53 protein-coding genes (2 of these 53 only partly in view) are annotated in these 57,671 nt (G+C 72.4%); 35 read left to right on the top strand and 18 right to left on the bottom strand.

Annotation, left to right across the window (positions count from 1 at the left end; genetic code table 11):
• From O7597_RS06235 to O7597_RS06205, 7 genes are all read left to right on the top strand, one after another.
• Positions 1-415, top strand: partial view of an SOS response-associated peptidase gene (locus O7597_RS06235; protein WP_281582228.1) — the 3' portion only. It extends 296 nt beyond the left edge of the window; the window shows 415 of its 711 coding nt (coding positions 297-711); its start codon lies beyond the left edge, outside the window; the stop codon is at positions 413-415.
• A gap of 197 nt (positions 416-612) precedes the next feature.
• On the top strand, positions 613-1,005 hold the full coding sequence (locus O7597_RS06230) for a WhiB family transcriptional regulator (protein WP_093405204.1): 393 nt from the start codon (positions 613-615) through the stop codon (positions 1,003-1,005).
• Between the two features lie 41 nt (positions 1,006-1,046).
• On the top strand, positions 1,047-1,658 hold the full coding sequence (locus O7597_RS06225; RefSeq protein WP_269738151.1) for an alpha/beta family hydrolase: 612 nt from the start codon (positions 1,047-1,049) through the stop codon (positions 1,656-1,658).
• A gap of 249 nt (positions 1,659-1,907) precedes the next feature.
• Positions 1,908-2,723, top strand: a complete 816-nt coding sequence (locus tag O7597_RS06220) for a sigma-70 family RNA polymerase sigma factor (RefSeq protein ID WP_269738150.1) — start codon at positions 1,908-1,910, stop codon at positions 2,721-2,723.
• A gap of 1 nt (position 2,724) precedes the next feature.
• Positions 2,725-3,012 (top strand): mycothiol system anti-sigma-R factor, encoded by a 288-nt coding sequence (gene rsrA / locus O7597_RS06215; protein ID WP_269738149.1) that lies wholly within the window; start codon positions 2,725-2,727, stop codon positions 3,010-3,012.
• A 356-nt stretch (positions 3,013-3,368) separates the two neighbouring features.
• The gene (locus tag O7597_RS06210; RefSeq protein WP_093405215.1) at positions 3,369-3,584 is read left to right on the top strand and encodes a biotin/lipoyl-binding carrier protein; all 216 of its coding nucleotides are present in this window, start codon (positions 3,369-3,371) and stop codon (positions 3,582-3,584) included.
• Positions 3,581-4,084, top strand: coding sequence for a GNAT family N-acetyltransferase (locus O7597_RS06205; RefSeq protein WP_281582227.1), 504 nt, complete (start codon positions 3,581-3,583; stop codon positions 4,082-4,084). The genes O7597_RS06210 and O7597_RS06205 overlap by 4 nt, the downstream gene beginning before the upstream one ends.
• 13 nt (positions 4,085-4,097) lie before the next feature.
• Here O7597_RS06205 and O7597_RS06200 read toward each other — a convergent pair whose 3' ends face one another.
• Positions 4,098-4,676: a TetR/AcrR family transcriptional regulator gene (locus tag O7597_RS06200; protein WP_281582226.1), complete on the bottom strand. Its 579-nt coding sequence runs from the start codon at positions 4,674-4,676 to the stop codon at positions 4,098-4,100.
• Positions 4,677-4,790: 114 nt separating this feature from the next.
• Here O7597_RS06200 and O7597_RS06195 point away from each other — a divergent pair, with 114 nt between their 5' ends.
• Positions 4,791-6,377, top strand: coding sequence for an MDR family MFS transporter (locus tag O7597_RS06195; RefSeq protein ID WP_269738146.1), 1,587 nt, complete (start codon positions 4,791-4,793; stop codon positions 6,375-6,377).
• An 87-nt stretch (positions 6,378-6,464) separates the two neighbouring features.
• On the opposite strand, the gene O7597_RS06190 is transcribed toward O7597_RS06195, so the two are convergent.
• Positions 6,465-8,150 (bottom strand): tetratricopeptide repeat protein, encoded by a 1,686-nt coding sequence (locus O7597_RS06190; protein WP_269738145.1) that lies wholly within the window; start codon positions 8,148-8,150, stop codon positions 6,465-6,467.
• A gap of 194 nt (positions 8,151-8,344) precedes the next feature.
• On the opposite strand from O7597_RS06190, the gene O7597_RS06185 reads away from it, so the two are divergent.
• Positions 8,345-9,376, top strand: a complete 1,032-nt coding sequence (locus O7597_RS06185; protein WP_281583195.1) for an SIS domain-containing protein — start codon at positions 8,345-8,347, stop codon at positions 9,374-9,376.
• 25 nt (positions 9,377-9,401) lie between these two features.
• Positions 9,402-10,949, top strand: coding sequence for a PAS domain-containing sensor histidine kinase (locus O7597_RS06180; protein ID WP_281582225.1), 1,548 nt, complete (start codon positions 9,402-9,404; stop codon positions 10,947-10,949).
• Between the two features lie 66 nt (positions 10,950-11,015).
• Here O7597_RS06180 and O7597_RS06175 read toward each other — a convergent pair whose 3' ends face one another.
• Complete coding sequence (locus O7597_RS06175; RefSeq protein ID WP_281583194.1) at positions 11,016-12,497, bottom strand: glycosyltransferase family 39 protein; 1,482 nt, start codon at positions 12,495-12,497, stop codon at positions 11,016-11,018.
• A gap of 403 nt (positions 12,498-12,900) precedes the next feature.
• Between O7597_RS06175 and O7597_RS06170 the strand changes: the two genes are divergently transcribed.
• From O7597_RS06170 to O7597_RS06155, 4 genes are all read left to right on the top strand, one after another.
• Positions 12,901-14,592: a nitrite/sulfite reductase gene (locus O7597_RS06170; protein WP_281582224.1), complete on the top strand. Its 1,692-nt coding sequence runs from the start codon at positions 12,901-12,903 to the stop codon at positions 14,590-14,592.
• A complete protein-coding gene (locus O7597_RS06165) occupies positions 14,589-14,750 on the top strand; it encodes a hypothetical protein (protein WP_269738142.1) in 162 nt (53 codons plus the stop codon). The genes O7597_RS06170 and O7597_RS06165 overlap by 4 nt, the downstream gene beginning before the upstream one ends.
• On the top strand, positions 14,747-15,511 hold the full coding sequence (locus O7597_RS06160; RefSeq protein WP_269738141.1) for a phosphoadenylyl-sulfate reductase: 765 nt from the start codon (positions 14,747-14,749) through the stop codon (positions 15,509-15,511). The genes O7597_RS06165 and O7597_RS06160 overlap by 4 nt, the downstream gene beginning before the upstream one ends.
• 89 nt (positions 15,512-15,600) lie before the next feature.
• Positions 15,601-16,311, top strand: coding sequence for a CbiX/SirB N-terminal domain-containing protein (locus O7597_RS06155; protein ID WP_281583193.1), 711 nt, complete (start codon positions 15,601-15,603; stop codon positions 16,309-16,311).
• A gap of 160 nt (positions 16,312-16,471) precedes the next feature.
• Here the strand turns inward: O7597_RS06155 and O7597_RS06150 are convergent, their stop codons facing one another.
• Both O7597_RS06150 and O7597_RS06145 read right to left on the bottom strand, forming a co-directional pair.
• Positions 16,472-16,729, bottom strand: a complete 258-nt coding sequence (locus O7597_RS06150; protein WP_007072794.1) for a WhiB family transcriptional regulator — start codon at positions 16,727-16,729, stop codon at positions 16,472-16,474.
• A gap of 445 nt (positions 16,730-17,174) precedes the next feature.
• Positions 17,175-18,119, bottom strand: coding sequence for a diacylglycerol kinase family protein (locus O7597_RS06145; protein ID WP_269738140.1), 945 nt, complete (start codon positions 18,117-18,119; stop codon positions 17,175-17,177).
• A gap of 42 nt (positions 18,120-18,161) precedes the next feature.
• Here O7597_RS06145 and O7597_RS06140 point away from each other — a divergent pair, with 42 nt between their 5' ends.
• Positions 18,162-18,551: a hypothetical protein gene (locus tag O7597_RS06140; protein WP_281582223.1), complete on the top strand. Its 390-nt coding sequence runs from the start codon at positions 18,162-18,164 to the stop codon at positions 18,549-18,551.
• Between the two features lie 18 nt (positions 18,552-18,569).
• On the opposite strand, the gene O7597_RS06135 is transcribed toward O7597_RS06140, so the two are convergent.
• Both O7597_RS06135 and sodN read right to left on the bottom strand, forming a co-directional pair.
• Positions 18,570-18,977, bottom strand: a complete 408-nt coding sequence (locus tag O7597_RS06135; RefSeq protein WP_164447716.1) for an anti-sigma regulatory factor — start codon at positions 18,975-18,977, stop codon at positions 18,570-18,572.
• Positions 18,978-19,189: 212 nt separating this feature from the next.
• Positions 19,190-19,594, bottom strand: coding sequence for a superoxide dismutase, Ni (gene sodN / locus O7597_RS06130; protein ID WP_093405250.1), 405 nt, complete (start codon positions 19,592-19,594; stop codon positions 19,190-19,192).
• Positions 19,595-19,619: 25 nt separating this feature from the next.
• Here sodN and O7597_RS06125 point away from each other — a divergent pair, with 25 nt between their 5' ends.
• The 3 genes from O7597_RS06125 to O7597_RS06115 all read left to right on the top strand — a co-directional run bounded on the left by O7597_RS06125 (position 19,620) and on the right by O7597_RS06115 (position 22,353).
• Entirely contained in the window at positions 19,620-20,012 is a 393-nt protein-coding gene (locus O7597_RS06125; protein WP_281582222.1) for a S24/S26 family peptidase, read from the top strand.
• Between the two features lie 135 nt (positions 20,013-20,147).
• The gene (locus O7597_RS06120; RefSeq protein WP_269738137.1) at positions 20,148-21,326 is read left to right on the top strand and encodes an NADP-dependent malic enzyme; all 1,179 of its coding nucleotides are present in this window, start codon (positions 20,148-20,150) and stop codon (positions 21,324-21,326) included.
• 64 nt (positions 21,327-21,390) lie between these two features.
• Positions 21,391-22,353, top strand: a complete 963-nt coding sequence (locus O7597_RS06115; RefSeq protein WP_269738136.1) for a zinc-binding dehydrogenase — start codon at positions 21,391-21,393, stop codon at positions 22,351-22,353.
• Between the two features lie 14 nt (positions 22,354-22,367).
• Here O7597_RS06115 and O7597_RS06110 read toward each other — a convergent pair whose 3' ends face one another.
• Positions 22,368-23,348, bottom strand: a complete 981-nt coding sequence (locus tag O7597_RS06110) for a chlorophyllase (protein ID WP_281582221.1) — start codon at positions 23,346-23,348, stop codon at positions 22,368-22,370.
• A 68-nt stretch (positions 23,349-23,416) separates the two neighbouring features.
• On the opposite strand from O7597_RS06110, the gene O7597_RS06105 reads away from it, so the two are divergent.
• Complete coding sequence (locus O7597_RS06105; RefSeq protein ID WP_269738134.1) at positions 23,417-23,584, top strand: hypothetical protein; 168 nt, start codon at positions 23,417-23,419, stop codon at positions 23,582-23,584.
• Positions 23,585-23,596: 12 nt separating this feature from the next.
• On the opposite strand, the gene O7597_RS06100 is transcribed toward O7597_RS06105, so the two are convergent.
• Both O7597_RS06100 and pta read right to left on the bottom strand, forming a co-directional pair.
• Complete coding sequence (locus O7597_RS06100; protein ID WP_281582220.1) at positions 23,597-24,715, bottom strand: acetate kinase; 1,119 nt, start codon at positions 24,713-24,715, stop codon at positions 23,597-23,599.
• On the bottom strand, positions 24,712-26,796 hold the full coding sequence (gene pta, locus O7597_RS06095) for a phosphate acetyltransferase (RefSeq protein WP_281582219.1): 2,085 nt from the start codon (positions 26,794-26,796) through the stop codon (positions 24,712-24,714). The genes O7597_RS06100 and pta overlap by 4 nt, the downstream gene beginning before the upstream one ends.
• 392 nt (positions 26,797-27,188) lie before the next feature.
• On the opposite strand from pta, the gene O7597_RS06090 reads away from it, so the two are divergent.
• Positions 27,189-28,094 carry a hypothetical protein gene (locus tag O7597_RS06090; protein ID WP_281582218.1) on the top strand — a complete coding sequence of 302 codons (906 nt, stop codon included), beginning with the start codon at positions 27,189-27,191 and terminating at the stop codon, positions 28,092-28,094.
• Complete coding sequence (locus O7597_RS06085) at positions 28,087-30,276, top strand: glycosyltransferase (protein ID WP_281582217.1); 2,190 nt, start codon at positions 28,087-28,089, stop codon at positions 30,274-30,276. Before O7597_RS06090 ends, O7597_RS06085 begins: the two co-directional genes overlap by 8 nt.
• 63 nt (positions 30,277-30,339) lie before the next feature.
• Here the strand turns inward: O7597_RS06085 and O7597_RS06080 are convergent, their stop codons facing one another.
• From O7597_RS06080 to O7597_RS06055, 6 genes are all read right to left on the bottom strand, one after another.
• Positions 30,340-31,404 carry a glycoside hydrolase family 6 protein gene (locus O7597_RS06080; protein ID WP_269738129.1) on the bottom strand — a complete coding sequence of 355 codons (1,065 nt, stop codon included), beginning with the start codon at positions 31,402-31,404 and terminating at the stop codon, positions 30,340-30,342.
• Between the two features lie 4 nt (positions 31,405-31,408).
• Positions 31,409-31,588, bottom strand: a complete 180-nt coding sequence (locus tag O7597_RS06075) for a DUF6104 family protein (protein WP_269738128.1) — start codon at positions 31,586-31,588, stop codon at positions 31,409-31,411.
• Positions 31,589-31,675: 87 nt separating this feature from the next.
• Positions 31,676-35,473 (bottom strand): multifunctional oxoglutarate decarboxylase/oxoglutarate dehydrogenase thiamine pyrophosphate-binding subunit/dihydrolipoyllysine-residue succinyltransferase subunit, encoded by a 3,798-nt coding sequence (locus O7597_RS06070; protein ID WP_281582216.1) that lies wholly within the window; start codon positions 35,471-35,473, stop codon positions 31,676-31,678.
• 275 nt (positions 35,474-35,748) lie between these two features.
• Complete coding sequence (locus O7597_RS06065) at positions 35,749-36,564, bottom strand: ABC transporter permease (protein ID WP_269738126.1); 816 nt, start codon at positions 36,562-36,564, stop codon at positions 35,749-35,751.
• Entirely contained in the window at positions 36,561-37,496 is a 936-nt protein-coding gene (locus O7597_RS06060; protein WP_269738125.1) for an ATP-binding cassette domain-containing protein, read from the bottom strand. Before O7597_RS06060 ends, O7597_RS06065 begins: the two co-directional genes overlap by 4 nt.
• 148 nt (positions 37,497-37,644) lie before the next feature.
• The gene (locus O7597_RS06055) at positions 37,645-38,292 is read right to left on the bottom strand and encodes a hypothetical protein (RefSeq protein ID WP_281582215.1); all 648 of its coding nucleotides are present in this window, start codon (positions 38,290-38,292) and stop codon (positions 37,645-37,647) included.
• A 163-nt stretch (positions 38,293-38,455) separates the two neighbouring features.
• Between O7597_RS06055 and O7597_RS06050 the strand changes: the two genes are divergently transcribed.
• From O7597_RS06050 to O7597_RS06020, 7 genes are all read left to right on the top strand, one after another.
• Entirely contained in the window at positions 38,456-39,220 is a 765-nt protein-coding gene (locus O7597_RS06050) for a GNAT family N-acyltransferase (protein WP_269738123.1), read from the top strand.
• Positions 39,217-40,200, top strand: coding sequence for a 1-acyl-sn-glycerol-3-phosphate acyltransferase (locus O7597_RS06045; RefSeq protein WP_281582214.1), 984 nt, complete (start codon positions 39,217-39,219; stop codon positions 40,198-40,200). Before O7597_RS06050 ends, O7597_RS06045 begins: the two co-directional genes overlap by 4 nt.
• A 112-nt stretch (positions 40,201-40,312) precedes the next feature.
• Positions 40,313-41,014, top strand: a complete 702-nt coding sequence (locus tag O7597_RS06040) for a response regulator transcription factor (RefSeq protein WP_099853003.1) — start codon at positions 40,313-40,315, stop codon at positions 41,012-41,014.
• Positions 41,011-42,564 (top strand): HAMP domain-containing sensor histidine kinase, encoded by a 1,554-nt coding sequence (locus tag O7597_RS06035; protein WP_269738121.1) that lies wholly within the window; start codon positions 41,011-41,013, stop codon positions 42,562-42,564. Before O7597_RS06040 ends, O7597_RS06035 begins: the two co-directional genes overlap by 4 nt.
• Before the next feature lie 62 nt (positions 42,565-42,626).
• Positions 42,627-44,177, top strand: a complete 1,551-nt coding sequence (locus tag O7597_RS06030; protein WP_281582213.1) for a trypsin-like peptidase domain-containing protein — start codon at positions 42,627-42,629, stop codon at positions 44,175-44,177.
• A 180-nt stretch (positions 44,178-44,357) separates the two neighbouring features.
• A complete protein-coding gene (locus O7597_RS06025; RefSeq protein ID WP_281582212.1) occupies positions 44,358-45,029 on the top strand; it encodes a BON domain-containing protein in 672 nt (223 codons plus the stop codon).
• A 150-nt stretch (positions 45,030-45,179) separates the two neighbouring features.
• Positions 45,180-46,241 (top strand): glycosyltransferase, encoded by a 1,062-nt coding sequence (locus O7597_RS06020; RefSeq protein WP_269738712.1) that lies wholly within the window; start codon positions 45,180-45,182, stop codon positions 46,239-46,241.
• A gap of 13 nt (positions 46,242-46,254) precedes the next feature.
• Here the strand turns inward: O7597_RS06020 and O7597_RS06015 are convergent, their stop codons facing one another.
• Positions 46,255-47,949: a serine/threonine-protein kinase gene (locus tag O7597_RS06015; protein ID WP_281582211.1), complete on the bottom strand. Its 1,695-nt coding sequence runs from the start codon at positions 47,947-47,949 to the stop codon at positions 46,255-46,257.
• Positions 47,950-48,136: 187 nt separating this feature from the next.
• Between O7597_RS06015 and O7597_RS06010 the strand changes: the two genes are divergently transcribed.
• The 7 genes from O7597_RS06010 (at position 48,137) to O7597_RS05980 (ending at position 56,906) form a co-directional block, all read left to right on the top strand.
• A complete protein-coding gene (locus O7597_RS06010) occupies positions 48,137-48,967 on the top strand; it encodes a patatin-like phospholipase family protein (protein ID WP_210827034.1) in 831 nt (276 codons plus the stop codon).
• Positions 48,967-49,983: a 1-acyl-sn-glycerol-3-phosphate acyltransferase gene (locus O7597_RS06005; RefSeq protein ID WP_269738117.1), complete on the top strand. Its 1,017-nt coding sequence runs from the start codon at positions 48,967-48,969 to the stop codon at positions 49,981-49,983. Before O7597_RS06010 ends, O7597_RS06005 begins: the two co-directional genes overlap by 1 nt.
• A 9-nt stretch (positions 49,984-49,992) precedes the next feature.
• Positions 49,993-50,313, top strand: a complete 321-nt coding sequence (cutA, locus tag O7597_RS06000; protein ID WP_269738116.1) for a divalent-cation tolerance protein CutA — start codon at positions 49,993-49,995, stop codon at positions 50,311-50,313.
• Between the two features lie 48 nt (positions 50,314-50,361).
• Positions 50,362-54,093, top strand: a complete 3,732-nt coding sequence (locus tag O7597_RS05995) for a hypothetical protein (protein WP_281582210.1) — start codon at positions 50,362-50,364, stop codon at positions 54,091-54,093.
• A 285-nt stretch (positions 54,094-54,378) separates the two neighbouring features.
• Positions 54,379-55,260 (top strand): transposase family protein, encoded by an 882-nt coding sequence (locus O7597_RS05990; RefSeq protein ID WP_281582209.1) that lies wholly within the window; start codon positions 54,379-54,381, stop codon positions 55,258-55,260.
• Positions 55,261-55,467: 207 nt separating this feature from the next.
• Complete coding sequence (locus O7597_RS05985) at positions 55,468-55,758, top strand: 4a-hydroxytetrahydrobiopterin dehydratase (RefSeq protein WP_281582208.1); 291 nt, start codon at positions 55,468-55,470, stop codon at positions 55,756-55,758.
• Positions 55,758-56,906, top strand: coding sequence for an FHA domain-containing protein (locus O7597_RS05980; protein ID WP_281582207.1), 1,149 nt, complete (start codon positions 55,758-55,760; stop codon positions 56,904-56,906). The genes O7597_RS05985 and O7597_RS05980 overlap by 1 nt, the downstream gene beginning before the upstream one ends.
• 50 nt (positions 56,907-56,956) lie before the next feature.
• Here O7597_RS05980 and rocD read toward each other — a convergent pair whose 3' ends face one another.
• Positions 56,957-57,671: the 3' portion of an ornithine--oxo-acid transaminase gene (gene rocD, locus O7597_RS05975; protein WP_281582206.1), read on the bottom strand. 500 nt of this gene lie beyond the right edge of the window; 715 of the gene's 1,215 nt are visible here — the last part of the coding sequence; its start codon lies off the right edge, out of view; its stop codon occupies positions 56,957-56,959.

Here is a 57,671-nt window from a genome sequence, read left to right as displayed (position 1 = left end):
ACCCGCCGACGGCTGGTACGAGTGGGTGCGGTTGGCCGACGGTGCGAAGCAGCCGTACTACCTGACCCCACGCGACGGCTCGGTGCTCGCCTTCGCCGGCATCTGGTCGGTCTGGGACGGCCCGGACGCGACGCTGCTGACCTTCAGCGTGCTGACCACCGCGGCCGTCGGCGAACTGGCCGACGTGCACGACCGGATGCCGTTGCTGCTGCCGCCGGAGCGTTGGGCGACCTGGTTGGACGACGGCGCGGACCGGGCCGAGCTGCTCGCACCGCCGCCGCCGGACTGGCTGGCCGGGTTGGAGGTGCGGCCGGTGGGGCGGGCCGTGGGCGATGTACGCAACGACGGTCCCGGGCTGACCGCCCGGGTGCCGCTGACCCGTCCGGGCGAGCCCGCGGAGCCGACGCTCTTCTGATCGCGCCCCGGCGCATTGTCGCGAGTGATTTGCTGCGGTTGCGGGTGAAAGGTGACTCGAACGTTCTGCCAACTTCCCGGCGAAGTCTTGTCCCCGCGTACGCAAATGCGATAGAACACAGCGCCGGTGATGGGTGTCGTTCGCGTCGGGTGAACGATCTCCATCGATGTTGCTGGTCCCACGGGGGAGGTGGGTGGATGACACGGGCGCGTATGCCCCGTCCGCACGAGGTGGCCGCCGCGCGACGTGATCCGCGACTGTTGCGGGCGTTGCGTGAGCGGCGACAGGACGAAGCCTGGCGTACCAGGGGCACCTGTCAGAGTGTCGACCCGGAGACGTTCTTTCCGGCGCCGAACGAGCCGGCCGACGCGGCGGTGGCCCTGTGCCGCAGTTGCGACGTGCAGGGCTCCTGTCTGGCGTGGGCGCTCGAGGTCGGTGACTGTCACGGCGTCTGGGGTGGCACCACCCCACGGGAGCGGCGGGCGATGCTCGTCGCCTGGCGCAGCGAGGTGCAACCCGATCCCGACGCCGCCGGTGAGCCCGGCCCGCCGGTGCGCGACCGGCTGCTCACCCTGGTGCCGCTGAGCTGACCGACGGGCGTGGTCCCGGTCGAAACGGGTTCAATGGGGCGGTGCCGTATGACGTCCTCGACACTCCGCGCGGACCCGCTCGGGTCGACACCGACGACCCGTCCGGTCCGCCCCGAGCCCTGCTGGTGCTGGGGCACGGGGCCGGCGGCGGCGTCGACGCCCCGGATCTGATCGCCCTACGCGACGCGGCGGTGACCGCCGGGCTGGTGGTGGCGCGGGTGACCCAGCCGTACCGGGTCGCCGGCCGGCGCGCACCGGCACCGGCCGGGCACCTCGACGAGGCGTGGTCCGTCGTGCTGACGGCGCTGCGGCAGCGGCAGCCCGGCGTACCGCTGGTGGTGGGTGGCCGCTCCAGCGGTGCCCGGGTGGCCTGTCGGACGGCGCGCGCGGTGGGCGCCGCCGGGGTGGTGGCACTCGCCTTTCCGTTGCACCCGCCCGGTCGACCGGAACGGAGCCGGGCCGGTGAGCTGGTGACCGGTGTGCCGACCCTGGTGGTGAACGGGGACCGGGATCCGTTCGGTGTGCCGGAGCCGGGCCCGCAGGTGCGGGTGGTGGTTCGGTCGGGAGAGCGGCACGACCTGCGGGGTGACCCCGTCGGTACGGCCGCTGCGACCGTGGACTGGCTGCGTGAGCACGGTTGGGCCGATGTCTGACGCCACCCGGGCCGCCACCGGGCCACCACGTCACCGGTGCCGTGTCCGCCGGCCGCGCCGCTTCGTTGCACCCGATGGTGTCCCAGTGCCCGGTCCGGGCGGCGACACCGGGCTCCCAGGCCCTTCCTGGTCCCAGCTTCGGTCGCACCGCCGGGGCGGGGACCAGGAACGCCTGGGCCCGAGCCGGAATGTGTCGGCCCGCGGCACGCGTTGAACACCTCGGACAACCAATGTGCGAGGGGGTGACCGGTGCCGACCGAGATCCGGAACCGGGGACAGGACGAGCGGGAGGCACGGCAGCTCAGGCAGCTGCTTGCCGGCCCGAACTGGCCGGCGGCGGTACCACCGGTCGAGGTGGCGACGGGCACACCCGTCGGAACCGAATCTTCCGGAAGGCCGGTGCGCGTATCCTCGGCGGGGAAGCATCCAACCCGAGGGGATGTGCGGTTGACCACGGAGAAGACGGACGAGCGCAGGGCCCGGTTCGAACGGGACGCGATGCCATTCGTCGATCAGCTGTACGCGGCCGGCCTGCGGATGACGCGTAACCCGGCGGATGCCGAGGACCTGGTCCAGGAGACCTACCTGAAGGCGTACGCCGCCTTCCACCAGTTCGAGCAGGGCACGAACCTGAAGGCCTGGCTCTACCGGATCCTGACCAACACCTACATCAACTCGTACCGCAAGCGGCAGCGCCAGCCGGTGCAGGCGCCCACCGACGAGATCACCGACTGGCAGCTGGCCGAGGCGGAGTCGCACACCTCCAGCGGGCTGCGGTCCGCCGAGACCGAGGCGCTCGACCGGCTGCCGGACAGCGACGTCAAGGAGGCCCTCCAGCAGTTGCCGGAGGAGTTCCGGCTGGCGGTCTACCTGACCGATGTCGAGGGGTTCTCCTACAAGGAGGTCGCCGACATCATGGGCACGCCGATCGGCACGGTGATGTCGCGGTTGCACCGTGGACGTCGTAATCTGCGCAAGCTGCTTGAGGGGTACGCCGCGGAGCGGGGTTTCTCCGCGGCCCAGCCGGCCCGGAGTTCGACCGCCGCCACCGGCCGGGAGGTGTGACGTGAGCTGTGGAGATCCGCACGAGACGGACTGTCGTGAGGTGCTCGCGGAGGTCTACCTCTACCTCGACCTGGAGTGCGCGCAGGAGCGGCGGACGTTGATCCGGCACCATCTCGACGAGTGCGGCCACTGCCTGCGCGAGTACGGCATCGAGCAAGAGGTCAAGGCGCTGGTGGCCCGCTGCTGCGGCAACGAGTCCGCGCCGGACGAGCTGCGTGAACGGCTGCGGGTACGGATCAGCGAACTCGTCGTCTTCGAGACCACCGAGTCGCGCGAACTGGCCGACTGACACACGCCGGTGCCCGGGTCGATTCCGACCCGGGCACCGTTGCGTCCGTCGTCCGATAGCGGCGGGCAGCCGCCCGCCGGCTCAGGAGTTGGGGCGCTTGCCGTGGTTCGCGGCGCTCTTCTTGCGGGCCTTCTTCTTGCGGGCCTTCTTCGCCATGGTGACCTCCTCGTGATGGCCGGATCGGGCTGCGGACGACCCCCGTCACCGGAGCCGGTCGCCCTCGCCGACGTCGGGTCTGACCCGTTGATGCTAGTGCCGGCGGTACGGGCGGATCGTTGCCGGGGCCGCTCCGCGCCCACCGGCGGTCCGCTCATGATTGGATACGTCGCAGGAGCCGCGAGGAAGGGGCCGCAGAGATGGCCGAGGAGATCCGCGCCGAGATGGTGGCGAACGTCTGGAAGGTCGTCGCGTCGGCCGGGGACACCGTGTCCGAGGGGGACACCCTGGTGATCCTGGAGTCGATGAAGATGGAGATCCCCGTGATCGCCGAGTCCGACGGCGTGGTGCAGCAGCTCGCGGTCAACGAGGGCGACGTGGTGCAGGACGGTGACCTGATCGCGGTGATCGGTTGAGTGGCCTGCTGATCCGTCCGGCCGAGCCGGCCGACTACGCCGGGGTCGCCCGGCTCACCGTCGCGGCCTACGAGGCCGACGGCCAGCTCAAGGGCGAGACCGGCTACGCCGACGTGCTGGCCGACGTCTCCGCCCGGGCGGAGCACGGTGACGTGCTGGTGGCCGTCGACCCGGCGAGCGGTCACCTGCTCGGCTCGGTCACCTTCGTGCTGCCCGGCACCCGGTACGCCGAGATGTGCGCCCCGGGCGAGGCGGAGTTCCGGATGCTGGCGGTGGACCCGACCGCGCAGGGACGGGGAGCCGGCGCGGCGCTCGTCGAGGCGTGTGTCGTGCGCGCGCTCGAGCTGGGCTGCACCGCGGTGACCATCTGCGTACGCGACGGCCACGCCGAGCCGGCCCACCGGCTCTACCGCCGGCGTGGTTTCGTCCGCGAGCCCGACCGGGACTGGAGCCCGTTCCCCGGGGTGGACCTGCTCGCGCTGCGGCTGCCCCTCGGCTAGCCGACGTCGCGGCTCACGGCCGGGCGGGCGGCGCGGCGATCGCGGCGAGCAGTTCGTTGGCGACCTCCAGGGCCACCTGCTTGCGCTCGGCATCGGTGATGTCCGGTGTGCGTACCGCGAACCAGCTGCTGTGCACGGCGAACAGGGCCAGCACGGCACGGAGCTGGGCGCCGGGAGAGTCGTCGCCCTGGCAGACGGCGGTGGCTAACCGGAACATCCGTCCGCGCAGTTCCCGGCCGGCGGACAGGCTCTTCAGCGCCGTCTGGTTCTGCTCGAAGAACCGCATCACCGAGGGCTGTTCGCCGCTGAACATGGCGTCGGCGTACCGCTCGATGACGGCTCTGCGGGTGGCCAGCGTGGCCGGCTGGCTCTCGGCCCAGGCGATCAGCGCGTCCATCCGCTCCAGCCGGTCCTCCACCACGCTGGAGACGATCTCGTCCTTGCTCTTGAAGTGGTAGTAGAGCGCGGCCTTGGTCACCCCGAGCCGCTCGGCCACCTCGCGCAGGGACGTCGCCTCGTAGCCCTGCTCGGTGAAGAGCTCCAGCGCCACGGCCTTGATCCGCTCGCGGGTGCCGCCTGTGCTCTGACTCACCCCTACCTACCAATCCGGTTGACCGTCGTTACCTGTCCAACTTACCGTCCGGCTAGTAAGGTAACTAGCCGGGCGGCAAGTAAGTGCGCCGCATCTCGGGGGGAGAGCTTACCGATGGCCCAGCAGAACCAGACCGCCGTGCGACCCAATGTCCGGGTCGTGCTCTTCGGTCTGATGATCGCCATGATGCTGGCGATGCTCGACAACATGATCGTCAGCACCGCGTTGCCGCGCATCGTGGGCGAGTTCGGCGGGCTCAACCACTTCACCTGGGTGGTGACCGCGTACGTGCTGGGCACCACCGTCTCCACTCCGATCTGGGGCAAGCTCGGCGACCTCTACGGCCGTAAGGCGGTCTTCCTCACCGCCGTGGTGATCTTCCTGGTCGGTTCCGCGCTGTGCGGCATGGCCGGTTCGGGCTTCCTCGGCGGCGCCGACGACGGCATGGTCCAGCTGATCGCCTTCCGGGCCGTCCAGGGTCTGGGCGCCGGTGGCCTGATGGTCGGCGTCATGGCGATCATCGGCGACCTGGTGCCACCCCGCGAGCGCGGCCGCTACCAGGGGATGATCGCCGGGATCATGGCGATCGCGATGGTCGCCGGCCCGCTGGTCGGCGGCTTCATCACCGATCACCTCTCCTGGCGCTGGGCCTTCTACGTCAACCTGCCCCTCGGCGGTGTGGCGCTGGTGCTGCTGATCGCCACCATGCACCTGCCCAAGTACCGCACCGAGCACCGCATCGACTGGGTCGGTGCGGCCCTGCTGTCGATCGGCATCACCGGCATCGTGCTGATCACCACCTGGGGCGGCAACGAGTACGCCTGGGCCAGCCCGCAGATCCTCGGCCTCGCCGTACTGGCCGTCGCGGCGCTCGTGGTGTTCGGGTTCGTCGAGCGGCGGGTCCCCGAGCCGATCCTGCCGCTGCGGCTCTTCGCCAACCGGAACTTCGCCCTCATCTCGGTGATCGGCTTCCTGCTCGGCTTCGCGATGTTCGGCGCGATGAACTTCCTGCCCCTGTACCAGCAGACCGTGCAGGGCGCCTCGGCCACCAACTCCGGCCTGCTGCTGCTGCCGCTGATGTTCGGCATGCTGGTGGTCTCGCTGGTCGTCGGCCGGGCGATCACCCGGACCGGGCGGTACCGGGTCTTCCCGATCGTCGGCGGCGTGGTGATGACCGCCGGGCTCGCCCTGCTGAGCCTGCTGGCGGTGGACACCAGCAAGGTCCAGTCGTCGCTCTACATGCTCGTGCTCGGTGCCGGCATGGGCTTCCTCATGCAGACCTCGATGCTGATCGCGCAGAACAGCGTCGCCCAGAAGGATCTGGGGGCGGCCAGTGGCGCGGCCACCTTCTTCCGCTCCATCGGCGGGTCGTTCGGCATCTCCCTGTTCGGCGCCATCTTCGCCAACCGGCTGGCCGGCTCGGCCGCCGGTGGCGCGTTCAGCGGTGGCGGCGAGGCCGGCGCGGCGATGAACATCGAGCAGTTGCGGGAACTGCCGGCGCAGGCCCGCGAGGTGGTGCTCGGCGGTCTCGCCGACGCGATCTCGCACGTGTTCCTCTGGGCGGTGCTCTTCGCCGCGGTGGTTCCGGTGCTGGCCTGGTTCATCCGGGAGATTCCGCTGCGCACCAGCAACGAGCCGGAGCCGGACGCGAGTCGGCAGGAGCAGGCCGAGACCGAGTTGGCCCGGGCGCCGGCTGTCTGACGGCGACCAGGGACCGTCGGGGCGCGTCCGGGAGGCGCGTCCCGGCGGCGGACGTCCCCGCCGGGGGTGTCACCCGCCCGCGACTCGTCACACCGATCGACGGAGCAGTCGGCGCAGCAGGGCCCGCAGTGCCCGGGTGGTGCCACGGCGCTTGCGGGCGGTCACTCCGGCCAGCGTCCGCGCGGTGGCGATGGTCTCCGGATCGAGGTCTGGGGTGGCCAGCGCCAGATGTGCCAGCGAGGCCGCGTTGGGCACCGGATGGTGCCGGACCGCCGTGGCCACCGCCGCCAGCCGCTCGGTGACCAGCGCGGCCACGTCGGTGCGGACCGACGGATCGACCCAGGCGGCGGTCACCAGGGCGAACAGGGCCGCCTCGGCGACCTCCGGCACCTCGTGCGCCAGCTCCACGAGTACCCGTCGCCGGGTGGATTCGGGCCACGGCTCATCGGTGCGGTGGTGCAGCAGCCCGAGGCAGGTCCAGACCTGCACGCAGCGCACCCACAGCGCCGGGTCCTGACCGGCGAGCACCCGCCCGAGCGCGGTCTGCGGCGTCTCGGGCGGATGGGCCAGCAGGCCGAGCAGGTCGGCCAGGTCGAGCGTGGCCAGGCCGACCGCCGCGTCGTAGGCCGCCGGTGGGTGCGGCCAGGCGGGGTGGGCGAGTTGGCGCAGGCGGCGGGCGGCCTCCGCGGACGGCGGCGACGTGGGACGCGACGCCATCGTCGGCTCCGACCCGTCGACGGGCAGGGTGCCGGCTCGCCCGAGCGTCGCGGCGGTCCCGGTCGCCGGTGGTGCCGGCGTCACCTGACCCAGCCAGGGACGTCCGCGGCAGCATTCAGCCAGGTCGCCGTGTTCGTGCGAGTCGTCCGGGTGGTCGCGGACGAAGTCCGCCAGCGCCACCAGGTGTCGCACCGCACCATCCCGCTGGAACCGCAGGCGGTGCGCCGTGTGCACCGCGCAGTCGAAGGACGGGTTGCGGGCCAGGGCGCGCTCGATCCACCTGAGCGCCTCCTCGAGCCGGCCGTGGTCGGCCAGGGTGCCGGCGATGTCGGCGTACACCGCGAGGTCGTCCGGGTCGTGCTCGACGGCGCGACGCAACGCGGCGAGCGCCTCCCGGGTCCGGCCGGCGCTGCGTAGCGCGTACCCGAGCCACACCTCGCCCATCTTCGACGGCACCGCCCGTACGCCCCGGCTGGCCCAGCGGACCGCGAGCGGAACCTCCTCCACCCGCCGGGCCAGCGCGGACGCGGTGCCCAGCAGCAGTGCGTGCTCCGGGTGGACGGTGATCGCGTTGCGGGCGAACGTCAGATACGGCGACAGGGCGGCCCGGTTCGGTGGCGCGACCGGGTCGGGCACGGCGGCGCAGACCTGCATCAGCACCCGGGCGGCCTGCTCGGGTCCGAGACGCTCGGCCAGCTCGGGCGAGGTCACCCAGGGCACGCCCGCCCAGTCCGCCCCCGGTGCGTGGGCGGTGGCCGCGACCAGCAGATCGAGGCCCTCGGCCGGTCGGCCGGCGGCGGCGAGCAGGTGTGCCCGGGCGACCACGGCGCCGACGAACGTGTGGTGCTGCAACGGGAACAGGTCGATCCCGCCGTCGCCGCTGGCGGCGGCCAGCCGGGCGAGGGTCTCGTGCACCTCGGGCAGCGTCGGTGCCCGGGCCAGCGCCGCCGCGACGTGCTCGGCGGCATGCGTCAGCTCGCCGGAGTCCAGGGCCCGCCGGGCCAGGATCAGTTCCTCCGTCGCCGGCAGCGCCCGGTCGTCCGTTCCCTCGGCCACGTGGTCCTCTCACTCGTTGGTCCCGGCTGCTCGGTGAGGTCGGGTCAGCGTAGGTGACGAACCCCAGTTTTGGTGATCCACTGCGCACTACTGCTCATTTGATTGCTCAGACCGGATCAAAGATGCAAGACTGAGCAGCAAACGCGCGGATATCGCGCAGGGGAGGAGTTTCCGTGACGCGCCCAGGCAGCGGCATGACCGCCGACATCGACGAGCAGCCGGCCGGCTACGAGCGACTGCTCTCCACCCAGCACGCCACCCCCATCGCCCGGGTGGCCGCGGCCATCGCCGAGCGCCGACCCCGACACGTGGTGTTCACCGCACGCGGCACCTCGGACCACGCCGCGCTGTACGGCGCCTACCTCAGTGAGATCCGCCTCGGCCTGCCCGCCGGCCTGGCCTCGCCGAGCGCGGTCACCCTCTTCGGCGCCCGGCCGGACCTCTCCGACGCCCTGGTGGTCGGGGTCAGTCAGAGCGGCGGATCCCCCGACCTGACGGAGGTGCTCCGGGTAGCCCGCGACTCCGGTGCCCTCACCCTGGCCGTCACCAACGCACCGGACTCCCCGTTGGCGACGACCGCCGAACTCGCCGTCGACATCGCGGCCGGGCACGAGCGGGCGGTGGCGGCCACCAAGACCTACACGGCCGAGCTGCTCGCCCTGCTGATGCTGGTGGAGGGGATCCGGGCCGGTGACGGCGCGCTGCCCGCCGAGGAGCGCCGGGCGCTGGCCGACCTGCCCGAGTTGGCCGCCCGTACCCTCACCGACCCCGTCGCGGCACAGCTCGCGCCGCGCTACCGCTTCGCCGCCCAGATCGTCACCACCGGCCGGGGGTACGCGTACCCGACCGCCCGGGAGGCGGCGCTGAAGCTGATGGAGACGTCGTACCTGCCGGCGCTGGCGTTCTCCGGCGCCGACCTGCTGCACGGCCCGTTGGCCATGACCGACCCGGACGTGCCGGTGCTGGCGGTGGTCGGCTCGGGGCCGGGCGGACGGTCGATGGGCGAGGTGCTGCCCCGGCTCGGCGAGCGCCGCGCCGACGTGGTGGTGGTCGGCTCCGCCACGATCGACGGAGCGACCCGCCTCGCGGTGCCCGAGGTCGATGAGCGGTACGCCCCGCTACTGGACATCCTGCCGTTGCAGCGGCTGGCGCTGGCGCTCGCCCTGACCCGGGGGGAGGATCCGGACGCGCCGCGCGGGTTGAAGAAGGTCACCGCGACGATGTGACGGTCGGCGTGGCACGCTGGTCGGCGTGTCAACGCTGCGCGATCTCGCCGAGGAGCACACCCGCCTGCGCCGGGTCGACATCGACCACCTGCACCGCATCGCCGGTGACTGGCAGTTGCTGTCCGACCTCTCCTTCGCCGACCTGCTGCTCTGGGTTCCGGTCGACGGTGAGGGCAGCTTCCTCTGCGTGGCCCAGGTGCGCCCGACCACCGCGCCCACCGCGTACCAGGACGATCAGGTGGGGCGGATCGTCGGCGGCCCGGAGGTGGCGCACCTGGAGGTCGCCTACGGGCAGGGGCGCATCTGGCGGGAGGGCGACCCGGTCTGGTACGGCGACGTGCCCGCCCGGCACGAGGCGATCCCGGTCCGGCTGCGTACGGCCGACGGTGAGTCCGGCGAGGTGATCGCCGTGGTGGGCCGGGACACCAACCTCTCCACCGCGCGTACCCCCAGCCAGTTGGAGCTCAACTACCTGACCACCGCCGACGACCTGGCGCAGATGATCGCCGACGGCACCTTCCCACCGCCCCGGCACCCGGGCGAGACCACCTCGGCACCCCGGGTCGGTGACGGGCTGGTGCGGCTGGACGCCGGCGGCAAGGTCACCTACGCCAGCCCCAACGCGCAGTCGGCGTACCGGCGCCTGGGTCACGCCTCACTCCTGGTCGGCGAGGATCTCGCGGCACTGCACCGGCGGCTGGCCGGCGATCCCCTGGACGGCACCGACGCCGCCAACGGCATCCTCGCCGCGCTGCGCGGCGAGGCGCCGCCCCGTCGGGAGATCGACGCGCGCGGGGCGACCATGCTCACCCGGGCCCTGCCGCTGATGCCCGCCGGCGTGCCGATCGGTGCGCTGGTGCTGGTCCGCGACATCACCGAGGTCCGCCGACGCGACCGCGCGTTGATCACCAAGGACGCCACCATCCGGGAGATCCACCACCGGGTGAAGAACAACCTGCAGACGGTGGCGGCGCTGCTGCGCCTCCAGGCCCGCCGGGTGGCCATGCCGGAGGCGCGGGTGGCACTGGAGGAGTCGGTACGCCGGGTGGCGTCGATCGCGCTGGTGCACGAGACGCTCGCCATGTCCAGCGACGAGGCGGTGGAGTTCGACGGCATCGTCGACCGGGTGGCGAACGCGGCGACCGAGGTGGCGGCGACCGAGGTGAGCGTCGCGATGCGCCGTACCGGCACCTTCGGCGTGCTGCCGGCGGAGATCGCCACCTCGCTGGTGATGGTCCTCAACGAGCTGCTGCTCAACGCCGTCGAACACGGCTTCCCGCCGGCCGACGACGACGCGCCGGCGCCCGCCGGCCCGCCCAAGCCCGAGGTGGTGGTCTCGGCACACCGGCTCCGCCGGGTGCTCAACGTCACCGTGACGGACAACGGCCGGGGCCTGCCGGCGGGATTCGACGCCGAGGGCGGCGCCAAGCTCGGGTTGCAGATCGTCCGGGCGCTCGTCACCGGAGAGCTGCGCGGCACCATCGAGTTGCGTCCCGGCACTGACGGCGGCACGGAGGCCTTCCTGGCCCTTCCGTTGGCCCGCAGCGCCCCCGAGGGCCGCAGCGGCGGGTGACCCCTGCCCGCCGCCCGACGGTTCCGGTGCCGATGAGTCACCTGTCGGGAGCGGGGGAGTGGATGCTCAGCCGCGTCGGGTGAGCAGCGCGAGCGTGATGCCGGGGCGTGGCCACACCCGGGCCACCGCGAAGCGGTCGCGGAGCGCGTCGCCCTTGGCGCCGGGCACGGCGGCCAGTGGCTCGGCTCGTCGTCCGGCCAGCACCAGCCAGACCCGGTCGACATTGTCCAGGCACTCCGCCGGCCGGCCGCACTCGGTGGCCCACAGGTCACCCCGGCGGTCCTGTCCCTCGACCAGCAGCGCGTCCTGCGGGGTCCGGCCGCCGAGGTGATAGCGCAGGCCGAGGTCGAGAAAGAGCCAGCTGTCGCGCGGCGAGTAGACCACCGCGTCACCGGGCTGCCGATCGCTGCCGACGATCTCGGCCACCGCCCGGTAGTCCACGGTCGCGCTGCGTGGCCACTCGTGGGTGCGGCGTAGCGCGGCCTGGTCGGGCAGGCCGAGCAGGCCGGTCAGCGCCACCACCGCGAGCGCGGCGGGCAGCCGGGCGGAGGCGAGTGCCGCGCCGGCCAGCAGGCAGCCGAAGGGCACCACGAAGACCAGGTAGCGGGGCACCCAGATGGGGACGACCAGCCCGGCGAGAAAGAGCAGCAGCACCGGTACCAGGACGCAGCTCACCGGCAGCAGCCCCCGGCGGCCCGCCCGGGCCGCGCCGAGCGCGGCGAGTCCGAGCAGCACGCCGCCGACCACACCGCTCTGCGTCACCCCGCCGGCCAGCGCCGCCAGGTCGCCGGGCCGGGCGGCGTCCACCCAGTCGAGCTGCCGGGCCCGCTGGCCCTGGGCCACCAGAGCCAGCGGCGCCACCGCCACCGCCACCACCACGGTGGCCAACCAGTACCCGAGCAGCCGGTCCGGCGCCCCGCGCTTCCCGCCACCGCCGGACCCGCCGGCCCGGCCCTCGACGCCGCCACCGGCGGTGGGACCGGTCCGGACACTTCCGGTCAGCACGGCGACCGCGTGGGCGGCGAGCAGGGTGAGGGCCACCAGGTGGGTGAGCCCGAGGGCGATGGTGGCCGCCGCGTAGCCGACCCAGCGCCACCGGCTTGGCCGGCGCAGCGCGTCGACCAGCAGCAGCGTGCTCAGCACCGCGAGCGCGCCGGCCAGGGCGTACGGCCGCGCCTCCTGGCCGTACCGGGAGGTGCCGGGCAGCACCGCGAACAGCAGGCCGGCGAGGGTGCCGACGCGGGTGTCCCACAGCCGGTGTCCGAGTACCGCGATCAGCCCGGCGGTCGCGGCCATGGCCAGGGCGGAGGGCAGGCGCAGGGCGGCCACCGAGTCGCCGGCCACCGCCAGCCAGGCGTGCATGAGCAGGTAGTAGGGGCCGGTGGCGGCGTCGATGGTGCCGGCCAGTCGAAACAGGCCGGCCAGACCTCGGGTCGCCGCACTCCAGGTCGCCAGCTCGTCGCGCCAGGGCTGGGCGGAGTCCAGGCCGGCAAGGGTCGCCAGCAGGGCGACCGTCGCCGGTACCAGCCACACCGGCACCGCGCGCAGCCGCCCGCCGCTGAGCCGGACGCCGATTCCGGCCACCGGAATCGACTTGTCGGACAAATCGCCCACATTGCGAGCCTGCCACACGGTGACGCTCGGGGGGAGCCGGCAGCGACCGCCCGTGATGTGGGATCGCGCACGCGACCATTGGCCGCCCCGGCGGAGGTGTGGCAGCATGACGGTTATGACTGCCGCTGTCGTGCGCCGCTTCGTGGCTCGACGCCACGTTGATTACGGCCGCGTGCGCAGCGCCATCTGTCCGGCTCACTGACGACGCCCGACCATCCCTGCCTCGGGCACGCAGCGCGCCGGCCGTGCAGAGACATCGCTGTCCACGGTCCCTCCGGGAACCGGTCGTCGCGCGCTCAGCCCCACCGAGGCGCAGCAGACAACGGAGGACGCCGCGATGGCAGTCAGCGAGATTCCGGCCCGCCCGCCGCGGGCGCCCCGGCGCCCCCGCGGTGAGGGCCAGTGGGCACTCGGGCATCGAGAGCCGCTCAACCCCAACGAGCGGATCAAGAAGGACGACGATCCGCTGAACGTCCGGGCGCGCATCGAGAACATCTACGCCCACCGTGGCTTCGCCTCGATCGACCCGCAGGACCTGCGCGGGCGGTTCCGGTGGTGGGGCCTGTACACCCAGCGGAAGGCGGGCATCGACGGCGGTCGTACCGCTGTGCTGGAGCCGCACGAGCTGGAAGACGAGTTCTTCATGCTGCGGGTACGCGTCGACGGCGGCCAGCTCGACCTGACCCAGCTGCGCACCATCGCCGAGATCTCGCGGGAGTTCGCCCGGGACACCGCGGACATCACCGACCGGCAGAACATCCAGTACCACTGGATCCGGGTCGAGGACATGCCGGAGATCTGGCGGCGGCTGGAGTCGGTCGGGTTGCAGACCACCGAGGCGTGCGGCGACTGTCCCCGGATCGTGCTGGGCAGCCCGGTGGCCGGGGTGGCCGAGGCCGAGCGGATCGACCCCACCTCCGCCATCGACGAGATCGTCAAGCGGTACGTCGGCGACAAGCAGTTCTCCAACCTGCCGCGCAAGTTCAAGTCCTCGATCTCCTGGCTGGTGGACACCCCGTACGAGGCGAACGACATCGCCTTCCTCGGTGTCGACCACCCGGAGCACGGCCCGGGCTTCGACCTGTGGGTCGGTGGCGGGCTGTCCACCAACCCGATGTTGGCCCAGCGCCTCGGCGTCTGGGTTCCGCTGTCCGAGGTACCCGACGTCTGGGCCGGCGTGGTGGGCATCTTCCGTGACTACGGCTACCGCCGGCTGCGCCACCGCGCCCGGCTGAAGTTCCTGGTGGCCGACTGGGGGGTGGCGAAGTTCCGGGAGGTGCTGGAGAAGGAGTACCTCGGCCGGACGCTGCTCGACGGCCCCGCACCGACACTGCCGGAGCGGCCGATCGACCACATCGGCGTGCACCGGCAGCGCGACGGCCGTAACTACGTCGGCGCCGCTCCGGTGGTCGGGCGGGTCTCCGGCACCCAGCTCGCCCGGCTCGCGGACGTGGTCGAGGCGCACGGCAGCGAGCGGGTGCGCCTGACCCCGTACCAGAAGCTGCTGGTGCTCGACGTGCCGCCGGAGCGGACGGAGTCGCTGGTCGCCGGCCTGCGGGAGATCGGCCTGGAGGCCCAGCCGTCGGCTTGGCGGCGCGGCACCATGGCCTGCACCGGCATCGAGTACTGCAAGCTCGCCATCGTCGAGACCAAGGCGCGTGGCGAGGAACTGGTGGCCCGGTTGGAGCAGCGACTGCGCGACTTCGACGCGGACATCTCCATCCACATCAACGGTTGCCCCAACGCCTGCGCCCGCACCCAGGTCGCCGACATCGGCCTCAAGGGGCAGTTGGTGACCGGGCCGGACGGCCGCCAGGTGGAGGGCTTCCAGGTGCATCTCGGCGGTGGGCTCGGCATGGCCGAGGGTCGCACCGCCGGCTTCGGGCGCAAGCTGCGCGGCCTGAAGACGACCGCCGAGGAGCTGCCCGGGTACGTCGAGCGGCTGGCCGAGCGCTACCTGGCCGGCCGGACCGAGGGTGAGACGTTCGCCAACTGGGTGATTCGGGTCGACGAGGAGGAACTGCGATGAGTGGTGAGACTCGTTCCGTGCCGCTGTACTGCCCGTACTGCGGCGAGGAGGATCTGCGGCCGAGCGAGACCGGGCATGGCGCATGGGAGTGCCACGCCTGTGCGCGGGTCTTCACGGTCCGGTTCAGTGGCCTGCTCTCCCGGGCGGTGACCCGGTGAGCGCCCTGGTCTCCGCCGCCGGCCTGGGCCTGGTCGGCACCACCGCCGTGGCCACCGCCGATCCGTCCCGACGCGACCCGGACGAGCTGCGGGCGCTCGCCGAGCGGGCCGGCCGGGAGCTGGAGGGCGCGCCCGCGCCGGAAATCGCGCGGTGGGCGGCGGAAACCTTCGGGGACCGGTTCTGCGTGACCAGCTCGATGGCCGACGCCGTCCTCGCCCACCTGGTCTCCCGGGTCGCACCCGGGGTGGACGTGGTCTTCCTCGACACCGGGCTGCACTTCCCGGAGACCCTCGCGGTCCGCGACGAGGTGGCCCGCACCCTCCCGGTGAACGTCCGTTCCATCCGGCCACGACTGACCGTCGGTCAACAGGATGGCCAGTACGGACCGCGGCTGTTCAACAGGTCCCCGGACGAATGCTGCCAGCTGCGCAAGGTGGAGCCGCTGGAGCGGGCGCTCACCGACTATGACGCGTGGGCCGCCGGCCTGCGTCGCGACGAGTCGCCGACCCGCGCCAACACGCCGGTGGTCACCTTCGACGCGCGGCGGGGCAAGGTGAAGGTCAATCCGATCGCGGCCTGGACGCAGGCGGACGTCGACGCGTACATCGCGAGGTGGAACGTGCCGGTCAACGAGCTGTTCCGGCGTGGCTACGGCTCGATCGGCTGCTGGCCGTGCACCCGGCGGACCGGAGCCGGTGAGGACCCCCGGGCCGGTCGCTGGGCGATGTTCGAGAAGACCGAGTGCGGGCTGCACGTCTGAGCGGAGGCGCCGGCCCGATCGGGCCGAGCGACCCCCGGCCGGCCGGCGCGCCGGGTTCGGTTGGTGCTTCCGGGCCGGTTGGCGAGCCGCTGCTGCTGGTCGCCCATGGCAGCCGCGATCCGCGCGCGGCCGGCGCGACCAGGGCACTGGCTCGGGCGGTCGCCGCCGCCCGCCCGGGTGCGCCGGTGTTGGCGAGTTGGCTCGACCACACCGAGCCCGGCCCGACCGAGGCGCTACAGGGGCTGGCCGCGGCCGGGCATTCCCGGGCGGTTCTGGTGCCGCTGCTGCTGACCGCCGCGTACCACCGTCGGGTCGACATCCCGGCGGCCGTGGCAGCGGCCCAGCGAGCCGGGCCACCGATCCAGGTGCGGGTCACCGACGTGCTCGGGCCGGTGGGGGGCGAGGTGGACCCGGCGCTGCTGGCCGGGCTGCGGCGACGGCTGGACGAGGCGGAGCCGGGGGCGTGTGACGCTGTGGTGCTGGCTGCCGCGGGAACCAGGGACGCCGCGGCGCGCGGATCTGTCGGCCGGGTGGCCGCCGCGTTGGGCGCGGCCCTGAACCTTCCGGCCCGGGTGTCGTACGCCTCGGCGGCACCGCCGGATGCCGGCGCGGCGGTGACCCGGCTCCGGGCGGCTGGCGCGCGACGGGTGGCCGTCGCCGCCTATTTCCTGGCCCCCGGGCTGTTCCACGATGCGGTGACGGCGTCTGCCCGGGCGGCTGGCGCGATCGCCGTGGCGTCCCCGTTGACCGACGCGCCGGACCTGGTGGACCTGGTCCTCCGTCGAACCACTCCCACCTGACGACTCTGCCGCTCGGGGGCCGTGCAACTTCAGGGTTGTTGCGGCCTCATTTCCCGTCGACCCAGCACTGTCAGAGAAGTTGTGGGGATCATGAGCGGGCAGCAGAACGCCCCGGCGGGCTTGGCCGGCCGGGGCGTCTCGCTTCGTACGTGTGTGGTGGTCAGGCGGAGTGAGCGCGCAGCACCCGGAGGCCGCCGCGACGCTTGACGGCGCGCCGCTCCTCCTCGCTCATCCCGCCCCAGACGCCAGCGTCCTGACCGGATTCCAGTGCCCACTGCAGGCACTGGTCGGTCACGGAGCAGCGCCGGCAGACGGCCTTGGCCTGCTCGACCTGCAGGAGAGCCGGACCGGACGTCCCGATCGGGAAGAACAGCTCCGGGTCCTCGTCGCGGCAGACAGCATGGTGACGCCAGTCCATGGCGGCAACACTCCTCATTCTGGATGGGTGGCAGATGTTGCTTGTTGGTGCTTTTCCTATATGCATCCGCATTGCCGACGGTGACGGTTCGCGTCCGCCATTTCGGCAGTGCGTGAGCAGGCTGTTGGCCCCGGGGGCCTGCTGGAAAAGCTCAACGTGCCGAGCATGTCCAGGCAATGTCCCGGTAACTCAAGTTCGCTTGTGAATACTTTCACGAACTCACGCGATGTCAAGGGTGACGCTCGGAAAAACTCCGGACGGTGAGCAAGCCCACAACCCATTTGTCCGGGTTCCAGATCTCTCCGGCTACCCGTCGTACCACAGTCGAGGATCAATATAGTACAGTCCGCCGAACATTGCTGACATTTCCGGCATCCGTCCCGGGTGTCGCAGTCGTCGCGCCGGGGGTTGCCGCCGACCACCTCACCCCGGTGGTACCGGAGACCTAACAGATTACTCTGAGTGCGGCGGGAACGCTTGTGAATCTGACTTTTTCCCGCTCGCCAAGATAGTCGCCGTCGAGCTGAAACGCCTGCGGACGGCTCGCGACCAGCGTGAACTCGGCCACGTCGTGCAGCCGCAGCACCTGACGACCGCGCGGATCGGGCGTCGGTGAGAAGAATTGCGTCACGGTGCGTGTCGTGCTGGCGACGCCTAGCTGGCGCAGGGCCAGCACGTCGAGCCCCAGGTCGAACGACGCGGCCGGATTCGGGTTGACCTCTCGGTCCCCGACGTACGTCCACGGGGCGGTGTTCTGCACGATGATCGTGGCCAGCTCACCCTCGGTCGCCTCGCCCGGGCGCTCCAACTGGATCGCCGGATGCCGGCGCTCGCTGCCCAGTAGGAACTGCGCGCTGAAGGCGCGGAAATAGAGCGAGGGGGAGGAGACCCGGCCCCGGCGGCGCGCCTCCTCGACCCGGTGGATCACCGACGCGTCGAGCCCGAAGCCGGCACAGAACGTGAAGTAGCGGTCGTCGGCCCGGCCGAGGCCGATCGTGCGGCGCCGGCCCAGCCGCAGTCCCTCCATGATCATGCTGGCGCCTTCCGGCCATTCCCGGGGCAGGCCGAGCGCCCGCGCGAAGACGTTCGTCGAACCGCCCGGCACGGTGGCCAGGGCCGGCAGCCGGTCGGCGGTCGGTTCGGCACCACCGGCGGTGGTCGCGGTCATCAGGCCGTTGACCACCTCGTTCACCGTGCCGTCGCCACCGAGGGTGACCACCGCGTCGACGCCCTCCTCGGCGGCCTCCCGGGCCAGCGTGGTGGCGTGGCCGCGCTGGCGGGTGTACCGCACGGAGAGGTCGACCTCGCTGCGCAGCGCTCGGACGAGGACGTCACGCGCACGCTCACTGGTGGTGGTGGCCTTCGGATTGACCAGCAGGACGGCCCGCATGGGCGGCACAATACCCCGCACCGCCACCGGTATCGTGACCGCGTGACCATCGACTCCGACCCGGCCCCCGTCACGCTGCGTTGGGCGGTCCGGCTACTGCGCGGCCAGGCGGTCGCCGTCGGGCTGGTCGCCGCCTGGCTGATCTTCGCGGATCTGACCGCCACCACCACCGACCTGACGTCGGCGCTGTTGGTGACGGCCTTCGCCATCGGTGTCGCGGCCGCCCTCTGGGCGCTGGGCGGCGCACTGCTGCGCCGGCGGGCCGGTGCCCGCGCGCCGGCCATCGTGCTTCAGCTCATGCTGTTGCCGATCGGCTGGTTCATGATCCAGGGCGGGCTCGGCTGGCTCGGCGTGCCGCTGATCGCGCTCGGCGTCGGCGTCACCTGGTTGCTGGTGAGCCCGCCGACCACCCGCGCTCTGGGCTTCGAGTGACCTGACCGGGACCCCCGGTCACCAACCGGAGGCGCGCCGGGTGAGCAGCGAGATGGTCGCCCGGCCGTCGGCCGCTCGCGCCCCCGCCGAGGTGGTCAGCGCGGTGAGCACCTTCCACGCGAACGACGACTCCGCCGGCAGCCGGGCACCGGGCACCGTCGGCACGGTCACCTCGACGGTCAGCGCGTCCTCGGTGACCGAGAAGCGGCAGTCCAGTTCGGCATCCGCGGCGGCGATGGCGAGCAACATCGCGCACGCCTCGTCGACCGCGATGCGCAGGTCCTCGATCTCGTCCAGGGCGAACTGGAGACGGGCCGCGAGGCCGGCGGTGGCGGTACGGAGAACGCTCAGATAGCCGCCGTCCGCGGGCACGGTGAGGTGCACGATGTCGTCATCGGTCGTCGGCTGGCCGGTCAGTTGAGTCACCACTCATCCCCCCGGTCGGGGACTCTACCCGCTCGGGCCGCCAAACGGTTGACGACGCCTCAGCGCGGCGTTCGAGCGGCACGGGTGAACCACAGCGGAGAGCCGTTCGGGAGCGAGGCCGAGGACCAACGCGTCGGCGGTCGACGCGTCCGCGAGGGACACGTCGACCGCCGACGCGATGAATCAACCTCAGGTGCCGTACGCGGGCGAGGTCACGCCTGCTTGGTCTCCCAGAAGATCTTGGAGATCTCGTCGATCTTCTGGAGCAGCTCGTCCGCCTTGGTCGGGTCGGTGGCACCCTTGGCGCCGGCCGCCCCGGCCAGCTTGGTGGCCTCGTTGAAGAGCTGGTGCAGGTGCGGGTACTTCTCGAAGTGCGGGGGCTTGAAGTAGTCGGTCCACAGCACCCAGAGGTGGTGCTTGACCAGTTCGGCCCGCTGCTCCTTGATCAGGATGGCCCTGGTGCGGAACTCCGGGTCGGTGTTGGCCTGGTACTTCTCGCAGATCATTTTCACCGACTCGGCCTCGATGCGGGCCTGCGCGGGGTCGTAGACACCGCAGGGCAGGTCACAGTGGGCGCTGGCGCTCACGCGGGGCGCAAGGATGCGTGGAAGTCGCATCGGGATCCTCCATGGGAAGTTTGCGATGATCCAAGACGACATTACTCCTGGACGGTGGTCCCCGAGGCCGCTGGAGGTGAAACCCGTGCCCGCCCCCCGGCTGCGGTGGCCGCTGTCGGCCGTGCTGGTGACCGGACCGTCCATGGCACCCACGCTGCGCCACGGCGACGCGGTACTGGTGCGCCGGGGCGGCCGGGCGACCCGGCCCGGTGACGTGGTGATCGCGGTGTTCCGCAGCCGACCGGACCTGCTGGTGGTCAAGCGGGCGATCCGCCCCGTCGACGGCGGCTGGTGGCTGGCCGGTGACAACGGCCTGGTCACCGACGACTCCCGCGCGTACGGAGTGGCAGACGTGTGCGGCCGGGTGGTGGCCCGGTACTGGCCCCGACCCGGCCGGATGCCGCCAAGACCGTTATGAACCTGCTCACATACTGGACCCTCGGGCGTGACTATGCTCGGAAGTGCCCGGGTGACCCCCCGCACCGCCGCCGCTCGCTCGCCTCACCGTGCGCCCGACCGGCCGGCCCAGTTGCTCGATTCTTCTGGAGTCACCATGTCTTCGTCCACCGTGGACCCTGCTGATCCCGTCTTCCAACTGCACCGCGGCGGCAAGATGGCCGTCGTCTCGACCGTGCCGCTGACCAGCCGGGACGACCTGTCTCTCGCGTACACCCCGGGTGTGGCCCGGGTCTGCGAGGCGATCGCCGCCGACCCGACCCTCGCCCACGACTACACCTGGGCCTCGCGCGCCGTCGCGGTCGTCACCGACGGCTCGGCCGTACTCGGTCTCGGCAACATCGGCCCGAGCGCCGCGCTGCCCGTGATGGAGGGCAAGGCCGTGCTGTTCAAGCAGTTCGGTGGGGTCGACGCGGTACCGGTCTGCCTGGCGACCCAGGACGTCGACGAGATCGTCGCAGTGGTCACCGCGCTCGCGCCGTCGTTCGGCGGCATCAACCTGGAGGACATCAGCGCTCCCCGCTGCTTCGAGGTGGAGCGGCGACTCGACGAGGCGCTGGACATCCCCGTCTTCCACGACGACCAGCACGGCACCGCGATCGTCGTGCTGGCCGCGTTGCGCAACGCCGCGACGCTGCTCAACCGCAAGCTCGGCGACCTGCGGGTGGCCGTCAGTGGCGCGGGAGCGGCCGGCGTGGCGGTGACCAGGATGCTGGTGGCCGGTGGCGTGGACCCGGAGCGGGTGGTGGTCTGCGACTCCCGGGGCATCATCTCCCGGCAACGCACCGGCCTCACCGGGACGAAGGCCGAACTCGCCGAACTGACGAACGCCGACGGCCGGCACGGCGACGTCACCGAGGCGCTGCGCGACGCCGACGTGCTGATCGGGGTCTCCGGCGGGCTGATCCCGGAACGGGCGGTCGCCGGCATGGCCCCGGGTGGCATCGTGTTCGCGCTGGCCAACCCCACTCCGGAGGTGGATCCGGAGGTGGCTGCCCGACACGTCGCGGTGGTCGCCACCGGCCGCAGTGACTACCCGAATCAAATCAACAACGTGCTGGCCTTCCCGGGTGTGTTCCGGGGGGCGCTGGAGGCCCGGGCCAGCCGGATCACCGACGGCATGAAGGTCGCCGCGGCCGACGCGATCGCCTCCGTGGTGGCCGAATCGCTCACGCCCGAGGCCATCGTGCCCTCGCCGCTGGACCCACGGGTGGCACCGGCGGTCGCCGACGCGGTGGCCGAGGCGGCCCGCCGGGACGGCGTGGCCCGCGCCTGAGTTGTGCGAAGGGCCCTGTCACCCACGCACAGGGCCCTTCTTAACGGGCGCTCAGCTTGTTACGGTGCGGATCATGCGTGCCGCCTTCGCCTCCCGTTTCGACGACGCCGACCCGCTCGCCGCGCTCACCGTCGGTGAACAGCCCGAGCCGAGCCTGCCCGACGACGGCTGGGTGCCGCTGCGCGTCACGGCCAGCTCGCTCAACCACCACGACCTCTGGTCACTGCGCGGCGTCGGGCTCCGCGCCGAGCAGTTGCCGATGATCCTCGGCTGCGACGCGACCGGGGTGGACCCGGACGGCAACGAGGTGGTCGTGTACCCCGTCGTGCCGACACCGGGCGACCCGCGCGGGATGTCCATCCTCTCCGAGCACTTCCCCGGCACGCTCGCGGAGCGGGTGGCCGTACCCCGGTCGAACCTGCTGCCGTTGCCGGCGGGGCTGCCGGCGACCGACGCCGCGTGCCTGCCGACGGCCTGGCTGACGGCCTGGCGGATGCTCACCACCAAGGGTCGGGTCGACGACGCCGACGCGGTCCTGGTCCAGGGCGCCGGCGGTGGCGTGGCCACCGCGGCCGTCGTGCTGGCCGCCGCGATGGGCAAGCGGGTGTACGCGACCAGCCGCGACGCCGCCAAGCGCGACCGCATCACCGAGTTGGGCGCGACCGCCGTGGAACCGGGCGCGCGGCTGCCCGAACGAGTGGACGTGGTGATCGAGACGGTCGGTGCGGCCACCTTCGACCACTCGTTGAAGTCGGCCGCCCTGGGTGCCCGGATCGTGGTCTCCGGTGCGACCGCCGGCCACGAGCCCACCGTCAACCTGCGCCGGGTCTTCGCCATGCAACTGGAGATCCTGGGCACCTCGATGGGCACGCCCGACGAACTGGCCGCCCTGCTGGCGTTCTGTGCTGAGCGGGGAGTGCGTCCCGTGGTCGACAGCGTGGTGCCGTTCAGCCGCGTCGGCGACGCGTTCGCCCGGCTGCACTCCGGTGACGTCTTCGGCAAGGTGGTCGTCGACCACACCGCGTGAGTTCCGCGCGCCGCCTACAGGTTGTCGTCGAGGGTGGCGATGTCGTCGCGGGAGGCGGCGGTGGGGATGCGCTTGCGGGCTTCGGCGTCGCCGTAGAGCGTCCACCGCAGGAACTCGGTGGTGGTCTCGGCGACGACCCGCAGCGCGGCACCCTCGCCGCGCAGCAGGGCGCGGCCGTGGTCGCCGTCGGGCAGGCTCAGCATCGCCTTGGGCCACGGCACCTTGTCGTACACCGCCTTGCCGGCGGCGTACCGCACCACCTCGTCGGCCTCGCCGTGCACGAACAGCTGGGGAGCGGCGGCACCGGCGAACGCGGTGCCCACCCCCAGGCCGGTACCGGCGAAGACGATTCCGGCGGCCAGCCGCTCGTCGCGGCCGGCGGTGAACAGCCCGATGGTGGTGACCCCGCCCGCCGAGTGGCCGGCGGCGGCCACCCGGTCGGTGGCCAACCGCCCGCGTAGCGGGTCACCGTCGCGGGCGTCGAGGGCGAGCACCCGGGTCAGCGCGTACGACACGTCGGCCGGCTGGTTGAGCACGTCGAGCACGTTCGGCTCGTCCCCGCCGCGGGAGGTCTTCGGGAAGGTCGGCGCGGCCACCACGAAACCGGCGGACGCCCATCGGGTCAGCAGCGCCTGGTAGTCGTCGGGACGGCCGCCGAGGCCGTGGCTGAACATGATCACCGGAAACTTGCCGTCGGCGGCGTCGGCACCACTTGTCGGCTTTCCCCCGGCCCGGCCGGTCGCTGGATACCAGACCGTCACCGGCAGCGGCCGGTCGCCGTCGCGGTTCAGCTTGAGCTGTCGTACGCCGAGCGCGAAGGTGCCGTCCGGGGCGCTGCCGGCGGGGATCGCCGGTGCTGACGGCGCGGCAGTCGCGGTGGCCTCCGGTGTGGGCGTTCCCGCCCCTTCGGTGGGCTCACGGTCGGCGGAACACCCGACCAGAGCGCTGGCGACGAGGGCAGTGGCGACCAGAGCAGAGGCAGCACGACGTGACATGACTCCGATTGTGCCCGGCCCTGGTCCAGGGCACGGAGGGCTGGACCGGTTTCGCTAAGGTTCCCGGCATGGCTGAGAACTACACCGACCCGAGCGGCAACACCGAGGCGTTCCGCGCCTTCGCCAACCCGGAGGCCGCTCCGGCGGAGACGGCGTCGCGTACCGGTCTGATCATCGGAGCGGCCGTGGTCGCCGCGGTACTGCTCGCCCTCGCCACCTGGCTCGCCTTCGGCTGACCGGTCGGGGCGTCAGCCGCGGGCCGTGACCACGGCCCGGGCGGCGCGGGCGATCTCCCGCTCCTCGTCGGTGCCGATGACGCACACGGCGACCTCCGCGCCGTCCGGTGAGATGAACCGGTCGCCGCGGCCGTCGTTGCGGTCCGGGTCGACCGTGATGCCGAGCCGGTCCAGTCCGGCCAGCGCCGCCGTGCGTACCGGTGCCGCGTGCTCGCCGACCCCGGCCGTGAAGGTGACCGCGTCCACCCGACCGAGCAACGCGTAGTACGCCCCCACGTAGCCGGTGATCCGGCGGCAGTAGACGTCGAAGGCGAGCGTCGCGGCCTCGTCGCCGGCCGCCCGGCGGGCGAGCAGTTCGCGCATGTCGTTGACCCCACTGAGCCCGAGCAGGCCGCTGCGGTGGTTGAGCAGATCGTCGATCTCGTCGACGCCCAGGCCGCCCTCGCGGCGCAGGTGGAACACGATCGTGGGATCGAGGTCGCCACTGCGGGTACCCATCACCAGGCCCTCCAACGGCGACATGCCCATCGAGGTGGCGACGCTTCGCCCGCCGGCCACCGCGCACGCGCTGGCGCCGTTGCCCAGGTGCAACGTGATCGTATTGAGCTCCTCGTACGGCCGGTCCAGCAGCTCCGCCGTGCGTCGGGACACGTACGCGTGTGAGGTTCCGTGGAAGCCGTACCGTCGGATCGAGTACCGCTGCGCCACCGCGCGGTCGATGGCGTAGGTGGCGGCGGAGTCGGGCAGCGTGTGGTGGAACGCGGTGTCGAAGACGGCGACCTGCGGTACCTCCGGCAGGGCCTGGCGGGCCACCTCGATGCCGGCGAGGTTCGCCGGGTTGTGCAGGGGAGCCAGTGGCACCAGGTCGGTGATGGCGGCCAGTACCGCGTCGTCGACGAGCGTCGGTGCGGTGAACCGCCGGCCGCCGTGCACCACCCGGTGCCCCACCACGGTGAGGCCGGTCAGGTCCAGGCCGTCCAGGATCTGCCGGATCGCGCCGGTGTGGTCGCTCGGACCGCCGCCGGGCTCGCCGATCCGTTCCACGGTGCCCCGGTCCAGTACGCGCTCGCCGTCGTACAGCCGGTACTTGATCGACGATGATCCGCTGTTGAGCACCAGCACCTTGCTCACGGCTGCACCTCGGCGAGCGCGGCGGCCTGGATGGCGGTGATCGCCACGGTGTTGACGATGTCCGGCACGGTGGCCCCCCGGGAGAGATCGTTCACCGGCCGGCGCAGGCCCTGCATGACCGGCCCGACGGCCACCGCCCCGGCCGAGCGCTGTACCGCCTTGTACGTGTTGTTGCCGGTGTTCAGGTCGGGAAAGATGAAGACCGTCGCACGGCCGGCGACCGCGCTGCCCGGCAGCTTGGTGGCCGCCACGGCCGGGTCGATGGCCGCGTCGTACTGGATCGGACCCTCGACGGCCAGTTCGGGTCGGCGTTGCCGGACCAACTCGGTGGCCGCCGCCACCTTCTCCACGTCCTCGCCCGCGCCCGAAGCACCGGTGGAGTACGACAGCATCGCCACCCGGGGCTCGATGCCGAACCGGGCGGCCGTGTCCGCCGAGGAGATGGCGATGTCGGCGAGCTGGGCGGCGTCCGGATCACGATTGACCGCGCAGTCGCCGTAGACCAGCACCCGATCGGCGAGCAGCATGAAGAAGACGCTCGAGGCGACGGAGACCTCCGGCATGGTCTTGACGATCTCGAAGGCCGGCCGGATGGTCGCCGCCGTGGTGTGCGTGGCGCCGGAAACCATGCCGTCGGCGTGGCCCGCCCACACCATCATGGTGCCGAAGTAGTTCGGCTGGGCGACGATGTCGTGCGCCAGCTCGGCGGTGACACCCCGGTGCGCGCGCAGCTTCGCGTACGCCTCGGCGAACCCGTCGCGCCATGGGCTGCTCGCCGGGTCCACCACCCGCGCCTCGCCGATGTCCAACCCCAGCTCCCGGGCCCGCCGGGCCACCTCGTCCGACCGGCCGAGCAGGGTCAGGTCGGCGACTCCCCGGCGCAACAGGATCTCGGTGGCGCGCAGGATCCGTTCCTCGGTGCCCTCCGGCAGCACCAGATGTCGCCGTCCGGCCCGGGCGCGGTCGATCAGGTCGTACTCGAACATCAACGGAGTGACCCGAGCGGACCGGCTGACCCGGAGCCGGCCGGCCAGCTCGACGGTGTCCACGTGCGCCTCGAAGGCGCCCAGCGCGGCCTCCACCTTCCGGGGGTTCCCGGTGCTGGGCCGGCCCTCGATCCGGCTCGACGCGGCCACCGTGTGATAGCTGTCGCTGGTTACCGAGAGCACCGCGAGTCGGGCGTTCAGTGCCTCCACCAGACGCATCGCCCGGGGGTCGGGCGGCACCCCGAGAGTGAGCACCAACCCGGCCAGCGACACCTGCCCGGCCACGTGCGCGGCGCTCGCCGCCACCAGCAGATCGTCCCGGTCACCGGGCATGATCAGCAGTGCGCCCTCGGTCAGGTGTTCCAGCAGGGTCGGCACGTGCGCCGCGCCGACGACGTAGTCGAGCACGTCGCGGGCGAGCGCGGTCTCGTCCCCGGCCAGCAGCGTGGCACCCAACGCGCCCGCCACCTCCGCCACCGTCGGTGCGGACACGCTCGGCACCTCCGGGATGGCGTACGCGGGAACCGGCAACCGGGGCAACGCCATCGCCCCGGGAACCCGGTTGGCCAGCACCGCGAGCACGGTCGCGCCGAGGTCCGCGAGATCGTGGTAGGCGCCTCGGGCGGCTGCCGCGATCGCCGACGGCTGCTGCCCGTAACCGTCGACCACCGGTACCACGACACTGCCGAACTCGGTGGCCAGCCGGGCGTTGAAGGCCAGCTCACGTGGGCCGGCGGTGTCACCGGCGGTGGCGAAGTCGCTGCCCACCACGACCATCGCCGCGAACCGCCGCTCCACCTCCCGGTACCGCTCGACGATCCGGGAGATCAGTTCTTCCCGACGACCGTCGGCGACCAGGGCAGTGGCCTCGGCGTACGTGGTGCCGTTCAGGTCTGCCACCGGTAGGCCCACCCGGTAACGCTCGCTGAGCAGGGTCAGGATCGGGTCGGGGCGATCCTGCGCGACCAGCGGCCGGAACACGCCGATCCCGCCGACCTGCCGGGACAGCAACTCGGCGAGGCCGAGGGCGATCGTCGACTTCCCCCCGCCCGAGCCGACACTGGTCAGGTAAACGCTCCGGGCCACGGCACTCACGCTACAAGATCAGGGTGGTTCTCGCGTGGGTCCTCGGGCCCGCCCACCCGGGCCGTCCGGTGACCACCCGTCCGACGAGCGTCCGGCTGACCTCCGGCTCGGCCAGGAAGATCTTTATTTCGGCCCGACCGACCAGGGGCGGCAGCCGGACCATCCGGTCCCTACCACCGTCGGCACGAGCGCAGCCGGTACGTTCGACCTGCTCGCGGCCGGTTTCGGCGAGCCACGGGGAGCCGGGTCGAGGCACCGGGTCGCCTACCGGTCGAGGCGGTGCTCACCCTCCGCGAATCGACGCTCACGCGGCCGCGCCGTTCGTCGGGTGACCTGCGATCTCCGTCCCATCGCCGGGCTCCCCGACTAAGTCGAGAATTGTTCACTCCTAGACTCCCGGCATGACTGCGGACCCGCTGACCAGCGCCGATGCGGCCGACGGCGGGCGGGGACCCGAGCGGACCACGGCCACCGAACCGGCCGCGACGCCAGCGGCCGCACCGGCACCGACGATGGTGCCGCCCGCCGTGGCAGAGGCCCAGACAGAGGTGCGACCGGCCGTACCGGACGCGCCTGCGGTGGTGCCGCCGGTCGTGTTCGGTGCTCCGACCCCCGGGCAGCCGGCCGTGCCGGACGCGCCGACGGTGGTGCAGCCGGTGGTGGACGCGCCGACGGTGGTGCAGCCGGTGGTCGACGCGCCCACGGTGGTGCAGCCGGCGGTGCCGGACGCGGTAACGGTCATGCTGCCGCCGGTGGTGGACGCCCCCACGGTGGTGGTGCCGGGGGACAGCCCCACCACCGTGATGACCGCCGTGGCCCAGCCGCCGCCGGTCTTCGTGGATCCGAGCGGCCGACGTCGATCCCGGCTGCGCTGGATCGGGTACGCCCTGGGTCTGGTGGGCCTGCTCTACACCGGCCTGGTCGTGGCGAGCTTCGCGGGCGGCCCGGTGAACGCCGACACGGTGCTGCCCTTCGTGGAGCCGACCCGCCAGCCCTGGCAACCACCGCCGGCCCCGTCGATTCCCGTCGTGGAGGCACCGCCGAGCACGGCGGCTCCCCGGACCACGGGCGGTGGTGTGCCGCGCCCGCAGGCCACCCCGTCCCGGGCAGCCCGGACGGCGACCAGTCTCCCGGTGCCACCCAGTCGCGCCGCCTCGTCGCCACCGACGTCACCCGCGTCACCGCGACCCTCCCGGTCGACCGCACCCGTGGTCACCCCCAGCGTCGAGCCGTCCACCACGGCACCGGCGTCGCCGAGCGTCGCTCCATCGGACGGCGCCGACGAGGCCGCCCCCGCCGATGACTGAATCGCCGGCGCGGCGGTCCCGCCGGCCGGTACGCGGTCGCCGCGTCGTGCCGCCGCCGAGTTGGACCCTCTTCGGCGTCCTCTGTGCGGTGCTGGCCGCCGTGCTGCTCGTCGGCGCGTACGCCAACGCGTCCTTCGCGCCGGATCGTCAGCAGAGCCACCAGGGGCAGCGCGAGGTGCCGGCGGCGGTGGTCGCCGGTGGCCCGATCATCAGTAGCGCCGGTGGGCGGACCCGGTCGTACCGACTGCCGCCACGCACCGTCGCGCTCACCTTCGACGACGGTCCCGACCCGGTCTGGACCCGCGAGGTGCTGCGGGTGCTGGCCGCCCATCAGGTGCCGGCGACCTTCTTCGTGGTCGGTTCGCAGGTGGCCCGTCATCCGGAACTGGTCGGGGAACTGGCCGCCGACGGCCACGAGATCGGCGTGCACACCTTCACGCACCCGGACCTGACCGTGCTGCCCGACTGGCGGCGACGAATGGAGTACGCCCAGACCCAGTTGGCAATTGCCAGCGCGGCCGGAGTCCGTACCTCGCTGATCCGCTTCCCGTACTCCTCCTACGCCCAGGCCATCGACGATCTGGACTGGCCGGTGTTCGCCCAGGCCGGCGAGCTGGGTTATCTCAACGTGCTCAACGACACCGACAGCCGGGACTGGGCGTTGCCCGGCGTGGAGCAGATCCTCGCCAACGCCACGCCGCCCGGATACTCGGGAGCGGTCACGCTCTGGCACGACGCGGGCGGCGAACGGGCGCAGACCGTCGCCGCGCTCGACCGGTTCATCCCGCTGATGAAGGAGCGCGGCTACCGCTTCGTCACCGTCACCGGTGGCCTGAACCTCGCGCTGGCCGAGGCCGGCGTCGACCACCGGGTCGACACCGGCCAGCCGGCCGGTGCGGGGGAGCGCTGGCGCGGCCGGATGTTGATCTGGGGGGTGCAGGGCGCGGACCGGACGCTGGGTTGGCTCGGGTTCATCTTCCTGGCGGTGGGCGTGCTGACGGTGGGCCGTACCGTCCTGCTGCTCGTGCTCGCCGGCCGGCACGCCCGGCGGCGCCGCGCCCCCGACTGGGCCTGGGGTCCGCCGGTGACCGAGCCGGTCTCGGTGATCGTGCCCGCGTACAACGAGAAGGAGGGGATCGCCGCGGCCGTCCGCTCGCTGGCCGGTGGCGACCATCCGGGCGGCATCGAGGTGATCGTCGTCGACGACGGCTCCACCGACGGCACGGCGGAGATCGTCGAGGCGCTCCGGCTGACTAACGTCCGGGTCGTCCGCAAGCCCAACGGCGGCAAGCCGAGCGCGCTGAACACCGGAGTGGCGCTGGCCCGGCACGAACTGATCGTGATGGTCGACGGGGACACCGTGTTCGAGCGCGACTCGGTGCGACGGCTCGTCCAACCCTTCGCGGATCCGCAGGTCGGCGCGGTCGCCGGCAACGTCAAGGTGGGCAACCGCGACAGCCTGATCGCCAAGTGGCAGCACATCGAGTACGTCATCGGCTTCAACCTCGACCGTCGGCTGTACGAGACGTTGCGCTGCATGTCCACCGTGCCCGGCGCCATCGGCGCCTTCCGCCGGCAGGCGCTGCGCTACGCCGGTGGCCTGACCGACGACACGTTGGCCGAGGACACCGACATCACCATGGCGCTCGGCCGTGCCGGCTGGAAGGTGGTCTACGAGGAGACGGCCCGGGCCTGGACGGAGGCCCCGGCGACGCTGGGGCAGTTGTGGAAGCAGCGGTACCGGTGGAGCTACGGCACCATGCAGGCGATGTGGAAACACCGCCGCTCGCTTGTCGACCGGGGCGCCTCCGGCCGCTTCACCCGTCGCTGCCTGCTGTTCCTGAGCCTGTTCGGGGTGCTGTTGCCGCTGCTGGCGCCGGTGATCGATCTACTCGCGCTCTACGGCCTGTTCTTCCTCGACCGGAGTGCGACGGCGGTGGCCTGGCTGGTCATGCTCGCGGTGCAGACGCTCACCGCCGTGGTCGCGTTCCGCCTGGACCGGGAGAAGCTCAGCGTGCTGTGGGTGCTCCCATTGCAGCAGTTCGTCTACCGCCAGCTGATGTACCTGGTGATGATCCAGTCCGTGACCACCGCCCTCACCGGCGGCCGCCTCGGCTGGCAGAAACTCCGCCGCACCGGCCTGCCCCCCACCCCCACCCCCACCCCCGCCAGCCCTCGTTGATCATGAGGTTAGCGGCAAATTTTGTCCGTTTTGTTGGCGCTAACCTCATGATCAACGGGTTGTTCAGGGGGCGATGAGCGAGATGGCGTAGGTGGGCCAGAACTGGCCGGCGGGGGGTTCGCCGGGACGGCAGTCGCCGTCGGACTCGCCGGGGAACTTGATCCAGAGCAGGGCGTCGACCCGCGGTAGGCCGGGGTCGGCGGTGGGTTCCTCGCCGATCGCCCGGCCCGGCGGGTTGCACCAACTCGGCGCACCGCCGACGCGCTCGGCCGGGTAGGGGCCGTTGCCGTTGCGGCTGGTGTCGACGACGAACGTGGTGTCACCGCCGAGTGCGTCGGAGATCCGGTGGCCGTAGGTGACGTTGTCCGTGGTGCGGACGAAGTTCGCCACGTTGAGCGCGAACCCGTCGGCCTGATCGACGCCGGCCTGGCGCAGGGCTGCCGCCAACGCCTCGACGTCGCGGATCCACCCCGGATGCCCGGCATCGAGGTAGATCCGGGCCCTGCCGGTGCTGGCGAGCACGGTGACCGCGTCGCGCAGCAGGGCGAGCCGGCCGGCGGCGTCGCGGACACAGCCGGCCACCGCGTCGGGCAGCGCACCCGGTTCGAGGACGACGATCACCGGGCGGCCGGCGACACCGGCCGCGACATCGCGGATCCATGCCTGGTACTCCGCGCCGGTACGGGCGCCACCCTCGCCCTGCCGGCCGCAGTCGCGCTGCGGCACGTTGTGCACCACCAGCACGGGTGTCTGGCCCGCGATCGCGGCCTGCCCCAGGAAGGCGTCGACCTCGTCGCGCGCCGCGTCGCCGGTCAGCCACTTGGCGCTGGGCCGGCTGCCGATCGACCGCAGCGCCTCCGCCGCGGTCGAGTCACCCCGGGCCGCGCGCCGCTGTGCCTCCGCCTCGGCCGGATTGGCCGGGTCGAGATAGAACACCGAGGGCACGGGCGGCGGCGCGGAGCCGACCGGGTCGGGTGACCGAGGTGGAACGGGTTCGTCGGAACACCCGGCCAGCAGCAATGCCAGGGCGACGCCGGCCGCCACGGCCGCCCGGCGACCGGACACGATCGCGGGCACGCTCGGCGACGGCCCGCGTCGAGGCCGGGCGACCGCGCGGGTGGTGGACAAGTGATCAGTCTTCGTCTTCGTCGTCGAGCCGGGCCAGCCAGGTGGCGAACCGTTCGATCGGGGTCTCGAACTCCGGGTTCAGGTCGACGAAGTCACGCAGCCGCGTGCCCAGCCACTCCAGGCTGACCTGCTCGTCGCCGCGCCGCTCGACCAGTTCCTCGATGCCCCGGTCGGTGAAGTACATGGGTCTGCTCGCTTCCTCACCGGAGCCCCGGTGAAGCCGTCCGGTCCCGTCCCACCCTGGGGCGGGACGGGACCGGGTCAGTTCTCGTCAGGGGCGGGGAAGTGCCGCCTCGATCAGCGCGGTCTGCTCGACCTCGTGCATCTTCGCCGACCCGACCGCCGGCGCCGCGGCGGCCGGACGGGAGATGCGGCGAAGCCGGACGTCGTCGAGGTGCTCCAGCAGGTTGAGCGCGACGAACGACCAGGCGCCCTGGTTGGCCGGCTCCTCCTGCACCCAGGCGAAGTCCTCCGCGTTCGGGTACTGGGCGAGCGCGGCCCGGATCTCCTCCACCGGCATCGGGTAGAGCTGCTCCAGCCGGATGATCGCCGTGTTGCTGATGCCGCGCTCCTGCCGGGCCTGGAACAGGTCGTAGTAGACCTTGCCCGAGCAGAGCAGCACCCGCTTGACCCGCTCGGGGTTGCCGGCCGCCGGGTCGGCCAACACCGGGGAGAAGCCGCCGGTGGTGAAGTCCTCCACCGAGGAGACGCAGAGCTTGTGCCGCAACAGCGACTTGGGCGTGAACACCACGAGCGGCTTGCGCTTGGGCGACAACGCCTGCCGGCGCAGCAGGTGGAAGTAGTTCGCCGGCGTCGTCGGGTTCGCCACCCGCATGTTGTCCTCGGCGCAGAGCTGGAGGAAGCGCTCCGGGCGACCGGAGGTGTGGTCCGGTCCCTGACCCTCGTGGCCGTGCGGCAACAGCAGGGTCACCGCGGAACGCTGGCCCCACTTCACCTCGCCCGAGGAGATGAACTCGTCGATCACGGACTGGGCGCCGTTGACGAAGTCGCCGAACTGCGCCTCCCAGCAGACCAGCGCCTCCAGGTTCTCCACCGAGTAGCCGTATTCGAAGCCCATCGCGGCGTACTCGCTCAACAGCGAGTCGTGCACGAAGAACCGGGACCGCTCGCCGTCGGCGGTGAGCGACTGCAACGGCAGGTAGTCGTCGCCGGTTTCCGCGTCGACGATCGAGGCGTGCCGCTGCACGAAGGTGCCGCGGCGCGAGTCCTGCCCGGCGAGCCGGACGGTCACCCCGTCGTGCAGCAGCGCACCGAAGGCGATGATCTCGCCGAAACCCCAGTCGATGTTGCCTTCGACGGCCATCCGGGCCCGCCGGTCGAGCAGCTGCCGGATCCGCTTGTGCGGCGTGAAACCGTCGGGCAGGTTGACGTGCGCCTCACCGACGGCCTTGATGACCGACGCCTCGGTAGCCGTCTCCACCTGCGGCTCGGGCTCGTCCTGCCGGGGTGGACGGCTCAGCTGCCGTGGCGTGCTGGCCGCGTCGCGGGTGGCCTTGAAGACCCGTTCCAGCTGCGCCTGGTAGTCGCGCAGCAGCTCCTCGGCGTCCTCCACGGTGATGTCGCCCCGCCCGATCAGCTCCTCCGTGTAGAGCTTGCGGACCGAGCGCTTCGAGTCGATGATCCGGTACATCTGGGGGTTGGACATCGAGGGGTCGTCGCCCTCGTTGTGCCCGCGCCGCCGGTAGCAGACCAGGTCGATGACGACGTCCTTGTTGAACGCCTGGCGGTACTCGAAGGCGAGCCGGGCCACCCGGACCACGGCCTCCGGGTCGTCGCCGTTGACGTGGAAGATCGGGGCCTGGATCATCCGGGCCACGTCGGTGCTGTAGAGGCTGGAGCGGCTGTACTCCGGGGCGGTGGTGAAGCCGACCTGGTTGTTGACCACCACGTGGACCGTCCCGCCGGTGCGGTAACCGCGCAACTGGGAGAGGTTCAGCGTCTCGGCCACCACGCCCTGGCCGGCGAAGGCCGCGTCACCGTGCACCGCCAGCGGCAGCACGGTGTAGCCCTCCAGCTTGAGGTCGATGCGGTCCTGCTTGGCCCGGACGATCCCCTCCAGCACCGGGTCGACGGCCTCCAGGTGGGACGGGTTCGCCACCACCGACACCTTGACGGCGTGGTCGCCGTCGGGAGTGGTGAACTTGCCGTTCTGGCCCAGGTGGTACTTCACGTCGCCCGAGCCCTGGGTGGAGCGTGGGTCCAGGTGTCCCTCGAACTCGGAGAAGATCTTCTCGTACGGCTTACCGACGATGTTGGCCAGCACGTTGAGTCGACCCCGGTGGGCCATGCCGATGACGACCTCGTCCAGCCCGCCCTCGGCGGCGTTCTCCAGCACCTCACCGAGCAGCGGGATGAGCGACTCGCCACCCTCCAGCGAGAAGCGCTTCTGGCCGACGTACTTGGTCTGCAGGAAGGTCTCGAAGGCCTCCGCCGCGTTGAGCCGGTTGAGTACGTGCTTCTGCTCGCCGGCCGGCGGCTTCTCGTACTTGCGCTCGACCCGCTCCTGGATCCAGCGGCGCTCGGCCGGGTCCTGGATGTGCATGTACTCGATGCCGACCCGGCGGCAGTACGAGTCGCGCAGCACCCCCAGGATCTCCCGCAGCTTCATCCGCTGACGGCCGGCGAAGCCGTTCACCGGGAAGGTGCGGTCCAGGTCCCACAGGGTCAGCCCGTGCTGGAGGACGTCCAGATCCGGGTGCTTACGGATCTTGAACTCCAGCGGGTCGGTGTCGGCCATCAGGTGACCGCGCACCCGGTAGGAGTGGATCAGCTCGTGGACCCGGGCGGTCTTGTTGATCTGACCTTCGCTGTCGACCGCGACGTCGCGCATCCAGCGCACCGGCTCGTAGGGGATCCGCAGCGAGGTGAAGATCTGGTCGTAGAAGCCGTGCTCGCCGAGCATCAGCTCGTGCATGACCTTGAGGAACTCGCCGGACTGCGCGCCCTGGATGATCCGGTGGTCGTACGTGCTGGTCAGCGTGATGACCTTGCTGACCGCGAGTTCGGCCAGGGTGGCCTCGCTCATGCCCTGGTACGGCGCCGGGTACTCCATGGCACCGACGCCGATGATCGCGCTCTGGCCCTGCATGAGTCGCGGCATGGAGTGCACGGTGCCGATGCCGCCCGGGTTGGTCAGCGAGATGGTGGTGCCGGAGTAGTCCTCCATGGTCAGCTCGTTGCGACGGGCACGCCGGACGACGTCCTCGTACGCCTGCCAGAACTGCCGGAAGTCCATCTGCTCGCAGGCCTTGATGGAGGGAACCACCAGGTTACGGCTGCCGTCCGGCTTGGTCAGGTCGATGGCGATGCCCAGGTTGACGTGCTCGGGGCGGACCATCACCGGCTTGCCGTCGACCTCGGCGAAGGAGTTGTTCATCTCGGGATGGGCGACGAGCGCCCGCACCAGGGCGTAGCCGATCAGGTGGGTGAAGCTGACCTTGCCGCCGCGTCCCCGGGCGAGATGGTTGTTGATCACGATGCGGTTGTCGACCAGGAGCTTGGCCGGCACGGCTCGGACGCTGGTCGCGGTCGGTACGGCCAACGACGCGTCCATGTTCTGGACGATCTTGGCGGCCACTCCGCGCAGCGGCGTGGTCTGTGGCCCGTTGGCGGTGGGTGCGGTCCGGGCCGGCTGGCTCTTCGTCGGTTCGGCCTTGGCGGCGGCCGGCTTGGCGGCGGCCGGCTTCGCGGTGGCCGGCTTGGCCGCGGCGGACGCCGGCTTCGAGGTCTCCGCCGCGGTCTGGCGGTCGCCCTTGCCTGCCGGTTCGCCCTTGCCCGTCGGCTCGGACTTGGCCTTGGCCGCTGGTTCGCTCTTGGCGGCCGTCTCGGTCCTGGCCGGGGTGGCCTCCTTGGCCTCGGTGGTGGCCGGCCGCCCGTCACCGGTGCCCGCTGTGCTCTGACCGGGCCGGTAGTCGGCGAAGAAGTCGTGCCAGGCCGGGTCGACGCTGCGGGGATCGGCGAGGTAGCGCTGGTACATCTCCTCGACGATCCACTCGTTCGGGCCGAAACCCGCCAGTGGGTTCTCCTGCGAAGTCTGCTGGGTCGACACGGCCGGTAATCGCCTCTTTCACGCGGGTTTGTATGTCACGCGGTGCCCGATGCGCCGGGACGGGCGCACAGGACGGTTCCCAGGCTACGCCGTAGCCGACTCCGGGGCATTTCCGCCTCCGTCCCGTGGTCGGATTCACAGAAGATGCCAGAAGTTCGGTAAGCGCTGCGTATTCCCTTGATCGCTGCTATGGCCGACGGGCCCGGCGCGCCGGCTGTTCACCGGTGCACCGGGCCCGTCGGGGGCGGGGGCGACCCGAGTCGGCCGCCCGGTTGTCAGGAGATGTCGCGGCGTCGGGTGAGGAGGATCCCGACCACGCCGCTGACCACGGCGTAGCCCACCAGTACGAGCGCGCCGACCCACCACGCGGGCAGCATCTCGTTCTCACCCGGCGTGATCATGACCTGGGAGGCGGCGGCCGGCCAGATCACCTGCCACTTGATCACGGCCATGTTGTCCAGCACGTTGGCCAGCAGCAGGAAGAGCAGCCCGACCACCTGGGTGCCGATCAGGTAGAGCACCGAGGCGGTGATCACCGCGCCCAACTGGTTGGTGATCAGCGTGCCGATGCCCACGCCGAGCACCGTCCAGATCGCGTACGCCATCAGGTTGAGCAGCAGGGCCCGCTGGACCTCCCACTCGCCGAGCTGGGTGCCGTAGTCGTTGAGGGACAGGAACGTCGCACCGGCGGCGAGGTCGATGATCGTGGTCACCAGCCAGAACGCGAAGCCGAGCAGGCTGGCCGCGACGAGCTTGCTGACGATCACCGAGGTGCGTCGCGGGGTGGCCAGGAACGTCGTGGTCGCGGTCTGGTGGAAGAACTCGTTGGTGACCATGAGGATGCCGATGAGCATCACGAACAACAAACCCAGGTACTGCCCCGAGGTGTAGAGGTTCGCCGCCTGGCCGGGCGCGGAGGCGGCGTCGCCGGTGTAACCGAACTCCTCGCCGCCGCCGCTGAGCGTCTCGGTGGCCAGCCACGCGTTGAAGGCGAAGGCCATGGCGATCGACAGGAACGCCCCGATGGCCAACCACCACCACGTGCTGGTCGTACGGATCTTGAGTAGTTCGGAGCGGACAAGGTTGCTCATCGGATGCCCGCCTTTCCGGCCGTCAGTTCCAGGAACACGCGTTCCAGGTCGGGTCGTTCGGTGGTCAGCTCATGCAGTTCCACCCCGGCGGTCAGGGCCGTCCGACCCACCGTCGGCGCGTCGACCCCGCCGATCAGCAGGGCACCCTGCCCGTCGTTCTCCACCGTGGCCGGCCCGCCCTGCAGCGCGGCGGTCAGCGCCTCGGCCTGTGGAGTGCGCACCCGCACCCGGACGCCCTGCGCCATCGACCCGATCACCTGCTCCACCGGACCCTGCCGGACCAACTGTCCGGCAGCGATGATCACCACGTCGTCGGCCAGCAACTGCATCTCGGAGAGCAGATGGCTGGAGACGAGCACGGTGCGGCCCTCGGCGGCCAGGCCCTTGAGGAACCCGCGCATCCACCGGATGCCCTCCGGGTCCAGGCCGTTGGCCGGCTCGTCGAGGATCAGCACCCGGGGGTCACCGAGCATCGCCGCGGCGATGCCGAGCCGCTGCTTCATGCCCAGCGAGTAACCCTTGAACTTGCGCTTGGCCGCAGGGGTCAACCCGACCAGCTCCAACGCCTGGTCGGCCCGCTCCCGCGGCAGCCCGGCGGCCGCGGAGATCACTCGCAGGTGGTTGACTCCGGTGCGCCCCTTGTGCGCGCTGGACGCCTCCAGCACCGCGCCGACGTGCCGCAGCGGGTCGGCCAGGTCGGGGTAGCGCCGACCGCCGATGGTGGCCGTGCCGGCGGTCGGGGTGACCAGGTTCAGCAGCATCCGCAGGGTGGTGGTCTTACCCGCACCGTTCGGGCCGAGGAAGCCGGTGACCCGACCCGGTTCGACCGTGAACGACAGGTTGTTGACCGCGAGCACGTTGCGGTACCGCTTGGTCAGACCGGAAACCACGATCTGGGCGTCGTTGGTGGGGCTTGGTCGCCCGTCGGTCATCGTTCTCCTCCCGTGTGGCGCCGGGGTGCGCCGTTGCACAGCGTGACGTTAATGGTCAAGTAATTCAATCGGGCTCGTTCGGGAAATCGTGCTCCGTCTCAGGCAGGAGACGTCTCATCCCCAGGTACGAGCCGATCGACCGCCGGGTCTACACGGCGATCCAGGTCGCCCGGGCGTGACCGAGCGGGCGACCGTCCGGGGCGTACAGGCTGGTGTGCACGAGCGCCTTGCGGCCCTCGGTGCCGATCACCGCACCGGTCACCACGCACTCGTCGTCGGGGCGGGGCAGCGCCTCGATCCGGGCCGCGATCCGGCCCAGCACGTACGGCCGGCCGGCACCGATCACCGCCCAGCCGCCGGGGCAGTCCAGGGCGGCCCAGACCGTGGCGGGGACGACCTGCCGGGGTGCCCGTACCGGCGCGGCCGTCCGGCCGTCCGGCAGCCGACCCGGAAAGATCCGCAGGCCGTCGGCGCGCTGCGGACCACAGACGTAGCAGCCGGGGAACGGGTGCTCCACCAGCCCCGGGTACGCCGCCGACGCGGCCCGGGCGGACGCCAGGTCCACCGGGGGGACGGCCTCGCCGAGATCGCCCGCCGGGCGCAGCTGCGCGATCACCTCGCCGGCCGGGTCGAGCACCTGTGCGTCGACCAGGCTCAGCGGCGTGTCCAGCGGCGGCGGCCGGCGCAGGGTCACCTCGACCGGACCGTGCCCGCCGTACGCGGTGGCGAAGACCCCGGCGCTCCAACCGCCGTTGCCCGAGCCCGGTGGTCCGTTGAAGCGTCCCTCGATGATCATCAAGCCCCTCCGCCCGCGCGGCCTCGTCGCCGACACCGGCAGCCTCGCACGCCGTCGCCGACGGCCGGCGCGGCGGGTCGGCCACCGGCCGCCGACCGGCGTTCACCGGATCGACATCACCGGTCACCATGGCCGGCAACCGACCGGGCGCTACACAGAAGGCATGGCCGTTCTGCCAGCCGTGGACGTCGCACTGACGACCAGCGGCTACATCCTCTCGATCGCCGACAGCCCCAGCCAGGTCGAGGCCGCGCAACGCCTGCGTCATCAGGTGTTCGCCGGCGAGTTGGGCGCCACCGTGTCCCTCGACGCGGCCGGCCTCGACCGCGATGTCTTCGACACGTACTGCGACCACCTGGTGGTGCGCCAGGAGAGCAGCGGTGAGGTGGTCGGCACGTACCGGCTGCTTCCGCCGGGACGGACCAGCCGCCGATACGCGGCGGGCGAGTTCGACCTGAGCGCGCTCGACCCGTTGCGGACCCAACTGGTCGAGGCCGGCAGGTCCTGCGTGCACCCCGCGCACCGCAGCGGGGCGGTGATCAACCTGATGTGGGCGGGCATCGCCCGCTACCTGCACCTGCGCGGGCTGCGCTGGCTCGGCGGGTGTGCCTCCGTGCCGGTGGCCGACGGTGGCCTCGCCGCCGCCGAGGTCTGGGCCCAGACCCGGGCGAAGCACCTGGCACCCCCGCAGCTGCGGGTCCGGCCATTGCGCCCCTGGTTCGCCGAACCGGGTGTGCCGACCGAGACGATCGCCGGATCGGCCCGGTTGGTCCCGCCGCTGCTGCGCGGCTACCTGCGGCTCGGCGCCCAGGTCTGCGGCGAACCGGCGTACGACCCGGACTTCGGGGTGGCCGACTTCTACGTCCTGCTCTCGATGGACCGGATCAACCCGCGTTATCTGCGGCACTTCCTCGGCGGGCAACCGTGAGCCCGCTGTGGCGGCCCAGCTCCGGCTGTGGCCCGGCCTGTCTCCCCGGCCCGGGCGAAGCACCCACCATCCCGGTGCTGCGGCAACTGGGCCGTGCCGCCGGCCTGCTCGGCATGCTCGGACTCGGCATCGGGCTGGCGGCCCTGCTTCCGGCGCTGCCGACGCAGGAGCGTCAGGCCGCGCTGCGCGGCTGGGCCCGGACCACGGCCCGCGCCTGCGGGGTACGCCTCGAAGTGCGCGGTCGGCTGCCCCGACGGCGGGCCCTGCTGGTCGCCAACCACGTTTCCTGGTGGGACGTCCTGGCGCTGCTCGCGGTCGCGCCGGCCCGGCTGGTGGCCAAGCAGGAGGTACGCCGGTGGCCACTGATCGGCCTGCTCGCCCGCGCGGCCGGCACCGTGTTCGTGGATCGCTCCCGGCCTCGTGGGCTGCCCGCCACGGTGGGCCGGGTCGCCTCGGCGCTGCGGTCGGGCCGCTCGGTCGCGGTCTTTCCGGAGGGCACCACCTGGTGCGGCGGCGCCGCGTCCTGCCGGCCGGCGAACGGTTTCCGGCCGGCGATGTTCCAGGCGGCGATCGACGCCGGGGCGCCCGTCGTGCCGCTGCGGATCGGCTACCGCTGCGGGCTGACCGGTGAGACCACCACGGCCCCGGCCTTCGTCGGCGACGAGACCCTGCTGCGCTCGGTGCGGCGGATGCTCGCGGTGCGGAAGCTGACGGTCCGGGTCGACATCGCCGCGCCGCTGCACCCCGCCCGCTCCACCGACCGGCGGGCGCTCGCCCGGGTCGCCGAATCGGCCGTGCACCTCGTACCGTCGATGCCAGCCGCGCAGCCGGCGTCCGTGGTCGCCGGGCCCGCCCAGCCGGTGCGCGTGCCGGCGCGACCGGCAGCGGCGGTGCTACCGGTGACGCCCCGGTCCGCGGCCGCGACGTCACCCGGAGCGGTGGCGGGGGAGCCGGAGCGGGAGCTGCCGTTGGCCGCCTGACAGTCGGCGCGGGGTCACCCGGGTGGTGAGAGCGGCGCGGGTCCTGCCGCTCACAGGCTTTTTCCAGGATCCGCCCAGCGGAGGCGCAGTGTCTGCGCGGATGATGGGCGGCATGGCCGCTACCCAGACCGAGGCGCGACTGCTCGTCGTCGAGGACGATCCCAACATCCTCGAACTGCTCTCCGCGAGCCTGCGCTTCGCGGGATTCGACGTGGCCACCGCCACCAGCGGCAGCGCCGCGCTGAGCGCGGCCCGGGATCATCGCCCCGACCTGGTGGTGCTCGACGTGATGCTGCCTGACCTCGACGGGTTCGAGGTGATCCGGATGATGCGCGAGGGCGGCACCCGTACGCCGGTGGTCTTCCTCACCGCCCGCGACGCCACCGACGACAAGATCCGTGGGCTCACCCTGGGCGGCGACGACTACGTGACCAAGCCGTTCAGCCTGGAGGAGCTGACCGCCCGGATCCGGGCGGTGCTGCGCCGCACCAGCACCGGCGAGCAGGCACCCGCCCGGCTCACCTTCGCCGACCTGGAGCTGGACGAGGAGACCCACGAGGTGTACCGGGCCGGTCAGCGGGTGCAGCTGTCGCCGACCGAGTTCAAGCTGCTGCGCTACCTGATGCTCAACGCCAACCGGGTGCTGTCCAAGGCGCAGATCCTCGACCACGTGTGGAACTACGACTTCCGGGGCGACGACAACATCGTCGAGTCGTACATCTCGTACCTGCGCCGCAAGGTCGACACGACCGATCCCCGGCTGATCCACACCCTGCGCGGCGTCGGGTACGTCCTGCGCAAGCCGGCGGCGTGAACGCGGTACAGCAGGGCAAGACCCGGCTCCGCGCGGTACCGCTGCGGGTCAAGCTCGTCGCGGCCGTGCTGGCCCTGGTCGCCGCCGCGTTGCTGGTGATCGCCTCACTGACCACGATCTTTCTTCGTAGCTACCTGGTCGACCAGGTGGACGAGGAGCTGACAAGCGCGGTCGAAACCATCGAGAGCGATCTGGCCGGCAAGCCCTGGGCGGAGGTCTACATCCCGCCCGACTCGGTCATCCCCACCGACTACGTGGTGGTGGTGACCAGCCGCAGCACCGGGTTGGTCAAAGACTACGGGTTCGACGAACGCCGGTTCGACGCTGCCGACCTGCCGCACTGGCCCGAGGACGCCGCCGGCTTCCAGCAACTGGCCGGGAAACCGTTCGATACCCGGGCGCGAGGCACCGACGTGCGCTGGCGGATGCTCTACACCGAGCTACCCAACGGGCAGTGGGCCGCGATCGGGCAGCACCTCACCGACGTGGAACAGGCGGTGAAGCGGCTCATCTGGATCGACCTGCTGGTCGGTGGGGCGGTGCTGGTGCTGCTCGCCTCGATCGGCGCGGCGATCGTCCGGACCAGCCTCAAGCCGCTCGTGGAGATCGAACGCACCGCCGCCGCCATCGCCGGTGGTGATCTCAGTCGCCGGGTCCCGGACCCGGAGGACGGCCAACCCTGCCCGACCTCGGAACTGGGCCGGTTGTCCCGGGCCCTGAACGCGATGCTCAGTCAGATCGAGATGGCCTTCACCGCCCGGGCGGCGTCGGAGTCCGCGGCCCGGGAGGCCGCCGAGGGGGCCCGCACTTCCGAGGCCCGGGCCCGCCGCTCCGAGGAACGGATGCGGCAGTTCGTCGCGGACGCCTCGCACGAGCTGCGTACCCCGCTGACCACCATCCGCGGCTTCGCCGAGCTGTACCGTCAGGGTGCGGCCCGGGCGCCGGAGCAGACCTCCGAGCTGCTGCGGCGCATCGAGGACGAGGCGGCCCGGATGGGGCTGCTGGTGGAGGACCTGCTGCTGCTGGCCCGGCTGGATCGCGAACGACCGCTCTCGCTCGCCCCGGTGGAGCTGCCGGTGCTGGCCGCGGACGCGGTGGCGGCGGCCCGTGCGACGGCACCGGACCGGCGGATCGAGCTGGAGATCGAGCCCGGCTCCGGGCCGCTGGTGGTACGTGGCGACGACGCCCGGTTGCGGCAGGTGATCGGCAACCTGATGACGAACGCGCTGCGGCACACCCCGCCCGGTGCGGCGGTGACGTTGCGGCTGCGTGCCGAGCCCGGCAACCTGGCGGTGGTCGAGGTGGCCGACACCGGGCCGGGGCTCACCGCCGAGCAGGCGGAGCGGGTCTTCGAGCGCTTCTACCGGGTGGACGCCTCGCGTACCCGGCGAACCGACGGCAACACCGGCACCGGTCTCGGCCTGGCCATCGTCGCCGCGCTGGTGACCGTGCACCAGGGGACGGTAGAGGTGACCGAGACGCCGGGTGGTGGCGCCACCTTCCGGGTACGGCTGCCGCTCGCACCGGCCACCGACATCGACGACCAGTGATTTTCAGCCAATCCTCAGTTCCGCCCAAGGCGGGACGCAGAGCGATGGGAGAAGGTAGGGGCATGACCGAGTACGAGTCCGACCCGCGGCGGCCGGCCCCCACCGACGCCGAGCCGTCGCAACCCGAGCTGTCCCGCGCCGAGTACGCGCGGTCCGACTCTCCGTCCACTGACCGTCCCGACGCCGACCCGACGGTCGAGGCGCCGACCGTACCGGTCCGGGCCGTCGATCCGTCGCCGGTCGGCCCGGACGCCGCGCCGAGTCAGCCGGCCCCGGCCGCCGGCTCGACCCCGGCGGCACAGCCGGTCTCCGGTCAGCCTGGTTGGGCGCCGACCGGCGGCCACCCGTACCAGCACCCGCACCAGCCCGGCGCCCGCTACCCCACAAACCCGTGGTACCCCGGCCAGCCCGCCTGGAGCGGTGCCCAGCCGACCGGGCCCGGTGCCGGGCAGCCCGGGTATCCGGTGCAGGCCGCCGGAACGCCGAGCGGCTACCCGGGGCAGAGCGGAACTCCGGGCGGTTACCCGGGGCAGCCGAACCCGTGGGCCCCCACGCCGTCCAGCGGTCCCCGCCTCGGCAGGATCGCCAAGCTGGCGGGGGCCGGCGTGGCGGTGTTCGCCCTGATGCTGGGCAGCGGCGTCGCCGGTGGGGCGCTCACCCTGGCGCTGAGCGACGGCGGCGGAATCACCCGCACCTACAGCGCCGCACCCGTGATCGACGGTGCCGACCTGCCGCGCATCGCCGCGTCGGTGCAGGACAGCGTGGTGTCCATCAGCACCGGCAGTGGTGAGGGCTCCGGCGTGGTGCTCAGTGCCGACGGCTACGTGTTGACCAACAACCACGTGATCGCCGGGGGCGGCGACACGGTCCGGGTCTTCTTCGCCGACGGCACCAGCACCCAGGCCGAGGTCGTCGGTACCGACCCGAAGACCGACCTCGCGGTGCTGAAGGCGAACGGGCTGACCGATCTCCAGCCGGCCACCCTCGGCGACAGCGACGCGATGCAGGTCGGCGACCAGGTGCTCGCCCTGGGCAGTCCGCTCGGCCTGCAGGGCTCGGTCACCGCGGGGATCCTCAGCGCCCGGGACCGCACCATCCAGGCCGGCGGGGGGCAGCAGCTCCCCGGCCAGGCGGTGAGCTCGATCTCCGGGCTGCTGCAGACCGACGCGCCGATCAACCCCGGCAACTCGGGGGGCGCACTGGTGAACACCCGGGGCGAGGTGATCGGCATCAACACCGCGATCGCCACCGCGGGACAGGGCAACACCGGCAACATCGGCGTGGGCTTCGCCATCCCGAGCAACAAGGCCAAGGACGTCGCGGAGAAGCTCCAGCGCGGCGAGAAGATCAGCCACCCGTCGCTGGGGGTCAGCGTGAACGCGGCGCCCGACGGCGGCGCGCTGATCGGTGCGGTGAACCCGGGCAGTGCGGCCGAGCGGGCCGGGCTGCAACAGGGTGACGTGATCACCCGGTTCGGCGACAAGGTGATCAACGACTCCAACGACCTGGTGGCCGCCGTCCAGGCCGGCAAGGTCGGTGACCAGGTCGAGGTGACGTACCAGCGAAATGGAGCCGAGGCGACGGCAACCGTGACGCTCGCCGAGGCGTCCTAACGAGACAGGACCTGCTTCCTCCCTCCGGGGCGGCGGGTGGCGTGGCCAAGGGGGTTGGCCACGGCGCCCGCCGCCCTTCCTCCGTTCCGGGCCCGGTTCACCCACACCGGGTGAACCACGCTCACCCCGCCGGCCGGCAACATCGGCGACGGAGACTGCCGAAGCGGACCGGAGGGTGTCATGACCACGGCGACGGCCACCCGCAGCGACGACCAGATCCAGCGCGACGTGCTCGCCGAACTCGCCTGGGACGCGCAGGTGCGCTCGACCGACATCGGGGTGAGCGTGCGCGACGGGGTGGTGTCGCTGGCCGGCGGCGTGGACAGCGCCGCCCGCAGGTGGGCGGCGGTGCGTGGGGCCCAACGGGTACGCGGGGTGCGGGCGGTCGCCGACGACATCGAGGTGCGGCCCACCGGTCCGGTCGACATCACCGACGGCGACCTGGCGATCGCGGCCAGCCGGGCGCTGGAGTGGCACAGTTTCGTGCCGGCCGAGCGGCTGGACCTCACCGTCGCCGACGGGTGGCTGATGCTACGCGGCGCGGTGGAGTTCGGTTGGCAGCGGCGTACCGCCGAGCGGGAGTTGCGCCGGCTGCGGGGCGTACGCGGCGTCACCAACCTGGTCGAGGTGCGGCCCGCCGCGCCGGCCGACGTCGACCGGATCCGCACTGACGTGCAACGGGCCCTGATGCGGGGGATCGGCACGGAACGGGTGATCGTCCAGGTACGCGGCGACACGGTGACCCTGAGCGGGGTGGTGCGGTCCTGGTGGGAGCGGGATCAGGCGGAACGGATCGCCTGGTCGGCCGAGGGCGTGTGCATGGTACGCGACCACCTGCTGGTCGGCGGCTGAACCGACGATCCGGCGCCCGGTTTGTCCATGCCGGGACCGGGAAGACGCTCGATCCCAGCAAGGGAGCCGATCGGGGTCGACGCCCCCGCACAGCAACGGGGAGGGCACGTGGCCGACAACCTTGCGCGCGAGCAGCGGTTGCGGATCGCCATGGTCGTGCCGCCCTGGCTGTCGGTGCCGCCGCCGGGTTACGGCGGACTGGAACACGTGGTGGCCGGTCTGGTCGACGCCCTGATCGCCCGGGGGCACGCGGTGACGCTGATGGGTGCCGGCGCGGCGCACGGCACCGCCGCCGACTTCCTCGCCACCCTCGACGAGTTGCAGTTCGACCGCCTCGGTGAGGCGCTGCCCGAACTGGCCCACCTGGCCCGGGTCAACCATCTGCTCAGTGCGGCCGATTTCGACATCGTGCACGACCACAGCACGATCGGTCCGCTGGTGGCCGGGCGACGGCAGGTACCCACCGTGGCAACGGTGCACGGCAACCCGGTGGGCGAGTACGGCACGGTGCTCAGCGACACCGACCGGGGGGTCGGCCTGGTCGCGATCTCACACACCCAACGGGGGTTGAACCCGCAGCTGCCCTGGGTCGGCACCGTGCACAACGCGATGAGCCTGGACGGCTTCCCGCGCAAGGAGGCCCCCAGCCACGGACCCGTGTTGTGGCTCGCCCGGTTCAGCCCGGACAAGGGGCCGGAACTGGCCATCCGGGCCTGCCGGGCGGCCGGTCTGCCGCTGGTGCTGGCCGGCAAGTGCAACGAGCCCGCCGAGCGGCGCTACTACGACGAGGTGATCCGGCCGATGCTCGGGCCGGACGTCACGGTGGTGCTCGACGCCGACCGGAAGGCCGTGCTGCGGCTGCTGGTCGAGGCGCGCTGCCTGGTCATGCCGATCCAGTGGGAGGAGCCGTTCGGCATCGTGATGCTGGAGGCGATGGCGACCGGAACGCCGGTGGTGGCGCTGAACCGGGGCGCGGTGCCGGAACTGGTCCGCCCCGGGGTGAGCGGGCTGATCTGCCAGCGGCCGGACGAACTGCCGGCGGCCCTGCGGCGGTCCGTCGATCTCGCCCCGGAGGACTGCGTGGCGCACGTGGCCCGGACCTTCTCCACCGAGCGGATGGCCGCCGGCTACGAGGAGGTGTACCGCCGCTTCCTCGCGGCCGCGACCCCCCGGGCCGCGGTCCGCGAGCCGGCCCGGGTCACCCCGGCCTGACCGGTCGTGCCGCTCAGACCTGCGCGGCACCGAGCGCGGTGATCGCCGCGTCCAACTGCTGCGCGTACGCCGGGCTCAGACCCTTCTCGCGCAGTCGGATGGAGACCTTTTCCCGGAGCCGGGCGACGCCGGGCCCCAACTCACCCTCGCCGCCGGTCACCTCCCGGGTCAGGTTGCGCAGTTCGTTGCGCAGGTCGAGGCCGACATCGTCACGGATGCCACCGTCGGCGAGACCGGCACCGATCACCTCGTCCAAGCGGTTCGCGGCCTCGACGAGGCTGTCGCCACCCGGGGGCGGGTTCGGCGCGCCGGTCGTCGCCGCTGGCGTGGCCGAGGTGCTCGACGGTGCGGGGCTCGGCGGCACGCTGACGGTGTCGTCCGGTGGGGCCGGCTCGGCCGTCGCCGTCGGTCCGGTCGTGGGCAGCACGGCGGGCGGTCCGGCGTCGTCGTCCGGCAGCAGCGCCGGCACCGTCAGCGCCGTAGCGATCAGTGTGACCACGGCCGCCGTGACGAGCAGCGGGCGCCACGGTCGCCGCCCCCGCCGCGGGTCGTCGCCGGTCACCGGTGCCGGGCGCGGCAGCCGCCGCCCCCGCCCCGGATCCACCCCGGAGACCGGTACGGACCCGCCGTCGACCAGCCCGGTGGCGGTCTGCGCGTCGCGCCCGTCCGGCTGCCCGGCGGCGTCGACCGTGCCACCCGGAGCGACCGAGGTGCCTGCCGGCGCGCCGGAGAGGGCCCCGGCGAGAGCAGGCTGCAGAGCGGCGGGACCGACGGTCGGTAGGACCCAGGCGGGAGCCGGGGCGGCCACGTCGGGGCGGCCCGTCGTGGGCAGCGTGACGGTGGGCGCGAGCATCGTGTTGGCCTGCGGATCGGCGGGCAGCATCTGGTCACGCAGCACGGTGGCCACCTGTCGCGCGGTGGGACGGTCGGCAGGATCCCGCGACAGGCAGCGCAGACAGATCTCGGCCACCGTGGCCGGCAACCCCGGCACCCCGGCCAGCGACGGCGGCGGGCGCTCGGCGAGCGCCACGGTGAGTTCGTCCCAGGTGTCCGCCGGGTACGGCACCCGGCCGGTCAGGGTCTCGTGCAGCAGCACCCCGAGCGAGTAGACGTCGGTCGCCGGTTGGGCCGGCGCGCCGTCGAGCCGCTCCGGCGCCACGTAGGCGGGGGTGCCGAAGGTGGCACCGTCCTCGTCGTCGTCCGGGGCGCCGATCCGGGTGGCGATGCCGAAGTCGAGCACCTTCGCGCCGACCTGGGTCATCATCACGTTGGCCGTGGTGATGTCCCGGTGCACGATGCCGAGCCGGTGCGCGGCGGCCAGCGCGTCGGCGACCTGGGCGCCGATCTCCACCGCCTGTGGCCACGGCAGCGGACCCTCGGTGAGCCGGAACTCCAGCTCCTCACCGGCGAGCAGTTCCATCACCACGAACGAGGTGATGGCGCCGTCCGGCGACACCGTCTCGCCGTAGTCGTGCACCGAGGTGACGTTCGGGTGGACCAACTGTGCGGCGGCGCGGGCCTCCTCGCGGACCATGTCGCGGAACCTGGCGTCGGCGGCCAGTGACGGGGCGAGCACCTTCAGTGCGACCACCCGGTCGAGTACCTCGTCGTGGGCCCGCCAGATCACCGACATGCCGCCGGAGCCGATCTGGTCGATCAGCCGGTATCTGGTGGCCAGCAACCGGCCGGGCTGCAGCGCTGGCTTCACGGATCGCACCTGCCTCATAGGTGGGAGCGGTATCAGGTTGCGCGAATGTTGCTCACCTGTCAACGGGCCTCGATGCATATCGGTGGGTGCGACCGGCCGGTGGCGTCGCGTAGCGGTGGGGGGTGCCAGGGGTGCGAGGGCGTACGGGAGGGGACCGTCGGTGCCCGGCCGTGCCAGGATGAACGGCATGGCGCGGGGACCGGTGGCTTTCGTGCTCGGCGGCGGGGGCGTCCTGGGCGCGGTCGAGGTGGGCATGTTGCGCGCCCTGTTCCGGGCCGGAATCCGGCCCGACCTGGTGCTCGGCACCTCCATCGGCGCGGTCAACGGCGCCCTGGTGGCGGCCGACCCGTCCGAGGCGGTGACCGACCGGTTGGTACGGCTCTGGGCCTCCCCGGAGGCCAGCGAGGTGTACGGCGACTCGGTCGCCCGGCAACTGCGACGCTTCGCCGCCCGTACCCACCTGCACTCGCCCCGGCCACTGCGCAAGCTGTTGGAGAACGAACTCGGTGCCCAGACCACCTTCGCCGATCTGAAGATTCCGTTCCGTTGCTGCGCGGCGAACATCGAGCGGGCCGCCGAGCACTGGTTCGTCAGCGGGCCGGTGGTGCCGGCGGTCCTCGCCTCCGCCTCGGTGCCGGGCCTGCTGCCGCCGGCCCGCATCGGTGATCAGCACTACGTGGACGGCGGGATCGTCAACTCCATCCCGATCGGCGAGGCGGTCGCGGCCGGCGCCAGCCGGATCTTCGTACTCCAGGTGGGCCGGATCGAGCGGGCGCTGGCACCGCCCCGGCGCCCCTGGGAGATCGCCCAGGTCGCGTTCGAGATCGCCCGCCGGCACCGGTTCGCCCGCGAGATGGCCGCCCTGCCCGACGGGGTGGAGGTGCACGTGCTGCCGACCGGCGGGCTCGAGCCACGCGACGACACTCCGTGGGCGTACCGGGACATGGCGGCGGTGGGCCGACGGATCAGCCGGGCCTACTCGGCCTCCCGGCACTACCTGGCCAACCTGGAACGCTGATGCCGTTACCGCCGCGTTGGCTGCGTCGACTGCTGCTGGCACCGGGCGTGGTGCTGCTGGCGATCCTGCTGGTCACCACGGTGCCGCTGTGGGCCCTGCTCGCCCTCGCCGTGTCCCCGTTCGTTCCCGGGCACCTGCGTCCCCTGCGGTTGCTCTGGCTCGGCTGCTTCTACCTGGTCTGGGACGCCGCGGCGCTGCTGAGCCTCTTCGGGCTCTGGGTCGGCTCCGGGTTCGGCTGGCGGGTACGCGCACCCGCCTTCCAACGGGCCCACTACGTGCTGGCCGGCTGGTTCCTGCGGGTGTTCTTCTGGCAGGCCCGGTGGATGCTGCGACTGCGCATCGACGTGGTCGGTACCGACCCGGACACCGCCCTGCCGGGCCGGCCGGAACTGGTGCTGTGCCGGCACGCCGGTCCGGGTGACTCGTTCATCCTGATCCACGCGCTGGTGAACTGGTTCCGGCGGGAGCCACGGATCGTGCTCAAGGACACCCTTCAGTGGGATCCGGCGATCGACGTGCTGCTCAACCGGTTGCCGAGCCGGTTCATCGCGCCGGGGCACGACGGGCGGGGCTCGCTGACCGAGCAGGTCGGGCATCTGGCCACCGGGTTGGACGAGGACGACGCCTTCGTGATCTTTCCCGAGGGCAGCAACTTCACCCCGAAACGCCGGCTGCGGGCCATCGCCCGGCTGCGCGACCGGGGACACGAGCGGATGGCGCTGAAGGCGGAGGCGATGCGGCACGTGCTCGCCCCACAGCCGGGTGGGCTGCTGGCGGCGCTGGACGCGGCACCGGACGCCGGGGTGATCTTCGTGGCGCACACCGGCCTGGACCGGATGCTCACCGTCACCGACGTGTGGCGGGAACTGCCGATGGACAAGCGGCTGGTGATGCGGTTCTGGTCGGTGCCGCCGGAGGAGGTGCCGACCGGCCGACAGGAGCGCATCGACTGGCTCTACGAATGGTGGAGTCGGATAGACGAGTGGATCGCGACCAACCGCGACGACGCGACGTAGGGTGCGCGGGTGGAGCAGATCAGCGTGGTGACGACGGTGGTCGACGCGCGGTCGGTCGCCGATCTGCTGGCCGCCGCCGCGGTGGCCGGGCGGTTGGCGGCCTGCGCGCAGGTGGGTGGCCAGGTGGACAGCACATACTGGTGGCGGTCGGGCGTGGAGACCAGCACCGAATGGTCGGTGCAGTTCAAGACCGCGCCCGACCGGGTCGACGCGTTGGTCGAGCAGTTGCGGGCCAGCCATCCGTACGAGGTGCCGGAGATCCTGGTCACCCGGGTCGAGTGTGGCCATCCCGGGTACGCCGCCTGGGTCTTCGAGCACACCCGCTCCTGAGTACGCGCACTCTGGTGCCGGCGGCGCCCGGCCGTCGAGGATGACGGCGTGGACAACGCCTACCCCTGCCCGGCCTGCGGAAGCCCGGCGAATCTGACCTCCGGCTGCACCGGCTGCGGCCGACCGCCGCACCAGGCCGCCGCCGAGGTGATCCGGCTCGACCGGGAGATCGTCGCGCTGGGCGGTGAGGTGCAGCGGGCCCGTCAGGCGTACGAGGGGTTGGTCGGGCGGCTGGACACCGTGCGGCGGCGGGCCGAACTGGCCGCCGCGGTCCGGGCCGAGTTCCCGGTGTCCAGCACGCCGCCGGGCCACCGCGCCGTACCGGCCGTCGGCGGGCATCCGGCGACCGCTCCGGTGTCGACCGGTGGCCGGTCCGCGTCCGTCCCGGTGCGCCCGGGTGGCGCGGAGACGTCGACGCGGACGGTGCAGGGCCTGCTCTTCGTCCTGGGTGGACTGCTGCTCGGCACGGCGGCGACGGTCTTCACCGCGGTCGCCTGGGCGTCGGTCGGGGTGGCTGGTCGGGCAGCCATCCTGCTGGCGTTCACCGCCCTGCTGCTGGCGGTGCCGCTGATCGCACGTCGGCGGGGACTGCGCGGCACCGCCGAGACCTTCGCCGCCGTCGGGCTGCTGTTGGTACTGCTCGACGGATACGCCGCCTGGTCGGTCGACCTGTTCGGGGTGACCGCCTGGCCGGGCAGCCGGTACGCCGCCCTGGTGGTGGCGATCAGCGCGGCGGTGACGGTCGGTTACGCCCGGATCAGCCGCCTGGCCGTGCCGTGGTTCGCCGCGCTGCTGGTCGTTCAGCCGCTGTTGCCGCTGCTGGCTGCCGAGTTCCGTCCGGAACCGGCCGGGTGGGCGGTGGTCTTCGTCGGGGTGGCACTGGTCGACCTGGCGGTGGTCGTCGCGCTGCGGCGGCGGGCCGGTGTCGTCGCGGACGAGGGGGCCGCGACGACACCGGCGGTGCGGCTGGCCGGGACGCTCCTGGCCTGGGCCTGGTTCGCCGGCTGGTTGCTACTCGCCGCGGGCTGCGCATTGGTGCCCCTGCTGGTCGGTCGGGCGGCCGGGGTACCGCTGCTGGCCGGCGGGCCGATGCTGCTGGTGGCACTCACCGCCTTCGGCGCGGCGTTGCTGGCCGGTGGCGGGTCGGTACAGGCGCTGGCGGCCGGCGCGCTGGTGCCGGTGCTGGCCGCTGCGGTGGTCCGCCCGGTGGTGGAGCTACGCGCCTCGGTGTGGCTGCTGGTGGCAGCGCTGGTCGCGGCCGGACTGGCCGGTGCGGTACGGCTGCTCCCGCCCGACTGGCGGCCCGGTCCACGCGTGGGTACCTTGCTGGTGGCCGGCGGTGGCGGGCTGCTGGCGACGTTGGCGGGCCTGCTGCTGGCGGGTGCCGCCGTGGGTCGGTCGTTGCCGCCGTGGCGAGGGGCCACGGCGGGGCCGGCCTTCGCGTGGGGGTGGCAACTGCCGGTGGCGGTGGCACTGACCTCGGTGGCGGTGGCGGTGCTGCTGCCCCGGGCGGCGCAGTCGGCGGTGCTGACGAGCGGTCTCGCCGCGACCACCTTCGCCGTGCCGGTGGCCTGGGCCGCGCCGTGGCCGGCGGTGGTCGCGATCGACCTCGCGGTCGGGGTGGTGTTGCTGTTCGCGGCGGTGGTCCGCCCGACGCTGCCCACCGTCGCGGCGCTCACCTCGGCCTCGGCCGGTGCGGCACTGCTCGGGCACGGGCTGCTGGTCGGGCTGGCCGACCCGATCGGTGCCGGTAGCGCCTGCGCGGTGGTCCTGGCCGTCGGCCTCGGCGTGGCGGTCGCCGGCCGGGGCGGCGACCCGGTGCGGCGGACGGTGGCTGGTTGCGGGCTGGCTGCCGCGGTGCTCGTGGTACCGGCGGCGGCGGCGATCGCGCTGATCGGCGTCGGTGCCCCGCCGTGGTGGCAGGCTCGGGGCGCGCTGGCCGCCGTCACGCTGCCGGCGGTGGCGCTGCTCGCGCTGCGTCGATCCTGGCCCGAACTGGCCGGGTACGCCTCGACCGGGCTTGCCGTGGTGGCCGTGCTGACCGGCCTGTCGCCCCTGGCCGTGCCGGGTGCGGAGCAGGTGACGGTGTACGCGGCGGTGGCGACGTCGCTTGTCGCGCTCGCCGGATTCCGGGCTAGCCCGGCGGGGCTGTTGCCGGTGGCCGGGCTGGTGCTGGCCACGGTGGCGACGGTGGCGGCCCTACCGATGGTGCTGTCCGCCCTGCTGACGCCGTACGGGCCGCCGTCCGCACCGTGGTCCGGCGCGCCAGCGACAAGGGCGGCACCGGACGCCCTGCCGGTCGGCCTGACCATGGCACTGCTGGCGTTGGCGGCGGCGCTGGCCGTCTGGCCGGCCTCGCGCCCCCGCCCCGAGACGCGGCCAGTCGACGCCGCGCGGGCCGCGGGGCCCGGCGCGCAGCCGGGTGCCGTGGGTGGCGCTGCGGGTGTCGGCGCTGGTCCGGGTGGCCGTGACAGTGGCGACGACGCACGCGCCGCCGGTGGCAGTGGCGACGACGCACGCGTCGCCGGTGACAGGGGCGCTGGTACCGATGGTTGGCGGGTGGCCGGTGCGGTGCTGCCCTTCGTGGCCGCGGCCGGTCCGGTGCTGCTGGTCGCCGCCGCCACGCCGTGGCCGGTGGTGCCGGCGGTGGCGCTGCTCGGCGGGGTGGCTCTGCTGCTGACCGTCGCGCTGTCCCGCCCGGGCGGACGGTTCGGTGCGGTGGCCCTGCCGGTCGGTCTGGTGCTGGCGGTCGCCGGACTGCTCAACCTGCACGCCACCCGGGCGGGCACCCTGGGCGCGCTGGGACTGCTGGTGGTGGCGGCCACGGTCGTCGGCGTGGCCGCGCGTGGGGTGCCGGTACGCGTACTCGGCTGGCTGGTGGCGGTGGCGGCGGCGACCGGGTTCGCGGTCACCGCACCGCTGGCCGGCGGGCAGCCGCCGCGGGTGGCGGCGTTCGCGGTGCTCGGTGTCGCCGCGCTCACCCTCGCGCTCGCCGCGACGCTGCCGTCGAGCCGGTGGAGCCCGCCGCGACCGGCAGGGCCTCCACCGACTGTTGCGCCGACGGCGGGAACCACCCGAACGGCGTTCGGGACCTCCGCCGCCCCCGCAGCGGGGGTGCTGCTGGCCCGGGTGCTGGACGTCGCCGCGCAGGCGGTGGCGCTGCTCGCGCTGCTGCTCACCCTTGGCGCACTCCGGCATGCCGCGACGATCTGCGTGCTGTGGGGCGTCGCGACGGGGGTCCGGCTGTTGCGCCGGGACGAGTCGGTCGAGCGACGCTGGGTCTTCGCCGGTATCGGCGGGGGCAGCGAACTGCTGGCCGTCTGGCTGCTGCTGGCGGCCGGCGGGGTCAGCGTGCTGGAGGCGTACACGGTGCCGCTGGCGGCGGTGGCGCTGGGCGCCGGTGCGGTGGGGCTGCGTACCCGGCCGGGACTGAACAGTTGGCTCGCGCTCGGCCCGGGCCTGGCCGCCCTGCTGCTGCCCAGCCTGACCGCCGTGCTGTTCGGCGCCGACCCGGACCCCTGGCGGCGACTGCTGCTCGGCGCCGCCGCGCTCGCCGCGACGTTGCTCGGTGCGGTCCGCCGCTGGCAGGCGCCGGTGCTGCTCGGCGCGGGCACGCTGAGCCTGTTGGCCCTGTACGAGCTGGTGCGCAGCTGGGACCTGCTGCCCCGGTGGGCCTTTCTGGCCGCCGCCGGGCTGGCGCTGATCGGCCTGGCCACCACCTACGAACGTCGCCGTCGGGACCTGCTCCGACTGCGATCCGCCGTCAGCCGGATGAGCTGACGGCCGGCCCCACGACCACCCTCGGGGCCAGCGTCTGCCCAACATCGCCACGGACCACGCCGAGGGCGACATCATCGGGGATTCTGCTGTGTCAGACGGCGGCGGAGGCGACAACATCCCTGAAGTAGTTCCATCCTGAATCCGCTGGTCAGTAGGTCTTGACCGTTGGGCGGTGGTGGGTGATTGAGCAGGTCCACGAAGAGATGATCTCCGGGTTGATCGTTTGCCCAGCACCAGCGTGGCCTGCATGACATACAGGTGAGCCCTCGGCCAGGGTGTTCGGTCGTGACACACAAAAACCCGCCGGCCGAGGGCTCGCCGCTTGTCTACCAGTCCCGTCTGCCGCTGTCCACGAAGACACTGACCACGGTCACCACCGCCATCCGCCGTCACCGAGCCCAGGTGCGCTCACGATGGCGGAAGCTACCCGACCACACCGCAGCAGCGATCGTCCTCGCCGTGCTGCGTCACGACCAACGCCCGGCCGACCTGGCCGCCGCCAATGGCATCTCCGCCAACACCGTCCGCCGCTGGGTCAACCAGGTGATCACCACCCTCGCCGCCCAGATGCCCCGACTGTCCCGGATCCTGCGCCGCGCCCGCCACCACACACAGGTGGTCCTGCTCGACGGCACCCTGATCCCCGTCCAACGCCCCCGCGACCGACGCCGCCGCCACGCCCACTACAACGGCAAACACAAAACCTTCGGCCTGACAGTACTGTCCATCACCGACCTGACCGGAAACCTGCTGTGGATCTCCGCCGCCTACCCCGGCCGCACCGCCGAGATCACCGCAGCCCGCCGCCACCGCATCCCCGCCCACCTACGCCACCACGACCTAGCCGCCATCTGCGACCTCGGCTTCACCAACCTCGACGACCAACCCGGCCCCTACCCCGGCCTACGACCACGCCGCCAACCCCCCGGCCAACCCGACGACCACCCCACCATCATCACCGGCCGCCGACCCGCCCGCGCCCACCCACTAACCCGCTACCAACACGCCGTCAACAACCTCATCGCAGGCGAACACGCCACCAACGAACACGGCTTCGCCGACCTGAAGAACTGGCGCATCCTCCACCAACTACGCGGCAACCACCGCCACGCCACCACCCTGCTACGCGCCCTCACCGTCCTCACCCAAAGCCACATCACCCGCTAACAACCAAACGAGACGCGCCAAACGATCAACCAAAAGATCACCTACCCCGCAACCAGCCCACCCACCACCACCAACCCCACAGTCAAGACCCCCCGACCAGCCCAAACAGGATGGAACTACTTCCCTGATGTTGCCGCCTCCGATGAGTGATCGGGTGGGTGGGTCGCGGGTGGCGGTGGTGCCGGTCGGCACCGGTAGGGTCTGGCCATGGCAGAGGTGCTCACCGCCGAGGCGGTGCGAGACGAGCTGGGTGGGCTGGCGGGCTGGTCGGGAGACCCCGCCGGGATCACCCGAACCGTGGAGCTGGTCAGCTTCCTGGACGCCATCGCAGTGGTCGACCGGGTCGCCGCCACGGCAGAGGAACTGGACCACCACCCCGACATCGACATCCGGTGGCGCACGGTGACCTTCCGCTGCGTGACCCACTCGGCCGGCGGGGTCACCATGCGTGACATCCGACTGGCCCGGCGGATCGACGAGATCGTGGAGAGTGCCTGATGAGGTTCGAGATCAGCAAGGTGCTGGACGCCATCGAGGGTCGGGTCTGCACCGACCCGCAACTGGCCCGCGCGGTGCTCGACCTGGCGGAGATCATCCGCTACCAGGATCTCGACGGTGGGCGGCCGGCGAGTTCGCTGCGCCTCGGCATGGTCATCGATGCGCTGGCGCGCAGCCTGGAGGAGGACAGCGTTCCGGTCTACGCGGTCGTGCACCGCGGGATGCTCTCCGACGCCGACCTCACCTCCAACGAGCGGATGGTGGTGCGTCGGTGGGCCGACGACGGCCTGGTGGAGGTGCTCGACAACCCCGGTGACCGGATGCTGGAGGTGGCCGACCTGCTCGGCCTGCCGGTGCTCAGCCGGGTCCGCTTCGACGGCCTACGCGGGCGGTTTCCCTGGCTGGTGGAGCAGCCCGGCCGGGTCCTCGCCCCGGTGCCGGGTGCCGGCGGCCCGGTCTTCATCGCCCACGTCGGCGGCGGTCACACCCCGGTCGCCGGCCCGCCCTCACCGGCCGGTGCCAAGCTGCTCTCCCGTGAGTGGCGGTGCCCCGAGTCCGGCTGCACGCTGTTCGGCGGTGCCGGTGGCGGCGGAGCCTTCGCCGACCTGGCCCGGATCGACCGCGCGCCGACCGGGCAGCCGCCGCCGTCGCTGCGCAACGGCGTGCCCACCTGCCCCCGGCACGGTTCGCGGCTGCGGGATGCCGGGCCCCGGCCGCGCAGTGAGGTTCTCGCGGTACGCGTCGGTGGCCTGATCCGTCGTCGTTTCGTGCTCACCGAGGACCAGCCGGTGATGATCGGCCGGGCGCCGGAGGGTTCCGGCGGCATCATGCTCGGCCAGTGGCTCAACGACGAGGCGCGACGCTGGATCAGCCGCAACCACCTGCGGCTGGAGCTGCGCGGTGCGGACGTCGTGGCGACCGACGTCAGCACCAACGGTTCGGGCGTACGGCCGGGTGGCTCCCTGGCGGAGACGGACCGGCTGGCACTGGCCCCCCAGCAGTCCCGGGTGCTCGGCGCCGGTGACATGGTGGAGCTGTATCCCGGGGTACAGGTCGGCCGGCCGGACGAGTTCCCGGCGGGAGCGCCGTACAACCCGGACTCGGTGATGTCCGAGGCACCGACCATGGCGATGCGCCTGCCGCGCTGACGCCGGTGGCGCCGGGACCGTCGGCCCGGCGCCACCGGCGGTACGACAGCTCAGTCGGCCAGTACGGCGGTCAGCTGCGCCACCGCGTGGTCGATCTCCTCCTCGGTGATCACCAGCGGCGGCGCGAGCCGGATGGTCGAGCCGTGCGTGTCCTTGGCCAGCACCCCACGCTCCATCAGCCGTTCGCAGGCCTGTCGGCCGCTCATCAGCGCCGGGTCGATGTCCAGGCCAGCCCACAGACCTCGGCCGCGTACCGCGACCAGACCCTTGCCGATCAGGCCGCGCAGCCCGGCGTGCAGCCGCTCGCCGAGTGCGGCGGAGCGGCGCTGGAACTCGCCGGTCGCCAGCAGCCGGACCACCTCGGTCGCCACGGCGCAGGCGAGGGGGTTACCGCCGAAGGTGGAACCGTGCTGGCCGGGCTTGAGTACGCCGAGCACGTCCGCGTCGGCGGCCACCGCGGAGACCGGCACGATGCCTCCGCCGAGCGCCTTGCCCAGCAGGTACATGTCCGGCACGACGCCCTCCTGCTCGCAGGCGAACGTGGCGCCGGTACGGCCCAGGCCGGACTGGATCTCGTCGGCGATGAACAGCACATCGCGCTCGGTGCACAGCCGCCGTACGCCGGGCAGGTAGCCCTCGGGCGGCACCACCACGCCCTGCTCGCCCTGGATCGGCTCCAGCAGCACGGCGACGGTGTGCTCGTCGATCGCCTCGGTCAGCGCGGCCAGGTCGCCGTAGGGCACGATCCGGAAGCCCGGCGTGTAC

It is taken from the genome of Verrucosispora sp. WMMC514, from assembly GCF_027497295.1.
Classification (GTDB): Bacteria; Actinomycetota; Actinomycetes; order Mycobacteriales; family Micromonosporaceae; genus Micromonospora; species Micromonospora palythoicola.
Note: the sequence above shows the minus strand (reverse complement) of the source record. Positions and strands in the feature narration are given on the sequence as shown.

Bases quoted from the DNA above. Each gene is read 5' to 3' on its own strand.
- O7597_RS06185 (WP_281583195.1), top strand. From the start codon at position 8,345: ATGACCGCCGACATCGACGAGCAGCCGGCCGGCTACGAGCGACTGCTC.
- O7597_RS06040 (WP_099853003.1), top strand. From the start codon at position 40,313: ATGGCCGCTACCCAGACCGAGGCGCGACTGCTCGTCGTCGAGGACGAT.
- O7597_RS06005 (WP_269738117.1), top strand. From the start codon at position 48,967: ATGCCGTTACCGCCGCGTTGGCTGCGTCGACTGCTGCTGGCACCGGGC.
- O7597_RS06025 (WP_281582212.1), top strand. From the start codon at position 44,358: ATGACCACGGCGACGGCCACCCGCAGCGACGACCAGATCCAGCGCGAC.
- O7597_RS05980 (WP_281582207.1), top strand. From the start codon at position 55,758: ATGAGGTTCGAGATCAGCAAGGTGCTGGACGCCATCGAGGGTCGGGTC.
- O7597_RS06065 (WP_269738126.1), bottom strand. From the start codon at position 36,564: ATGAGCAACCTTGTCCGCTCCGAACTACTCAAGATCCGTACGACCAGC.
- O7597_RS06210 (WP_093405215.1), top strand. From the start codon at position 3,369: ATGGCCGAGGAGATCCGCGCCGAGATGGTGGCGAACGTCTGGAAGGTC.
- O7597_RS06105 (WP_269738134.1), top strand. From the start codon at position 23,417: ATGGCTGAGAACTACACCGACCCGAGCGGCAACACCGAGGCGTTCCGC.
- O7597_RS06230 (WP_093405204.1), top strand. From the start codon at position 613: ATGACACGGGCGCGTATGCCCCGTCCGCACGAGGTGGCCGCCGCGCGA.
- O7597_RS06170 (WP_281582224.1), top strand. From the start codon at position 12,901: ATGGCAGTCAGCGAGATTCCGGCCCGCCCGCCGCGGGCGCCCCGGCGC.
- O7597_RS06050 (WP_269738123.1), top strand. From the start codon at position 38,456: ATGGCCGTTCTGCCAGCCGTGGACGTCGCACTGACGACCAGCGGCTAC.
- O7597_RS06075 (WP_269738128.1), bottom strand. From the start codon at position 31,588: ATGTACTTCACCGACCGGGGCATCGAGGAACTGGTCGAGCGGCGCGGC.
- O7597_RS06165 (WP_269738142.1), top strand. From the start codon at position 14,589: ATGAGTGGTGAGACTCGTTCCGTGCCGCTGTACTGCCCGTACTGCGGC.
- sodN (WP_093405250.1), bottom strand. From the start codon at position 19,594: ATGCGACTTCCACGCATCCTTGCGCCCCGCGTGAGCGCCAGCGCCCAC.
- O7597_RS06195 (WP_269738146.1), top strand. From the start codon at position 4,791: ATGGCCCAGCAGAACCAGACCGCCGTGCGACCCAATGTCCGGGTCGTG.
- O7597_RS06055 (WP_281582215.1), bottom strand. From the start codon at position 38,292: ATGATCATCGAGGGACGCTTCAACGGACCACCGGGCTCGGGCAACGGC.
- O7597_RS06110 (WP_281582221.1), bottom strand. From the start codon at position 23,348: ATGTCACGTCGTGCTGCCTCTGCTCTGGTCGCCACTGCCCTCGTCGCC.
- O7597_RS06090 (WP_281582218.1), top strand. From the start codon at position 27,189: ATGACTGCGGACCCGCTGACCAGCGCCGATGCGGCCGACGGCGGGCGG.
- O7597_RS06030 (WP_281582213.1), top strand. From the start codon at position 42,627: ATGACCGAGTACGAGTCCGACCCGCGGCGGCCGGCCCCCACCGACGCC.
- O7597_RS05985 (WP_281582208.1), top strand. From the start codon at position 55,468: ATGGCAGAGGTGCTCACCGCCGAGGCGGTGCGAGACGAGCTGGGTGGG.
- O7597_RS06060 (WP_269738125.1), bottom strand. From the start codon at position 37,496: ATGACCGACGGGCGACCAAGCCCCACCAACGACGCCCAGATCGTGGTT.
- O7597_RS06150 (WP_007072794.1), bottom strand. From the start codon at position 16,729: ATGGACTGGCGTCACCATGCTGTCTGCCGCGACGAGGACCCGGAGCTG.
- O7597_RS06125 (WP_281582222.1), top strand. From the start codon at position 19,620: ATGATCCAAGACGACATTACTCCTGGACGGTGGTCCCCGAGGCCGCTG.
- O7597_RS06085 (WP_281582217.1), top strand. From the start codon at position 28,087: ATGACTGAATCGCCGGCGCGGCGGTCCCGCCGGCCGGTACGCGGTCGC.
- O7597_RS06020 (WP_269738712.1), top strand. From the start codon at position 45,180: ATGGTCGTGCCGCCCTGGCTGTCGGTGCCGCCGCCGGGTTACGGCGGA.
- O7597_RS06145 (WP_269738140.1), bottom strand. From the start codon at position 18,119: ATGCGGGCCGTCCTGCTGGTCAATCCGAAGGCCACCACCACCAGTGAG.
- O7597_RS06120 (WP_269738137.1), top strand. From the start codon at position 20,148: ATGTCTTCGTCCACCGTGGACCCTGCTGATCCCGTCTTCCAACTGCAC.
- O7597_RS06010 (WP_210827034.1), top strand. From the start codon at position 48,137: ATGGCGCGGGGACCGGTGGCTTTCGTGCTCGGCGGCGGGGGCGTCCTG.